Origin of the sequence: Streptomyces sp. NPDC058534 (assembly GCF_042717365.1) — a bacterium.
Lineage (GTDB): Bacteria > Actinomycetota > Actinomycetes > Streptomycetales > Streptomycetaceae > Streptomyces.
In genome coordinates, this window is the sequence record NZ_JBHXNW010000011.1 from 96126 (window position 1) to 141244 (window position 45119).

Sequence of the window (45119 nt, forward strand, 5' to 3'; positions counted from 1 at the left end):
GGACCCGCGGCGCGCGGGCGTAGCGCGCCGCGGCCCCCCCCCCCCCCCTTCGCCGTGTCGGGACGACAGGATTTGAACCTGCGACCCCTTGACCCCCAGTCAAGTGCGCTACCAAGCTGCGCCACGTCCCGTTGCCCGTCTGACCTGGGGTTTCCCCCGGCCGAACGCGCAGGAAAACCATACCGCACTCGGGCCCGTGGTCGCGCATCGCTTTTCCCGGGCGGGCACCCCGGTCAGCACTTATCGGCCCGGGACGGCTCGGTCTCCCGCGCCGTCCGTCCCGAGCCGGTCGTGGCCGCGTCGACCCGCACCAGGCCGCGCACGGCCGGTATCAGGAGCAGGGCCGCGCACACGGCGAAGCTGGTCGCGCCGGAGACGAGCAGCACGTGGTCGGCGCCCAGTGCCGAGGCGGCGGGGCCGGCGAGGGCCTGGCCGACGGGCATCATCGCGAGCGAGCCCGCGACGTCGTAGGCGTGGATGCGGTTGAGCACGTCGGGCGGCACCTGGGTCTGCACGCTCGTCGCCCACATCACGCCCCAGAAGGACATCCCGGCCCCGGCGACGGCGGCTCCCGCCGCCATGGCGGGTACGTCGAGCCCGGCCCCGACGCTCGCCGGGAAGGCGGCGAAGCCGACGAGGGCGATCGCCCCGGCGCGGAGCATGCGGCGGGGCCGCAGCCGCAGGGCGAGGAGGCCGCCGACGACGGTTCCGGCGCCCAGGGCGGAATTGACCAGGCCGTAGGCGCGTGCGCCGTGCTCCTGGACCACCTCGGCGGCCACGAGGGGGACCGTCGGGCCCCAGACGGCGATCATGTAGACGCACCAGACGGCGATGACGCTCCACAGCCACCGGCGGGCGAGGAACTCCCGCCAGCCCTCGGCAAGGTCGGCGCGGAAGGCCTTCGTCCGCGGGCCGGTCGCGGTCCGGCCGCCCGGGGCGAGCGGGGGCAGCCGGAGCAGCAGCAGGCACCCGGCGCTGACCGCGTATGTGGTGGCGTGGGCGGCGAAGACCCCGCCGGGTGAGGCGAAGCCGACCAGGAGGCCGGCCACGGCGGGCCCGGCGAGCTGGGCGGCGGACTCGGCGACGCGTATCGCGCCGTTCGCGCCCTGGATGTCGGCGGCCAGGCGGGGCACGGTGCTGGCGACGCCGGGCTGGAAGACGGCGCTCGCGACACCGTTGACGAACCCGATGGCGCAGATCTGCCAGAGCACGACGTGTCCGGAGAAGAAGAGGACGGCGGCCGCGGCCTGGGTGCCGAGCCGCACCAGGTCTGCGCCGATCATCAGCCTGCGGGTGCTGAAGCGGTCCGCGAGGACCCCGCCGAAGACGACCAGTCCGGCGAAGGCGGCGGCGGTCGAGGCCATGGCGAGGCCGACCGCGCCTGCCCCGTACCCGTGCTGGAGCAGACCGGCGGCGAGCGCGACGGGCAGCATGGTGTCGCCCAGCCGGGCGATGGCCCGCGCGGCGAAGAACAGCGCGAAGTCGCGCGACCAGACGGCTCGCGCCGCCGTCGTGCCCTCGTGCGTGGGCTGCGAGGCCGTCCCGGCCATCCCGCGCTCCCCTCCCCGGCCGGCCCCCGCCGGCCACCCGCCCCTTGCGGCCCCTACGGGCCCGCTGCTGCTCCTTGCAGCTCCCCCGCTGCTCCTCGCGCGCGTCGTACGTCCGACAGCCGGTGCCCCCCTCCGGCCCCGGCTGTCACGCGTGTCCCCGGATCATGCCACGGGGCACCGACAACGCCCGAGGGGTTTTCAGCCGCCGGCCGGCAGCCCCAGCCGCGGGTGGGCCTCCAGGAGACGGGCCGGGGCCGCCTGGCGCCAGGAGTCGGCGAGGATGTCGCGCAGCTCGTCCTCGCCGTCCAGGGCGGCGAGCCGGGCCCGGACCCAGGCGAACTGCGCCTCGTGACCGGCGATCCAGAACTTCCCGGGCTCGGCCAGCACCAGTTCGTCGCGCTCCTCCTTGGGGCAGCGCACCGCGATGGAGGTCTCGTCCTCGGGCAGCGTGGCGAACATCTTCCCCGCGACCCGGAACGTGGGCATGTTCCAGGCGATCTTCTCCGTGGTGTCCGGCAGGGACAGGGCGACACGGCGTACGTCTTCGGCGTCCGGCATGTCAGGCACGCTATCCGCCGCCACTGACAATCACCCGGCGGCGGAGGGGACGCCGACCTGCTTGTAGTACAGCGTCGTCGCCCGCAGCTCGCCGCCCGGGTCCGCCGCGTAGCCGGGGATGGTGCCGGCCCGGGTCCACCCGGCGGAGCGGTAGAGGTGTTCGGCGGGGCTGCCGGTCTCGGTGTCCAGGTGGAGCAGGGTGAGGCCGGCCGCGGCGGCCGACTCCTCGGCGGCCGTCAGCAGCCTCCGTCCCACGCCTCGGCCGTGGACGGCGTCGGCCACCATGAGTTTGACCAGTTCGGCGCGGTGGCGGCTGTTGGGCTTGTCGGGCAGGGCGAGGCTCACGGTCCCGCACACCCGCTCCCCCTCGTGCGCCACCCAGACGGCCAGCTCCCCGGCGGCCACCGCGCGGACCCGGGTCCGCCACCAGTCGAGGGCCGGGTCGCGGTCCAGCGGCGCGAGGAAGCCGACCGACGCGCCGCCGTCCACGACGTCGGTCAACAGATCCGCCAACTCCTCCAGCAGCGCGGCCAGTCGGTGCTCGTCGACGCGGCTGACGATCACGGCAGCACCACCGCCAGCACGTAGCGCGTCTCCTCCGGGCCCGCGCACCGGAACCTCGTCGCCCCCCACACCCGCATCCGCAGGCAGTCCCCGGTGCCGAGGTGGTGCGGGACGTCCTGGGAGGTCACCTCCAGCGCGCCGGCCAGCACCCAGACGTGCTGTTCCAGACCGGGGACGGGCGGCCGGTCGTAGGCGATGTCCGCGCCGGGGGCGAGCCGTCCCTCGACCAGTTCGCCGCGCAGACCGGCGTGCGGCGGGGACACCGAGCGGCGCACGAAGCCGGCGGCCCGGTCCTCCCACTGTGGCTGCTCCTCGGCCCGTACCAGCAGCGCGGGTTCCGCCTCGACCTCGCCGAGCAGCCGGGACATGGTCCGGCCGTAGACCGCGCACAGGCGGTTCAGCTGGGCGGCGGTGGGGCTGGTCTCCGCGCGCTCGGCCCGGGACAGCGTGGACCGGCTCACTCCGCTGCGCTCCGCCAGCTCCCCCAGCGACCAGCCGTGCTCGGCCCGCAGTTCGGCGAGGCGGGCGGCCAGCCGGGCGTCCACGAGGTCGGAAGCCCCGTCGTCGTCTCTCATATCAGGGACGCTATCCCGGATACGAGACGTTCGCGTTACGGAAGCCTCACGCCCGGGCCACCTCGTCGAGCGCGTCAAGGACCGGCCGGATCAGCGGGTGCTCCTCGGCCCCCCGGCGTACGGCCGCGAAGACCCGGCGGGTCGGCGCGACCCCGTCGACCGGGCGGACGACCACGCCGGTGAGGTCGGTGCCGTGCAGCGCCGAGCGCGGGATCAGCGCGACACCGGCGTCGGCCGCGGCCAGCGAGACCACCGCGCGGAAGTCGTCCGAGGAGTGCTCCATGCGGGGCTGGAAGCCGGCGCTCTCGCAGGCCAGCACGACGACGTCGTGGCACGGGTTGCCCGGGTAGGGGCCGATCCAGGTGTCCTTGGCCAGCTCCGCGAGCGGGACCTCGTCGGCGCCGGCGAGGCGGTGGGCGACCGGGACGACCGCGTCGAAGGGCTCCGCGTACAGCGGGACGTGGGTCAGCCGCGGGTCGTCGGCGGGCGGCGCCCCGCGGTACTCGACGGCGACGGCCACGTCGACCTGCCGGTCCAGGACCATCGGCAGGCTGGCGTCGCCCTCGGCGTCCTGCACGCGGATGCGGATGCCGGGCGCGGACTCGGCGAGGCGGGCCAGCGCGGGCGCGACGACCAGGGCGATGCCGGTCGCGAAGGAGGCGACGGTGACGGTGCCTGCGGCGCCCGAGCCGTAGGCGGCGAGTTCGGCCTCGGCCCGCTCCAGCTGGGCGAGGACGGCGTTGGTGTGGCTCAGCAGGATCTCGCCCGCGGGGGTCAGCCGTACGCCCTTGGCGCCGCGCTCGACCAGGCGGTGGCCGGTCTCCTGCTCCAGGGCGGCCAGCTGCTGGGAGACCGCGGAGGGGGTGAGGTACAGCGCGGCGGCAGCCGCCGTCACGGTGCGGTGGTCCGCCACCGCCCGGAGGATGTGCAGCCGCCGCGCTTCGATCACGGGATCGATTCTCTCAGGTCACCGGCGCTTCAGGTGGCGAGCTGCTCCCGCGCCGCGACGAAGGCGTCCACCGCGCGGTTCACGTCGTCCGTGGAGTGGGCGGCGGACAGCTGGACGCGGATGCGGGCCTTGTCCTGGGGCACGACCGGGTAGGAGAAGCCGATGACGTAGACGCCGCGCTCCAGCAGCAGCTCGGCCATGCGGCCCGCCTCGGAGGCGTCGCCGATCATCACCGGCGCGATGGCGTGGTCGCCGGGGAGGATGTCGAAGCCCTCCTCGGTCATCCGGCGGCGGAACAGGGCGGTGTTCTCGGCGAGCCGGACGCGCAGGTCGTCGGCCGACTCCAGCAGGTCGAGGACCTTCAGCGAGGCGGCGGCGATCACCGGGGCCAGCGTGTTGGAGAAGAGGTAGGGCCGGGACCGCTGGCGCAGCAGGGCGACGATCTCCGCGCGGGCGGCGACGTAGCCGCCGGAGGCGCCGCCCAGCGCCTTGCCGAGGGTGCCGGTGATGATGTCGACGCGGTCCATGACGCCGTGCAGCTCGGGGGTGCCGCGGCCGCCGGGGCCGACGAAGCCGACAGCGTGCGAGTCGTCGACCATGACCATGGCGCCGTAGCGGTCGGCGAGGTCGCAGATCTCGTCGAGGGGGGCGAGGTAGCCGTCCATGGAGAAGACTCCGTCGGTGACGATCAGCTTGCGCCGGGCGTCGCCGGCCGCCTTGAGCTGCGCCTCCAGGTCGGCCATGTCGCGGTTGGCGTAGCGCAGGCGCTTGGCCTTGCTGAGGCGGATGCCGTCGATGATCGAGGCGTGGTTGAGGGCGTCGGAGATCACCGCGTCCTCGGGGCCGAGGAGGGTCTCGAAGACGCCGCCGTTGGCGTCGAAGCAGGAGGAGTAGAGGATCGTGTCCTCCTGGCCGAGGAACGCGGAGAGCCGGGCCTCCAGTTCCTTGTGCACCTCCTGGGTGCCGCAGATGAAGCGCACGGAGGCCATGCCGTAGCCCCAGCGGTCCAGCGCCTCGTGGGCGGCGGCGACGACCTCGGGGTGGTCGGCGAGGCCGAGGTAGTTGTTGGCGCAGAAGTTGAGGACCTCGCCGGGGCGGCCGCCGGCGGTGACGGCGACGGTCGCGGACTGCGGGGTGCCGATCACGCGCTCGGGCTTGTGCAGGCCGGCGGCGCGGATCTCGTCGAGGGTGGCGCGCAGGTCGTCGCGCACGGAGTCGAACATCTCTGAAGCTCCTAGGAGTACGTACGGGTGGGCGCGGTGGCTTACGCGGTCCAGTCGAGGATGACCTTGCCGCCCCGGCCGCTGGCGGCGTCGGCGAACGCGGCCTCGAAGTCGCGGTGGGAGTACCGGCCGGTGATCACGGGGGCGAGGTCGAGGCCGCCTTCGAGCAGCACGGACATGGCGTACCAGGTCTCGAACATCTCGCGGCCGTAGATGCCCTTGACGGTGATCATCGAGGTGACGATCCGCGCCCAGTCGACGGGGAACTCCTCGGCGGGCAGGCCGAGCATCGCGATCCGGCCGCCGTGCGTCATGTTGGCGATCATGTCGCGCATGGCCTCGGGGCGGCCGGACATCTCCAGGCCGATGTCGAAGCCCTCGCGCAGGCCGAGTTCGCGCTGCCCGTCGGCGATGGTGGCCTTCGAGACGTCCAGGGCGAGGCTCACCCCGACCTTGCGCGCCAGGTCCAGGCGCTCCTGGCTGACGTCGGTGATCACGACGTTGCGTGCCCCGGCGTGCCGGGCGACGGCGGCGGCCATCAGGCCGATCGGCCCGGCGCCGGTGATCAGGACGTCCTCGCCGACCAACGGGAAGGACAGGGCGGTGTGCACGGCGTTGCCGAACGGGTCGAAGATCGCGGCGACGTCGAGGTCGACGGGGACGCGGTGCACCCAGACGTTGGTGGCGGGCAGGGCGACGTACTCGGCGAACGCCCCGTCGCGGCCGACTCCGAGCCCGACGGTGGCGCGGCACAGGTGGCGCCGGCCGGCCAGGCAGTTGCGGCACTTGCCGCACACCAGGTGCCCTTCGCCGCTGACCCGGTCGCCGGCCTTGATGTCGGTGACGTCCCGGCCGGTCTCGACGACCTCGCCGACGAACTCGTGCCCGACGACGAGCGGGGTGCGGATGGCCTGCCGCGCCCAGCCGTCCCAGGCCCGGATGTGCAGGTCGGTGCCGCAGATGCCGGTACGCAGCACCTTGATGAGGACGTCACCGGGTCCGACGACGGGCTCGGGCACGTCCGCGAGCCACATACCGGGCTCCGCCTTCTCCTTGACCAGCGCCTTCAACGCTACGGCTCCTGACGGGTGAGACCCCGGGACCGCGCACGCCGAGGCGGCCCGCGTCCGGGGAGGGGAGGGGGATCGCACTGCAATCTGCCGTACGACACCGCCCCGGGTCCATCGAGCCTTTCTTAAGCCCGGCCGCAGCTTTCCTTCACGCCGCCCGCCCGCCGCCCCGCGCCCTCACAGCGGGAGCCCGTCCTCCGCGCTGCGCTCGATGCGGCGTACGAGGTCGGCAGCCGTCGACTTGATCGTCGCCAGGCCCGCCGTGCCCCAGGTCCGGGGCCGTACATCGGCGGCGGACACCGTGCCGAGGACGGTGCCCGTGCTGTCGATGAGCGGGGCGCCGAGGTAGGAGCGGATGCCGAACTCGTCGACGACCGGGTTGCCGGCGAAGCGCGGGTAGTCGCACACGTCCTCCAGGACGAGGGCCTTGCGCCGGACCACCACGTGGGGGCAGAAGCCGTGGTCGCGGGGCTGGACGCGGCCGAACTCGGGGCTGGTCCCGTCCCCCCGGGTCACCGGCGGGATGTCGGGGACCCGCAGGCCCGCGAAGAACTGCCCGCCCTCGACCAGGAAGTTGACCATCCCGTACGGCGCCTCGGCGAGGCCGGCGAGGTGCGCGGCGAAGGTGTCGAGTGCGGGGTCGGGGCGTTCCACCAGGCCGAGCAGGCGCAGCCGTCGTACCCGGGCGGGGGCCTCCCGGTCCTCGGGGGTGAGCAGCAGGCGTCCGGCCGGGCGCGGCGGGTCGTAGGTCATGGGCGGGCTCCGGCGCCGTACCCCGTCGTGGGGGCCGGTGTGTGGGCGATGAGGTGGCGTACGAGGGTGAGCAGGGTCTGTACTCCGGAGCTGGAGATCCGGGCGTCGCAGCGCACGATGGGGATCTCGGGGTGCAGGTCCATGGCGGCGCGCACCTCCTCGGGGTCGTAGCGGTAGGAGCCGTCGAACTCGTTGATCGCGACGACGAAGCCGAGGCCGCGTTCCTCGAAGAAGTCGACGGCGGCGAAGGACTCCTCCAGCCGGCGGGTGTCGGCGATGATCACGGCCCCGAGCGCGCCCTCGCACAACTCGTCCCACATGAACCAGAAGCGTTCCTGGCCGGGTGTGCCGAACAGGTACAGGACGTGTGCGGGGTCGAGGGTGATGCGGCCGAAGTCCATGGCCACGGTCGTTTCGAGTTTGTTCTCGATTCCGTCGAGGTTGTCGGTCGCGGCGCTGACCGTGGTGAGCAGTTCCTCCGTGCTCAGCGGCGCGATCTCGCTGACGGCGCCGACGAAGGTCGTCTTGCCGACGCCGAATCCGCCCGCCACGAGGATCTTCAGGGCGGTGGGGAACGGGTCGGCGCCTTCGCCGTGGACGTGGTCAGAGCTGTCGTCGTAGTCCATCGAGCACTGCCTCCAGAAGGGCCCGGTCCGTGGGGTTGTGGTGGAACGCGGCGGGGGGTTTGGTGGTCAGCGCGCCGCAGTCGACGAGGTCCGAGAGCAGCACCTTGGTGACCGCCACCGGGAGCCGCAGGTGCGCGGCCAGTTCGGCGACGGGGAGCGGCGCCCGGCACAGGTCGAGTACCTGCGTGTGCTCGGGTCCGAGGTAGCCGAGGGGGGTCGTCCCCGTGGCCATCACCTGGGACATCAGGTCGAGCGCGACGGTGGGCCGGGTACGGCCGTTGCTGACGGTGAAGGGGCGCACCAGCCGTCCGGCGGCGTCGTCGAGCCAGGGCCCGTCGCCGGCCGCGGCCACCCTCAAGGCCTCATCGCCGGTGGTTCGACGGCGTGCTGCCGGGGCGCGGTGGCCAGGTAGGGGCGGACGCTCTTGACGAGCATGGCCATCTCGTAGCCGAGCACGGCGGCGTCGGCCTCCCGGCCGGCCAGCACGGCGAGGCAGGTGCCGGATCCGGCGGTGGTGACGAAGAGCAGCGTCGAGTCGAGTTCGACGACGACCTGTCGCACGTCCCCGCCGTCGCCGAAGCGGACGCCGGCGCTGCGGCCGAGGGAGTACAGGCCGGAGGCCAGGGCCGCCATGTGGTCGGCGCTGTCGGCGTCGAGACCGTGGACGGACTTCACCAGGCCGTCGCAGGACAGGAGCACCGCGCTGCTCGTGTGCGGCACGCGCTGCACGAGGCCGCTCATCAGCCAGTCGAGGTCGGACACTTGGCCGGTCGGCGCATCGCTCGCCATGGTGGATCGACTCCTTGGGGTACGAAGGTCTGCGGGGGCGTTCATCCGGACTGGTCCCGGGGGGTCGGCTCCAGGTGCGGTGCGGCCGGGTGGGGTGGCGGGGTGGGGGCGGGCGCCGTGTGGACGGAGTCCGTGCGGACCGGCTCCAGGGAGGTCGGCTCCCGGTGCTGCTGGGCCTCCGCGAGGCCGATGCCCCGCTGGAAGGCCGCCATCAGACCGGGGTCGTGACCGGTGTACCGCTCGGGTTCCTGGCGCGGCGCCGGGCCGCCGCGCAGCTGGGGCGCGAGGTGCTCCTGGGCGCGGCGGCGGGGCAGTTGGGGCTTGCCCATGGTGCCGCGCACCGCGCTGTGGCGCGGGACGGGCGGCGTGGCCGCGTGTTCGGCGATGACACCGCGGTCGTCGGGTCGTACGCCGGGAACGGCGGCGGCCGGGGTGGGCCGGTTCTGACGCGTACCGCGCACGGGCAGCGGCAGGGGTTCGCCTTCGGCGGCGGTGCGGCCCCGGGAGGGGCGGGACACCGCGGGTTCGGTCGTGGGCGGTGCGGCGGTGGCCGGTACGACGGTCGTTGGTACCGCGGTGGCCGGTACGGCGGTGGCCTCTACGACGGTCGTTGGTACCGCGGCGGGGGGTACGGCGGTGGCCTGTACGACGGTCGTTGGTGCCGCGGCGGGGGGTACGGCGGTGGCCTGTACGACGGTCGTTGGTACCGCGGCGGGGGCCGTCGGAACCGGTGGCGCCGTCGGTGCCGTGGGCGATGGCTGCTGCCGGGGCGGCGGTACGGGGACCGGTTCGGCGGCGGCGGCCTCCGCCGGCCGCGCCGTGCCGCCGGGGAGCGCACCGGGTTCCGTGCCCAGCAGAGCCTGCGGGACGACCAGTACGGCCTGGACACCGCCGTAGATGTTGGTCTGCAGCCGGACGGTGATGCCGTGCCGCTTGGCGAGCTGGGAGACGACGAACAGTCCGATGCGGCCGTCCGCCAGCAGGTGGGCGACGTTGACCTGGTCGGGGTCGGCGAGCAGGGCGTTCATCCGGGCCTGCTCGGCGGTGGGCATGCCGAGTCCGCGGTCCTCGACCTCGACGGCGAGGCCCGAGGCGACGAGGCTGGCGCGCATCAGCACCTGGGTCTGCGGGGCGGAGAACAGGGTGGCGTTCTCGACGAGTTCGGCCAGCAGGTGGATGACGTCGGCGACGGCGTGGCCGCGCAGGGTGCCGTCGATCGGTGGCACCAGCCGGACCCGGGAGTACTGCTCGACCTCGGCGATGGCCGAGCGGAGCACCTCGGTCATGTCCACCGGGTTGCTCCACTGCCGGCGGGAGACGGCGCCGCCGAGCACGGCGAGGTTCTCCGCGTGGCGGCGGATGCGGGTGGCGAGGTGGTCGACGTGGAAGAGGCCCTTGAGGAGGTCGGGGTCCTCGATCTCGTTCTCCAGCTCGTCCAGGATGGAGATCTCGCGGTGCACCAGCGACTGGAGGCGCCGGGCGAGGTTGACGAAGACCTCCAGCTTCTGTTCGCTGCCCGCCTGGCTGGAGAGCTGGGCGGCCCGGACGACGGCGGTGACGGCGCCGTCGTGGGCGCGGGAGAGGTCGGCGGCGAGCAGTTCGAAGCCGTCGGCGTCGTCGGGCGGCCCGCCGCGCGGTGTGCGCCGGGGCGGCGGCTCGCCCCGGCGCAGCGCCTCGACCACGGCACGCAGGTCGCCCTCCTGACGTGCGGTGCCGCGGCGCAGCGCGCCGACGCGTTCGTGCACGGAACGGGCGGCGCGGTCGGCGGCGACGGCGGCGATGACGACGGCCGCGGCGGTCACCGAGACGGCGCCGGCGACCACGGCCCACAGGACAGGGCCGGGCCGGATGCCGGTGGAGCGGACGGTGAACAGGACGACCGCGCAGCCGCTGAGGGCGACCGCGACCGGCGGCAGCACGGCGAGCCGCAGGAGTTGGGGCCGTATGTGGGTCTCGGGCAGCGCGGGGGCGGTGCGGGGGGCCGGCCGGCCGTGCCGCCCGCCCTCACGGCGGTCTGCTCGCGCGGCCGGGGCGCGGAGGTGAGACATCGGGGTCCTCGTACTGGTCCGTCGGTCTGGGTGCTCGCGCGTGGTGACGGAATGCCACGCGGGCAGGCGACGGCACGCGGGCACGCGTCATCGCTGCGTCGACCGAGCGGACCGGGGGATCCGGCCCTACGTCGCCCGACGGACACTGACAGTAGTCGCCTGCCCCTCATGTGCGGTGGGCAGTTACCAAAGTCCCCCGGGCAACGTCCTGCTCTGGTATGAGCCCTCGTACGACAGACCGATAAGCCGGTGAAGCATCCGTTCCGGAAGCGTGGGAGACCGGTCGGACTCGATCAGAATCGGTCACTGCCGGTAGTCGCGACTTGTCGCATGCCGATATAGGCATATGATGGCTCCATGGCACGAGCAGCGACGACGTCGGACGTCTTCAACGCCATCGCCGAGCCGCAGCGCCGGGACATCCTGGCGCTGCTGCGGGCGGGTGAGCGGCCGGTGACCGACCTGGCGCAGGAGTTGGGGATGACCCAGCCGGGGGCGTCCAAGCATCTGCGGGTGCTCCGGGAGGTGGGGTTGGTGCGGGTCCGCGGGGCGGGCAAGCAGCGCCTCTACGGCCTGGACGCCCGTGGGCTGCGGCCGGTCCACGAGTGGGCCGGCGGATTCGAGCGGTTCTGGAACGAGAGTTTCGACCGGCTGGACGCCTATGTGCAGGACCTGAAGCAGACACGGCAGGAGGATTGACCGATGGCAGCGGCAAGGCAAGGAACGGGGGCGACGGCCGACCGGGAGATTGTGATCTCCCGGGGCGTCGACGCCCCGAGGGAGCTGGTTTTCGAGGCGTTCACCGAGGTCCGGCATCTGTCGCGGTGGTGGGGTCCGGAGGGGTTCACCACCACCACGCGGTCCTTCGAGTTCCGCGAGGGCGGGGAGTGGAACTTCGTGCTGCACGGGCCGGACGGAACCGACTACCCCGAGTGGATCCGCTGGCTGCGGATCGCCCCGCCGGAGCGGATCGCGCTGCTGCACGGTGAGTCCCGCGACGACCCGAACGCCTTCGAGTCGATCCTGACCTTCGCGCCGGACGGCGAGCAGACCCGGATCGTGATGCGCACGGTGTTTCCCACGAAGGAACTGCGCGACGAGGCGGTCGAGAAGTACAAGGCGATCGAGGGCGGTCGGCAGACCCTGAGCAACCTGGCTGCCTACGTCGCCGAGATCGTTCGGAAGGGGGCGGAGGGCTGATGGCCGGGAAGGTGTTCTTCAGCGTGTCAATGTCGCTGGACGGGTTCATCGCGCCCGAGTCCCTGGGGGAGTTGATGGGGCGGCAGTGGATGGAGCTCCAGCGGTGGATCTTCCCGACGCGGTTCTTCCGGGAGAACCTGAAGCTGGGCGGAGGCGGCGAGGAGGGGCGCGACAACGACATCGCGCGGGAGACGTTCGAGCGCACCGGCGCAAGCGTCATGGGCAAGCGCATGTTCGACGCCGGCGAGCAGATGTGGCCGGAGGAGGCGCCGTTCCACACGCCGGTCTTCGTCGTGACGCACACCAGGCGTGACCCGTGGGAGCGCCCGGGTGGGACCACGTTCCACTTCGTCAACGACGGCATCGAGGCCGCGCTCGACCAGGCCCGCGAAGCCGCCGGCAACCGCGACGTACGCATCGCGGGCGGCGGCGCGACGATCCTCGAGTACGTCAACGCCGGCCTGATCGACGAGTTCTCGATCGCGCTGTCACCCGTGCTGTTCGGCTCCGGCATCCGCCTGTTCGAGGGCGTGGACGCGTCCAGGGTCGCGCTGGAGCAGGTCCGTTCCGTGCCGTCGTCGCGGGTGACGCACGTGACCTACGCCGTGCGACCACGGTAGCCGCGCCACCCCTCGACCCTCTCCCCGGGCCCGTCCCCGACCGACGCCACCGCTCCCCCGCGAGGTCTACACGCAGTGCTGAGCTGCGGAACTGGAGGGCCTCCCAAGGCTAGGTGCGGTTCTACTTGCCGCGGCGCTGCGGCGGGGGCGGCGGTAGCTCCGCTGTCCGCGCGCTGGGTGGCCGAGCCTGTCTTGTGCTCAGGCACCAAGCTGGTGGCCATCACCAGCGCCAACGCCAACGCCAAGAACGCGGCGTGGCTGAGCGAGGAGTCCACCCGCCCGGCCAGCAACATCGTGAACGAGGGGGCCAGGGCGCTGAATGAACGCGCTGCCCGCGGCGAACAGCAGCATCAGCCCAATTGCCAGGGGCCTGCGGGGCAGCCGCGCGGTCAGCATGGTCACCGCAGGCCCGCCGATCACCACGCCGAGCGCATAGGCGGTCACCGCCTGCCCCGCAGTGCTTTGCGCCCTGGGCCGGTACGCGGCCACCCAGGGGCGCCGTAGTACATCCAGCAGACCCCCCGGCCTCGACGCCACCACACCCGGCGTCCCAGCGCCCTCCTGGAATGGTTCGGTCGTACCCATGCCTAGAGCTCCTTCCGGCCAGTGACCGGACGGTCGGGCTGCCATCTACCGAAGCAAGCCACGCGCTGGCGTCAGTGGCCCCGCCACTCCATCGTCCTCCCTCCGCCACAAGCTCGCCTGCTCCGGCTGCGAAGCGTGACCATGTCTCTCTGCCGCCCGCTCGCCCGAACGGCGATCGCTTGCCCCGCTGGCACCACACTGTCTCCTGCTGATCATTCTGGCCGACGGGTAATGGATGTCGGCCTGGCGCATGTCAGAGAGAACGGCCTCGTGGTCGGAGCGCACGCGTCGGGACGATCGCCCCCAGCTCGTCCCCGGTGTTCTCGACCCATGTCACCGCTCACCAGCAAGGTCGAGATCACCCTTACTCGTCCCGGGCACACCCTCAGCAATCCGCGGACGCCGCCACGGGTTGGCGATCGGATCCGACACCCCCCGCCACCACGCCTCCACCGGCACCTCCCCCGCCGGCTCGAACGGCTCACCCGGCCTGGGGGACGCCACCACCTGGCCAACCTCCTCGGCCGCGTCCTTCGTCCACTCCCCCGGCTCCGCCCACGCATGCGGCGCGAGATTGAACGTTCCCCAGTGGATCGGCAGCAGCACCCCGGTCGGAGCGCCTCCCTGGAGGTCGAGGTGGGCCCGCACGCCCTCCTCGGGGGTCATGTGGATGTCCGGCCAGAACCGGGAGTACGCGCCGAGCTGGATCATCGTGGCGTCGAAGGGGCCGTGCGCGGCGCCGATGTCACGGAAGCCGTCGAAGTAGCCCGTGTCCCCGCTGTGGTAGACGCGGTGCTCCTCCCCTGCGACGACCCACGACGCCCAGAGGGTGTGCTGGGTGTTGCGCAGCCCGCGCCCGCAGAAGTGGCGGGCCGGCGTCGCGGTCAGGGTGAGGCCGCCGACGCGCGTCGACTCGTGCCAGTCCAGCTCCCGCAGCCGGTCGGCGCCGACGCCCCAGTGTTCGAGGTGGGCGCCGACCCCGAGCGGCACGGCGAACAGGGTGTCCGTGCCGGCCAGCGCCAGAATCGTGGGCATGTCCAGGTGGTCGTAGTGGTCGTGGGAGATCACCACGACGTCGACCGGGCCGAGAGCGGCGAGCGGGAGCGGGACCGGGTGCAGCCGCTTGGGCCCGGCGAAGGGGAACGGGGAGCAGCGCTCGCCCCACACGGGGTCGAAGAGCACCCGCCGCCCGTCGATCTCGGCGAGCACGCTGGAGTGCCCCATCCAGGTCAGCCGGAGTCCGGTGGCGGGCGGCCGGGCGAGGTCGGCGAGGGTGGTGGCGTGCACCGGGACGGGGCCGCGCGGGGCGCGGCGGAGCCGGGACTCCCGGTCGAAGTAGATCTTGGCGAACTCACGAGCCGATCCGGAGGGCCGGGTCCGGGTGGTGCCGCCGGGGTTCTGGAAGACGCCGTCACGGAAGTGCGGCGATCTGCGGATGCGCGCCATGCGCTCACCGCTCGGGTCCGCGCCGAAGGCCGCGGGCCGCGGCGTGCGGGGCCCGGGGCCCGGGGAACGGAATCCGGCCACGGTAACCTCCAGGTGGAGTAGGTCAGGCTCTCATTATGGTCGTCTCGTGTGACACCGACTGATCGTGTCCAGGACATGGGGGGACGGGGCGTGGTGAGAGTCCGGTTGACTGTGGCCGAGCGGCGCGAGGAGCTGCTGCGCGCGGCCGTCGAGCAGATATCGGCGCGGGGTGTCGCCGCGCTGCGGATCGCCGACGTGGCGTCCGCGCTCGGGGTGAGCAACGCGTTGGTGCTCTACCACTTCTCCACGAAGGAGAAGCTGGTCGCCGCCGCCTTCGCCCTTGCCGCCGAGGACGATCTGGCTCATCTGCGTGGGCTGCTCGGCCGCCGTACGTCGGCGCTGCGCCGCCTGCGGGCCGCCGTGCGGTGGTACGCCCCGACGGGACAGGCCAAGGGCTGGCGGCTGTGGATCGAGGGCTGGGCGGCGGCGCTGCGCGAGCCCGCGCTGCGGGACGTCACGCGGGACCTGGACCGCCGGTGGAAGGCGGCGATCGCCGAGGTCATCGTCGAGGGGGTGGCCGCCGGGGAGTTCCCGTGCCCGGACCCCGAGGGCGCGGCCCTGCGGCTGACGGCGCTCCTCGACGGGCTCGCCGTGCAACTGACGTCGTACGCGGGCGCGGTGTCGCGGGCCCGGGCGCGGGAGTGGACGGACGAGGCGCTGGCCCGGGAACTGGGCCTGCCGCGGAAGGCGTTGGCCGGCCCACGCCGCTGACCCGCCGCTGACTCGCCGCGCCCCGTCCGGAACCGCCCATCCGGAACCTGCCCGCCCGCACAACGCCCTCACGCCACGGCGGCGATCCGCGTCTTGATGTCGTGCGGCGACAGCGCCCCCTTGGCGGTCACGTGGTCGCCCGAGGACTGGCCACGCAGCCGGCGGCCGATCCACGGCACCAGGTACTCGCGTGCCCAGTGCACGTCGTCCCGGCGGACGTCCAGCGCGCCGCGGTACGGCAGCGGCGGCCAGAGCTGGTCCGGGTCGGCCGGCACCGGCAGGCCGAGGGCCTGTCCCGCGCGCAGCGCCACCCGCGTGTGGCCCTCCGGCGACAGGTGCAGCCGGTCGGCGTCCCACGCCCTGCGGTCCTGGACGCTCCGGAGCGACCAGAGGTCGAGCACCGGGCAGCCGTACCGGTCGGCGATGGCACGGACGTGTCCGTTGTACGTGGCGATCTTGCCGCGCAGATGCCTGAGCACGGGCACGCCTCGGGTGTCGAACCCGGTCGTCACGAGGACGGTGCCGGCCGCTTCGGCCAGCGCGGCCACCGCCCGCTCGAACCGCTCGGCCACCTCGTCGGGATCGGTGCCGGGCCGGAGGATGTCGTTGCCGCCGCCCGCGAACGAGACCAGGTCCGGCGCGAGTTCGGCGACTCGCGGGACCTGTTCGGCCACGATCTGGTCGAGCAGCCTGCCGCGCACGGCGAGGTTCGCGTACGTGAAGTCGCCCTCGGGGCGCCGGTCCGCGAGCAGTACGGCGAACCGGTCGGCCCAGCCGACGAACGCCCCGTCGGGGCCGGGGTCGCCGACACCCTCGGTGAAGCTGTCCCCCAGCGCCACGTACGACCCGATCACTGCTCTGCTGTCATTCTTCGAATCGTCTGCCACATCGGGCCATGATTCACCTTGGAATGTGACCTACGCGACCGTAGGAAGGGATTGACGGTCGGTGAGAAAGGCCACGCCTAAAGGCTTGGTCAATTCCGGAATACACCGAAGGCCGGTCCCGGGGATCGGGGTCCGGCCTTCGGTGGCGTGGGGGCTGCGCCCGAGCCGTGCGTCAGAGAGAGACGCCGTGCGAACTCAGGTACGCGACCGGGTCGATGTCCGACCCGTAGTCCGGCGTGGTGCGGATCTCGAAGTGCAGGTGCGGACCGGTCACGTTGCCGGTGGCACCCGAGAGGCCGACCTGCTGGCCCGCCGTCACCGACTGGCCGGCGGAGACGGAGAGGGAGGAGAGGTGGGCGTACTGGGCGTAGTGGCCGTCGGCGAGCTGGATGACGACCTGGTTGCCGTACGCACCGCCGGGGCCGGCGGAGACGACGGTGCCCGCGCCCACGGCCTTGAGCGAGGTGCCGGTCGGGACGACGAAGTCCGTGCCGGTGTGGTAGCCGCTGGACCACATGCTGCCGGACTGGTGGTACGGGGTACCGACGGTGCCGCCCGCGACGGGGGAGCTGTAACCGCTGCTGGTGCCGGCGTCCGAGGCGGAGGCCTTCTCGGCGTCCGTGGACTTCTCGGCCGGCTTGGCGGGCTTCTCCGCCTCTGCGGGCTTCTCGGCGGCGGGCTTCTCGGCGGCCGGCTTCTCCGACTGGGCGGCCTTGGCGCCGACCGAGAGCTTCAGGCCGGGGTGGATCAGCGACGGGTCCGAACCGACGGCCTCGCGGTTGTCCTCGTACAGCTTCTTCCAGCCGCCGTCGACGTTCTGCTCGTCGGCGATCCGCGAAAGGTAGTCGCCGCTCTTGACGGTGTAGGTCCGCGCGTCCGAGTTCTTCTCGGCGCCATTCGCTGCGGCCTTCTTCGCCGTCGTCGGAATGGACTGCACGGACTGCTCGGAAACGGAGTGCGCGGGGGCGGCGTTGGCGCCGGCGGCCCCGATCAGCGGGAGCGCGAGCGCGGCGCCACCGGTTCCGGCGACGGCGATGGTGCGGGTCAGGCGCATGGCCCTGGTACGGCGGTGCTTACCCTTCGCGGGCATGGTGAATTCCTCTCCGGCGCCTGCGAGGTGAGCTGTCGGGTGCGGGCTGGAGATGCCCGGCCGCGCCGAAACGCGGCTTTACCCCAAGCCGTTCCGGGAACCGGAACAGGCATTCGTACCTGTGGGTCCCCCGCTCCTGCCGGGTACGGGTGGTGGATGAGTGTGGGCTCCGGTCGGCGGCAGGATTAGGCGTCCGTCCGGATCGGTGGTGAACGTAAGGGACCAGGACGCACCCGGACAAGCGAAGGGTTCCACCGGAAGGTGTTCCGATTGATCCTTTACGGGAATATCCGGTCACACTCCGTCGATTCGAGGAATGGCATTTCGAGTGAACGGCCTTGAAAACCGGCTTGATTACGTGAACATGACGGACGACGCACGGTTACCGATATGACGCTGCTCACGCGCCACTTCCTCACCCTTTCGCATTTCAGCGCCAGTTGGGATGAAGGGGTCAATTGGGACAGAAAGCCCGAGGTCCCCCTTAATGCCCTGTGGGTAACTCATTGGCGCAGACAGGGGATGCCGTATCGTCGGGGCGAGCCCGCCGCCGAGCAGCGTCGGCGGGGCGGAGTGGGAGGAGTCCCCGTGACGCAGCAGGTCCCGTCGACCGAACCCGAGCTGACCGGTGTGCGCAATTTCCGGGACGTCGGCGGACTGCCGGCCGCGGACGGGCGACGGGTGCGGCAGGGCGTGCTGTTCCGCAGCGGCCACCTGGCGCACGCCACCGGGGAGGACGCCGCCTTCCTGGCCACCCTGGGCCTGCACACGATCTTCGACTTCCGCAACGCGGCCGACCAGAAGCTGGAAGGCCCGGACGTCGAGCTGCCGGGCGTGCGCAATGTGAACCTGCCGCTGAGCGACCCGGCGGACGGCGCCGAGTTCTGGAAGATGGTCCGCGACGGCGACCTCGACCAGCTGCACGAGATCCTGGCCGACGGCAAGGGCGCCCACCGGATGATCGCGTCCTACCGCACGATCATCCGGGAGCGCACGGCTGAGCACGCCCGGGTGCTGCACGCGCTCGCCGAGGACAGCGTCCCCGCCCTGATGCACTGCGCGGCCGGCAAGGACCGCGCGGGCCTGTCGATCGCGGTCACGCTGCTCGCGCTCGGCGTCGAGCGCGACGCCGTCCTCGACGACTACCTCAAGTCGAACGCCACGCACCGCCGCTACAAGGTGCGCCGCGGCAGCTCCGCCGCCTCGGCCTACTCCCCCGAGATCATGGAGCTGCTCAGCCCCCTGTTCGACGCGCGCGCCGAGTACCTGGCGGCGGCCTTCGACACCGTCCAGGAGACCTGGGGCGGCGTCGACGCCTACCTGAAGCAGGGTCTGCACCTCACCCCGGCGACCCGGGAGCGGCTGCGCGAGCGGATGCTGGACTGACCCGGCGCGACCGCTAGCGGCGGGCGCCCACCTCGAAGAGCAGGTAGAGGAAGCCGCCGAAGACGTGCCCCAGGGCGATGTAGATGAGCAGCCGCACCCACAGGGCACGCGGGAACTTCTCCTCCATGGAGCTCACGGCGTCTCCCCGGGGGCGTCGGGCCGAGGCACAGAGCGGCCGTCGGGCTCTGCAGCAGCGTGTGGACGAAGAGCAGCTCGACCCCTTCGGGGTCCTGTGCCGCGATCCGGTGCGGGGTCAGCGAGTCGAAGTGGGCGCCGTCCCCCACGGCGAGCCGGTGCTCGGTGTCCCCGAGGCGCAGCCGCAGGCGGCCCCTGAGGACGTGCAGCCACTCCTCGCCGAGGTGCACCCGCACGATGTCGCCCTGGAGAAGGCAGCAATATGGACACACCGCCGGCGTGGCACAGCGTGGCCGGGGTCCGTCCGCATACCATCCCGTAACAGGCTGAAGTTGCTCCGTCGCGCACCGCGGTGGAAGGGCCCGTTGGGTCGGCTCAGCGGTGCGCCACCGCCTGCTTGACCAGGGTCTTGCCGAAGTCCCACATCAGGCCGCCGCCATTGTGCGCGTCGTCCATCACCTCGGTGAACGCGTCGACGAACCGGTCCGCGTCCGCGGTGTCGATGATCAGCGGCGGGATCAGCTTGATCACCTCCAGGTGGTCGCCGGAGACCTGGGTGAGGATCCGGTGCCGCTGCAGCAGCGGCACCACCACCATCTGCGCGAACAGGCCCTTCCGGGCGGCCTGGAGCATGGTCCAGCGGCTGCGCAGCTTCAGGGACCGGGGCCGGCCGAACTCGATGCCGATCATCAGCCCGCGGCCGCGGACGTCGGCGAGCAGCTCGTAGCGGTCCACCAGCGCCACCAGCCGGGACTTCAGCCGCTCCCCCACCGCGGCGGCGTTCGCCACGATCTCCTCGTTCTCCATCACCGACAGCACGGCGAGCCCGGCCGCCATGGCCTGCGCGTTGGACCCGAAGCTCGCCGAGTGGACCTGCACGCGGTCCATCGAGGAGTACACCTTCTGGAAGATCCAGTCCTTGCCCAGGGTGGCCCCCACCGGCACGTAGCCGCCGGACAGCGCCTTGGCCACGCAGACGAGGTCGGGCTCGACGCCGTCCTCGTGCTGGAAGGCGTAGAACTTCCCGGTCCGGCCCAGGCCCGTCTGCACCTCGTCGGCGATCAGCAGTGCCTTGTGCCGGTGCAGCAGGTCCTGCGCGGCCCGCAGGTAGCCGGGCGGGGCCTCGTGCACGCCCTTGCCCTGGATCGGCTCCACGATGAGCGCCGCCACGTCTCCCTGCCGCAGTTCGCGCGCCAGGGCGTCCAGGTCGCCGAGCGGGACCGCGGTGTCGGGCAGCAGCGGCGCGAAGCCCTTGCGGAACCCGTCCTCGCCGTTGACGGAGAGCGAGCCGGTGGTCAGTCCGTGGAAGGCGTGGGTGCAGTACAGGATCCTCGGCCTGCCGGTCGCGTACCGGGCGAACTTCAGCGCGGTCTCCACCGCCTCGGTCCCGCTGTTGCCGAAGAAGACCCGGTCCAGGTGCGGGCTGTAGGAGAGCAGCTTCTCGGCCAGGAGCCCGGGCAGCGGCGGGCAGTCGAAGCGGGTCAGGTCGGCCAGCGAGGCGTCCAGGACGTCGTGCAGCGCCTTGCGGACGACCGGGTGGTGGCGCCCCAGGCCCATCACCGCGAACCCGGCGAGCATGTCCAGGTAGTCGTTGCCGTCGGCGTCCCAGAAGTGCGCGCCCTCAGCCCGCTCGTAGACCTTGTCGAAGCCGATGGTGTGCAGCATGCGCGGCAGCTGGTGGTTGAGGTGCCTGGCGTGCAGCTCGTACCGCTCGGCTCCGCGCTCGGCCAAGAGCGCGGCGAGGTCGAACTCCTTGGTCATTCAGTTCTCTCCTTGCGCTGACATGACGTTCCGTCCGTTCGCGGACGGTTCCACCGCTCGCCGCCCGACGGCCAGGCTCGCGCTGATCCGGCCGGCGATGTCGACCGGGGTGAGGCCGATGTCCGCGAGCACCTCGGCGCGCTTGGCGTGCGCGAGGAACTGGTCGGGGATGCCGAAGCGGCGTACGGGCACGTCGGCATCGGCGTCGCCGAGCGCCAGTGCCACCGCCGAACCGACACCGGCCGCCCTGCTGTTGTCCTCGACGACGGCGACCAGGCGGTGCCGGAGGGCCAGCGGGGTCAGCTCCGGGTCGACGGGTTTGACCCAGCGCGGGTCGACGACGGTGCATCCGATGCCGCGCGCTTCGAGCAGTTCCGCGGCCCCGAGACAGACGGTGGCCATCACACCGACGGCCACCAGCAGCACCTCGGGCCGGTCCGCGGCGTGCAGGACGTCCATGCCGCCGACCCGGCCGACGGCGGGTACGGCGGGGCCGACGGACTCCTTCGGGAAGCGCAGCAGGGTCGGCGCGTCGTCGACGGCGACCGCCTCGCGCAGCTGGGCACGCAACTGGTCGGCGTCGCGCGGGGCGGCGATGCGCAGCCCGGGGACGACCTGGAGGACGGACATGTCCCACATGCCGTTGTGCGAGGGCCCGTCGGCGCCGGTGACGCCGGCCCGGTCCAGTACGAAGGTGACCCCGCAGCGGTGCAGGGCCACGTCCATCAGCAGTTGGTCGAAGGCGCGGTTGAGGAAGGTGGCGTAGACGGCGACGACCGGGTGGAGTCCGCCCGTGGCGAGGCCGGCGGCGGACACGGCGGCGTGCTGTTCGGCGATACCGACGTCCCAGACCCGGTCGGGGAACCGTTCGGCGAAGGGTGCCAGGCCGACCGGGTGCAGCATGGCCGCGGTGATCGCCACGACGTCGTCGCGCTCCGCACCGATCCGCACGATCTCCTCGCCGAACACGGAGGTCCAGGACGGCCCGCCCGCGGGGCTGAGCGGTGCGCAGGTGAGCGGGTCCATCGCGCCGACGGTGTGGAAGTGGTCCTCCTCGTCGCGCAGGGCGGGTTCGTAGCCCCGGCCCTTCTCCGTGAGGCAGTGCACCAGCACCGGCCCGTGGAAGCGTTTCGCGCGCCGCAGCGCCGACTCGACGGCCCCGAGGTCGTGTCCGTCGATCGGGCCGAGGTACTTCAGCCCCAGGTCCTCGAAGAGCCCCTGCGGGGCGAAGGCGTCCTTGAACCCTTTCTTGGCGCCGTGCAGGGCCCCGTAGACGGGGTGGCCGACCACCGGCGTGCGCTGGAGCACGTCCTTGCCCCAGGCCAGCATCCGCTCGTAGCCGTCGGTCGTGCGCAGCGTCGCGAGGTGGTTGGCGAGGCCGCCGATGGTCGGCGCGTACGAGCGTTCGTTGTCGTTGACCACGACGATCAGCGGCCGGTCCCTGGCGGCCGCGATGTTGTTCAGGGCCTCCCAGGCCATGCCGCCGGTGAGCGCGCCGTCGCCGATGACGGCGACGACGTGGCCGCGCTCTCCCTGCACGTCACGGGCCTTGGCGAGGCCGTCGGCCCAGCCGAGCACGGTGGAGGCGTGGCTGTTCTCGATGACGTCGTGCTCGGACTCCTCGCGGGACGGGTAGCCGGACAGGCCGCCCTTGCCGCGCAGTTTCGAGAAGTCCTGACGTCCGGTCAGGAGTTTGTGTACGTAGCTCTGGTGGCCGGTGTCCCACAGGATGCGGTCGGCCGGCGACTCGAAGACCCGGTGCAGGGCGACGGTGAGTTCCACCACCCCCAGGTTGGGTCCGAGGTGACCGCCGGTGCGGGCGACCGCGTGCACCAGGAAGTCACGTATCTCGTCGGACAGTTCACCGAGTTCCGCCTCGGACAGCGCCTTCAGGTCGCGTGGTCCCCGGATGTTCTCCAGAATCGTCACGCTCGGGCCCCCTTCGGTCCGTGCTGTTCAGCTCACGGTGACGGCCGGCTCCCCCGACGCGCCGTCCTTCTCCATCTGCTCGGCCATCCTCATCGCCTCTTCGATGAGGGTCTCCACGATCTTCGACTCGGGGACGGTCTTGATGACCTCGCCCTTGACGAAGATCTGGCCCTTGCCGTTGCCGGAGGCGACGCCGAGGTCGGCCTCGCGGGCCTCGCCGGGGCCGTTGACGACGCAGCCCATGACGGCGACGCGCAGCGGGACCTCCATGCCCTCAAGACCGGCGGTGACCTCCTCGGCCAGCTTGTAGACGTCGACCTGGGCGCGGCCGCAGGACGGGCACGAGACGATCTCCAGCCGGCGTTCCCGCAGCCCCAGCGACTGGAGGATCTGGATGCCGACCTTGATCTCCTCGACCGGCGGGGCGGAGAGGGAGACGCGGATGGTGTCGCCGATGCCCTGGGAGAGCAGGGCGCCGAAGGCGACGGCCGACTTGATGGTGCCCTGGAAGGCGGGGCCGGCCTCGGTCACGCCGAGGTGGAGGGGGTAGTCGCACTGGGCGGCGAGCTGCCGGTAGGCCTCGACCATCACGACCGGGTCGTTGTGCTTCACCGAGATCTTGATGTCGCGGAAGTCGTGCTCCTCGAAGAGCGACGCCTCCCACAGGGCGGACTCGGCCAGCGCCTCGGGGGTGGCCTTGCCGTACTTCTGGAGCAGGCGGCGGTCCAGGGAGCCCGCGTTCACGCCGATGCGGATCGGCGTGCCGTGGTCCTTCGCCGCCTTGGCGATCTCCCTGACCTTGTCGTCGAACTGCTTGATGTTGCCCGGGTTGACGCGGACCGCCGCGCAGCCCGCCTCGATCGCGGCGAACACGTACTTGGGCTGGAAGTGGATGTCGGCGATCACCGGGATCTGCGACTTCCGCGCGATCACCGAGAGGGCGTCCGCGTCGTCCTGGGTGGGGCAGGCCACACGGACGATCTCGCAGCCGGACGCGGTCAGCTCGGCGATCTGCTGGAGCGTCGCGCCGATGTCCGACGTACGGGTCGTCGTCATCGACTGCACGGACACCGGGGCCCCGCCCCCGACGGCCACCGGCCCGACCTGGATCCGCCGCGACACGCGCCGCTCGGCGATCGGCCGGACCGGTACCTCGGGGACGCCCAGGGAGATGGCGGTCACGACGTCACTCCCGGTTCGAGGAGACGGTCTCGCGCATGGCGCGCAGGGACTCCTTGAGGGACCCCATGGTGGCCAGGACGGCGGTCGGTTCGTAGCCGCAGTGCGCCATGCAGTTGGCGCAGCGCGGGTCCTTGCCGCGGCCGTACTTGTCCCAGTCGGTGTCCTCGATCAGCTCCCGGTACGTGGGCACGTATCCGTCGCTCATCAGGTAGCAGGGGCGCTGCCAGCCGAAGAGGGAGTAGTTCGGGATCGCCCAGGCGGTGCAGGGGAAGTCGACCTTGCCCTCCAGGAAGTCGAGGAACAGCGGGGAGTGGTTGAGCCGCCAGCGGGCCCGGTTGCCGCCCGAGAAGGCCTTCTTGAACAGCTCGCGGGTCTGCTCCACGCCCAGGAAGTGCTCCTGGTCGGGCGCCTTCTCGTAGGCGTAGGCGGGCGAGATCATCATCTCGTCGACCTTGAGGTCGTCGTTGAGGAAGTTGAGCACCTCGACGATGGTCTGCGGGGTGTCGGTGTTGAAGAAGGTCGAGTTGGTGGTGACCCGGAAGCCGAGCCGCTTGGCCTCCTTGATGGCCTCCACGGCCTCGTCGAACACGCCCTCCTTCGCCACGGACTCGTCGTGCCGCTCGCGCAGGCCGTCGATGTGCACCGCGAAGGCGAAGTAGGGAGAGGGCTTGAACTTGTCCATCTTCTTGCGCATGAGCAGCGCGTTGGTGCACAGGAAGACGTACTTCCGCTTGGCCACCAACTGCCGCACGATCTCGTCGATCTGCGGGTGCATCAGGGGTTCGCCGCCGGCGATGGAGACCATCGGCGCTCCCGACTCGAGCACGGCCCCGACGGCCTGCGCGACCGGCATGCGCTGCTTGAGCACCCCGGCCGGGTGCTGGATCTTCCCGCACCCCTCGCACTTCAGGTTGCAGGCGAAAAGCGGCTCCAGTTCCACGATGAGCGGGAACTTGTCCCGTCGGCGGATCTTCTGTTCGGCCAGGTATGTAGCGACCTTGACGGACTGGCGCAGCGGCATGGCCATCTGGGCTCACCTCCGGGGGAGCAGCAAAGAACGGTGCCATTCGAAAAATGCGGGAAGAACGGATCGAAGAACGCGGAAGGCTGATATTCCACCGCGCACCGTGCCGATCCGGACGAGTTCGTGTTCTGGAGCGTCCACGACCACACGAACGGCCGCAACGGGGCGCTCGCCGGTCCGTACGGCGCTCAGGAGCGTGGCGGCGGACTCCATGTCGACGGCGATCGCGCCGGTCGCGAGCAGGTCGGCGCGTTCGGGGCCGCGGACGACGTGGTCCGAGCCGGTCAGCGGCCCGGTGTGGACGGTGCGCCCCGGCACGGCGCGCGCGAGTTCCTTGACGAGCCGGTCGGTGCCGACACAGGCGACGGTGGAGCGCGGGTCCCGGGTCTCCTCGGCGACGACCAGGTCGCCGGGGTGCATGCCGGGGGCGAGTCCCGCGCAGAAACCCGTGGCGAGCACGGCGGCGGAGCCGAGCGCCGGGTCGGCCAGGACGCGGGCGACCGAGCGCTCGGCCGCCCTGCGTCCCATGCCGGTGCGCAGGACGATGACCGGCCCGCCCGCGCCACCGCGGTCGCCGGTGCGCAGGGCGAGGTGCTCGATGCCGAGCGCGCAGGCGATCAGCAGCGGGGACGGGCCGGGCCGCGGGTTCATCAGCCGCCCTTCACCTCGGCCGTGGACGTCGCGTCCGCGGGCCGCTCGGCCACCGGGGCCGGGCGTGGCTTCTCGGCGAAGGGCTCCCCGTGGACGTACCGGCCGAGCGCGGTGAGCGGGAAGACCTGCCGGTAGAGGTGGTAGTTGATGGAGAAGTCCCAGGGGAAGCCGGTGCCGGTGAAGTACGGCTCGTCCCAGGAGCCGTCCTCGCGCTGGGTGGCGGCGAGCCACGCGACGCCGCGTTCCACCGCGCCGGACTCCCGCTCCCCCGCCGCGAGCAGGGCCATCAGCGCCCACGCCGTCTGCGACGCGGTCGAGGCGCCCCGGCCGCTCCACTCCCTGACGTACCGGTAGGAGCGCAGGTCCTCGCCCCAGCCGCCGTCGTCGTTCTGGACGGACTCCAGCCAGATCACCGCGCGGCGGATCGCCGGGTGCGAGGCGGGGATCCCGGCGGCGGTGAGGGCGGGGACGACGGAGCCGGTGCCGTAGACGTAGTTGACGCCCCAGCGGCCGAACCACGAGCCGTCCTGCTCCTGTTCGGCGAGGAGCCACTGGATGCCGCGCCGGGTGCGCGGGTCGTGGGCGAGCCCCTCGACGGCGAGGCTCTCGACGACGTGCGCGGTGACGTCCGCCGACGGCGGGTCGATGACCTCGCCGAAGTCGCAGAACGGCAGCCGGTTGGGGAAGGAGCTGGTGTTGTCGACGTCGAACGCGCCCCAGGCACCGTTCTTCGACTGCATGCCGAGGTTCCAGCGCACCCCGCGGCCGATGGCCTTCTCCACCCGTTCCGGGTCGTGGTGGCTGACCCGGCGCAGCGCGAGGACCACCTCTGCGGTGTCGTCGATGTCGGGGTAGTTGTCGTTGTGGAACTCGAAGGCCCAGCCGCCGGGCGGGAGTCCGGGCCGCTTCACCGACCAGTCGCCGGGGCGGACGATCTGCTCGCCGAGCATCCAGTCGGCGGCCTTCACCAGCTGCGGGTGGTCGGCGGGCACCCCCGCGTCGGCCAGCGCGATGGTGGCCAGGCAGGTGTCCCACACCGGGGACTGGCAGGCTTCGATCATCCGGGCGCCGTCCTCGCGCCACACGGCGAAACGGTCCAGCGACTCCAGGCCGGCGCGCATCACGGGGTGTTCGAGGTCGTAGCCGAGCAGGTACAGCGCGATGACCGAGTACACGGCCGGCGGCTGGATGCCGCCCCAGCATCCGTCGTTCTCCTGGCGCTCGATGATCCAGCGGGCGGCGGTGTTCATGGCGGCCCGGCGCAGCCGGCGCGGGGCGACCTTGCGGTAGGTGTGCAGCGCCTTGTCGAGGCGCTGGAAGGCGCCGTCCCAGCTCGCCGCCGGGGCCAGGGGCCGCGGGGGGCTGGGCAGGGCGGGGTCGGTGTGCAGTTCGTCCAGCGGGAAGGGGGCGGGACGCACCGGCCGCTTCGCCGAGACGATCGTGAGCGGCACGATGGTCTGCCGGGCCCAGCAGCCGAAGTCGTAGATGTTGAGCGGTACCCAGGTGGGGAAGTAGATGAGTTCCGGCGGGAGTTCCGGCAGGTCGTCCCACTTCCACCAGCCGAACAGGGCGAGCCAGATCCGGGTGAAGACGCGGGAGGCCGCGATGCCGCCGCGGCCCCGGACCCACTCCGACGCCTTCGCCATGTGCGGCGCGTCGGGGGCGTCGCCGGCCAGGCGGAGGGCGACGTAGGCCTCGATGGTGGCGGACAGGTCGCCGGGGCCGCCGTAGAAGGTGGCCCAGGCGCCGTCCTCGCGCTGCTCGCCGCGGATGAACAGCGCGGCGGCGCGGGTGGTCTCCTCGTCCTGGATGCCGAGGAACTGACGCAGCAGCAGGTCCTCGGCGTCCATCGTGACGTTGGTTTCGAGGTCGCCCTTCCACCAGCCCTGGGCGTCCTGCCGGGAGAGCAGGAAGTCCGTGGCGCGCCGGGTGGCGCGGGCGGCGGCTTCCGGTACCCCGGCCGCCGCGGCGGGGACGGTGATGTCGGTTTCGCTGGCCGAGGGCGCGAGGGGCTTCAGGGCCGCCCCGGTGCTTCCGTCGGTCGTCGCTGTCATGGCTTCCCCTTCGTGCAGTGGGAATCGGGGGCTCTGCTTGGGTCCGCCGTCGGCCGGTGCCTGTCCGTCGAGGACACCGGCCGGCGACTACGCGAGGGCTATTCGGCCGATAGTGATCATCTCTTTCGTACGACGACGAAGTCGGCGAGCGCCGCGAACCGGTCCCGCACCCGCTCGGGCATGTCGACGGCGTCGAGGGCTTCGATGGCGATGGTGTGCTGGCGGCGCGCCTCGTCGGCGGTCCACTCGCGCCCGCCCGCCTCCTCGATGAGGGCGGCGCGGGCCGCGAACTCCTCCTCGGAGAAGTTCGCGAAGTCACTGGCCTTGGCGTCGGCCGCGAGGATCTCGCCGAGCCGTTCGGAGGCCGGGCCGCCCGCCGCGAGGGCGGCGACGACGGGGAGGGACTTCTTGCGCTGGCGCAGGTCGCTCCAGGTCTGCTTGCCGGTCGCCTCCGGGTCGCCCCAGATGCCGAGCAGGTCGTCGACGGCCTGGAAGGCGAGGCCCAGGTGGTAGCCGTACTTCTCCAGGGTGTCCGCGGTGTGCTCGTCGGCGCCGCCGAGCACCGCGCCGATGGAGCTGGCGGAGGCGAGCAGGGCGCCGGTCTTGTTGCCCTCCATCTCCAGGCACTCCTCGACGCTGACGCGGTCGCGGTGCTCGTAGGAGATGTCCTGGGCCTGACCGTCGATCAGGGCGCGGGTGGCGCTGGTGAGGCGGCGGGTGGCGCGGCCGGCCTCGACGGTGCCCAGTTCGAGCAGCACCTCGTTGGCGAGGGCGAAGAGGGCGTCGCCGACCAGGATGGCCTGGGCGGGGCCGTGCACCTTCCAGACGGTGTCACGGTGGCGGCGCTGCTCGTCGCCGTCCATCAGGTCGTCGTGCAGCAGGGAGAAGTTGTGCACCAGTTCCACGGCCACCGCGCCGGGCACGCCGACCTCGGGGGCCGCGCCGGTGACCTCGGCGGAGAGCACGGCGAGCGCGGGGCGGACGGCCTTGCCGCCGTCGCCGTCCGCGGGGTTGCCCTGGGCGTCGATCCAGCCGAAGTGATAGGCGGCGACGGTGTCCATGGGAGGTGCGAGGCGGTCGACGGCCGCCCGCAGGACCGGCGTGGCCAGGGTCCGGCCGCGCTCCAGCAGCGCGGTCACGTCCACCGTGGTCCTCGGAGCGGCCTTCGGGCCGGGGGGCACAGTGGGCACAGTCTTTCCTCCAGTTGCGGTACCGGGAGTGCGGGAGCCGGCCCCGCGCGGGTCGGCTCTCATGCCGCCTCCTCGAAGAAATCGGGAAGGAGTCCGCGGGACCGGCCCAGGGCGCCGAGAGCGGCGCCCGCCGCTCCGACACCGCTGCGAACCGCACTCTCCATGGTCGCGGGCCACCCGGTGGCGGTCCACGCTCCGGCCAGGTAGAGGCCGGGTGCCTTGGTGCGGGCGCCGGGCCGGAGGCGGCCGACGCCGGGGGCGGGGGCGAACGTCGCGGTGCGCTCCCTGGTCACGAAGAAGTCCGTCACCTCGGCACCGCGGCTGCGCGGCAGCAGCCGCTCCAGTTCGGGCAGGTACCGCTCGCGCAACGTGGCCACGGGCTCGTCGATCTCGTGCTGCGCGGTCGACTGCGACAGCGCCAGGTACTGACCCTCCTTCAGCCCGGAGGCCTCGGTACGGTCGAACACCCACTGGACCGGGGTGCCGAGCGCCGTCAGGAACGGCGCGGCGAGCACCTTGCGGTCGTAGATCACGTGGATGTTGAGGATCGGCGCGGTGCCGATCTCCAGCAGGTTCTCCGGGGCGTCGAGGGCGCCGTCCGGCAGCAGGTCGTGCGCCTCGCGCTGCGGTACGGCGAGGACGACCGCGTCGGCGTCGAGCGTCTCGTCGGGAACCTGAACGCTCCAGCCCCCGTTCTCGTTCACATGGAGGGAGGTGACGCGGGTACGGACCTCGGTACGCACGCCCGCGGAGTCGAGCGCCCTGCGGGCCAGCCGGTCGTGCAGCTCACCCAGCGGGACGTGGGCCCAGCCGATGTCGGCCGCGCCCGGGTCGGACAGCAGGCCGGTCTTGAACACCATCGCGGCGAGCCCCAGTGAGGCGTCGCGCGCGACCGCGTTGAGGGTGGCGACCCCGACCAGGTCCCACAGGGCCTCGACGGCACGCGCCGACTGACCGTGCGCGGTCAGCCAGCTGCCGAAGTCCTGGGTGTCCAGGGCCGGATCGGCGAGGTCGAGCCCCTTGAGCGCGAGCGCGGCCCGCCCGACCCCGGCGCGCTCGGTGAGGGAGAGATGGGGGTACGTCGCGAGGCTGCGCCCCAGATGCAGGGGGACGGGCAGCGCGTCGCGGCGCAGTCTGCCGAGCCGTCTGCCCTCGGGCCGGGCCAGGTCGAGGACGGGCACGTCGAGGCGGTCCTGCACGGGAGCGAGCGCGGCTCCGTCGATGCGGTCGAGGAGCCAGCGGTAGGCGGTGCAGCAGCGCAGGTAGACGTGCTGGCCGTTGTCGACGGTGAGGTCGCCGCGCCGGAACGAGAAGGCGAGCCCGCCCAGACGGGGCCGTCCTTCGAGCAGGGTGACCCGCACGCCGGCGTCGGCGAGCGCGAGGGCGGAACTCACCCCGGCGAGGCCGCCGCCGACCACCACGGCGTGCGCGCCGGGACGGAGGGCGGTGACGTCCGCGACCTGCCCCCCGTCACGCGTGCCGTTGGCGTGCGTCATCGTGCGCCCTTCCCGGTCCGGTCGCCGTGGTGTTTGAACGGCGTACGGCCGACCGTCTCAGTCAGGGACGCCGACCGCCACCGGAGGGTTGCCCGCCGGTGCACGGCGGTGGTCCGATCCGGGGCCGGCGTGTCGCGTGTGCCGGGTGTGTCCATCAGGCGCGCCTCCTGACGGCCCGGCGGGTGACGTGCCGGGTGTCAAGGCCGGACAGGCCGCGCACGGCGACGTACGCCTTCTCGCGGCCGGGGAGCGAGACGCGGCCGCGCAGCACGGCCTCCGGGTCGCGCTCGATGCGGTCGAGGAGCCGGCGGTAGATGCCGGCCATGGCGGCCACGCAGGCTCCGCTGCGCCGGTCGAGCATGGGGAGCAGCCGGTAGCCCTCGGCGAAGAGGGCGCGGGCCCGGCGCACCTCGAAGTGCACGAGGCCCGCGAAGTCGGAGCCCGCGGGGGGCGTCGGCCCGTTGAACCCGGCCGAGCAGCCGAACTTGGCGAGGTCGTCGGCGGGCAGGTAGGTGCGTCCGCCCTCGGCGTCTTCGCGGACGTCCCGCAGGATGTTGGTGAGCTGGAGTGCGAGGCCGAGCGTGTCGGCGTACTCGGGCGCGCGGTCGGCTCCGTGCGCCCCCGGTTCGGTGCCGAACACGCCGAGGGAGAGGCGTCCGATGGCGCCCGCGACACAGCGGCAGTAGGTCCGCAGGTCGTCCCAGGTCTCGTAGGTCTCGCCGCGTACGTCCATCTGGACGCCGTCGATCAGCTCGTCGAGGCCGCCGAGCGGGATCGGGAAGGCGCGCGCGGCGTGGGCGAGGGCGACGGCGACCGGGTCGGTGTCGTCCTCGTCGACCGCGCCGTCGTGGATCCGGGCGAGCACCGCCCGGGTCTCGTCCAGCCGGGCGACCTTGACGTCGTCGGCCAGCGCCCCGTCACCGATGTCGTCGACGCGGCGCGAGAACGCGTACAGCGCCGACATCGCCCGCCGCTTCGGCGTGGGCAGCAGCCGGATGCCGTAGGCGAAGTTGCGTGCCTGCTGACCGGTGACGGCCTCGCAGTAGCTGTAGGCGGCGAGCACCGGCGCCGGCATGTTCGCTGACGAGTCCACGGTCCCGATCACCCCTCTCCTCGCAGGGCCAGGCCCGCCTCGCGCAGCAACCGGAGCTTGCCGGGCTTGGGCGGGCCGGGCAGTACGTCGTGATCCGCGTCGGCGATCGCCCGCAGTGCGGCCCTTCCCCCCGCCACGAACCCCGCGAGCAGCAGGCGCAGCCTGCCGTGGACGCTGCTCACCAGGGGGGCGCCCTCGTCCAGCAGGTCGTGGGCGCGCCGGGCCTCGTACGCGAGCAGGGCGCGCACCGACGCGTCGGCGGTGGGCGCGGCGAGGTCCGCCTCCTGGACGTGGAAGCGCCTCATGTCCTCGGCGGGCAGGTAGATCCGGTCCCGGCCGAGGTCCTCGGCGACGTCCTGGAGGTGCTCGACGATCTGCAGGGCGGTGCAGACGGCGTCGGAGCGGCGGATCCGCTCGGGCGTCGCGGTGCCGGTGACGGCGAGGACGAGGTGGCCGACCGGGTTGGCGGACAGCTCGCAGTAGGCGAGGAGGTCGTCGTAGGTCTCGTACCGCCGTACGAGCTGGTCCTGGCGGTTGGCGGCGATCAGACCGAGGAAGGGCGCGGGGGTCAGCGAGCGGCGGCGGACGGTGGGCCGCAGACGGCGCAGCAGCGGGTGGCGGGGGGTGCCGTCGAAGACCCGGTACAGGTCCTCCTCGAATGCGTCCAGCATCAGCACCCGGTCGTCGGCGCGGTCGTCGGGGACGCCGAGGAGGCGGGCGTCGGCGCCGCCCGGGGCGAGGTCGCCGTCGCCGATGTCGTCGACGAGGCGGGCGAAGCCGTACACGGCCATCAGGTCGGTGCGCCAGTCGCGCGGCAGGAAGAAGGGGGCCACGGGGAAGTTCTCGTCGGCGGCCTTGGCCAGGGTGCCGCGCTCCGCGTCGACGGCGCACGCTTCGGGGAGCTGGGGAGTTTCCGTAGCCATTGCCGTCACATCTCCCGTTCTACACTGCCGACCGAATACACACTATTTCGGACACGCCGCCCCGGCGGCCCGCGCGGCAGGCCCGCTGGAGGGTGTCGGGCATTATCGCCCCATGTGCCGCGATTCAGGACCGGTCCAGCTTACGTTGTACAACTCACGGACTTCCGCCGGGGTGCTCGGCGCATCACAACAACACACCGATTCACTTCAAGATTCCTGAGAACGCCAGGAGTTGACGGTTCCTTTGCACATGCGGGGGCCTCGCCGGAACCGTCCCGGCGAGGCCCCGGCGTGTCGGCCTACTTGCCCGTGAACTTCTCGTACTCCTTGAGCACCTCGTCCGTCGGGCCGTCCATGCGCAGTTCGCCGCGCTCCAGCCACAGGACGCGGTTGCAGGTATCGCGGATGGACTTGTTGTTGTGGCTGACCAGGAAGACGGTGCCCGCTTCCTTCTTCAGCTCCCGGATGCGCTCCTCGGAGCGGGTCTGGAACTTGCGGTCACCGGTGGCCAGCGCCTCGTCGATCATCAGGACGTCGTGGTCCTTGGCGGCGGCGATGGAGAAGCGCAGGCGGGCGGACATGCCGGAGGAGTACGTGCGCATCGGCAGGGTGATGAAGTCGCCCTTCTCGTTGATCCCGGAGAAGTCGACGATGTCCTGGTAGCGCTCCTTGATCTGCTCACGGGTCATGCCCATGGCCAGGCCGCCGAGGATGATGTTCCGCTCACCGGTCAGGTCGTTCATCAGGGCCGCGTTCACGCCGAGCAGCGAGGGCTGGCCGTCCGTGTAGACCTTGCCGCGCTCGGCGGGCAGCAGGCCGGCGATGGCCCGCAGCAGGGTCGACTTGCCGGACCCGTTGGAACCGATGAGGCCGATGGCCTCGCCCCGGTAGGCGGTGAAGGAGACGCCCCGCACGGCGTGCACCTTGCGCACGCCCCGTGCCGCGTCGTCGGAGCCTCGCTTGATGATCCTGCTCAGGGCGGCGGTCGCGCTGCCCTTGCCGGTCTTGGCGCCGTTGACCCGGTAGACGATGTGCAGTTCGTCCGCGATGACCGTCGGCACCCGCTCGCCCTGCTGCTGCTCAGCCACGGCCGTACCTCTCCTCCGCCTTCCAGAAGTACACGAAGCCGCCCACGGCGAGGGCCACGGCCCAGCCGAGCCCGACCGCCCACACGTGCGGCGGCAGGTTCTCGGAGCCGTACCCGTCGATGAGCGCGAAGCGGATCAGGTCCATGTAGATGGCGGCGGGGTTCCACTGGAGGACGTCCGAGATCCAGGACGGGTGCTGCTCCAGCATGATCGGGATGGAGAACATGACGCCCGACGCGTACATCCAGGTCCGCATGATGAACGGCATCAGCTGGGCCAGGTCCGGGGTCTTGGCCCCCATGCGGGCCACGATCAGCGCCAGGCCCACGTTGAAGAGGAACTGCAGGACGAGCGCCGGCACCACCAGCAGCCAGGACAGCGACGGGTAGCTGCCGAACCCGATCACCACCGCGAACATCACGATCATCGAGGCCAGCAGCTGCTGGAGCTGCTGCAGCGCGAACGAGATGGGGAGCGAGGCGCGCGGGAAGTGCAGCGCGCGCACCAGGCCGAGGTTGCCGGAGATCGCGCGTACGCCCGCCATGGCCGAGGACTGGGTGAAGGTGAAGACGAACACACCCGTCACCAGGAACGGGATGTACACGTCCTTCGGCATGCCCTTGCCCGCGTTCAGGATCAGGCCGAAGATCAGGAAGTAGACGAGCGCGTTGAGCAGCGGGGTGGCCACCTGCCACAGCTGGCCGAGCTTGGCCTGGCTGTACTGGGCGGTCAGCTTCGCCTGGGAGAAGGCGAGGATGAAGTGCCGTCGGCCCCAGAGCTGACGGACGTACTCCACGAGGGACGGCCGGGCACCGCTCACGGACAGCCCGTACTTGGCGGCGAGCCGGGCCGGTGCGAGGCCCTCGTCGGGCGCCACGGGCTTGGTCATGGCGACCGTGCCGTCGTGCGTTGTCTCACTCACTGGTGGATACTTTCGTCTTCGGAATGCTCGGCCGCGCGGGCCTGGCACGGACCTGTTGGCCCCGGTCGGGGCCGGGACGCTCGGGTACGAGCTTGTCAGATCACCGGAGGGCGGCCCAGCCGGGTCAGGCGCCACACCGTACGCCACCGCATGGGCCGGCGGGGACCGCACGGGGTCGCCCAGCCTTCCCGGAAACCGCCGAACCAGGCCTTCAGCGCAGGTCGCGACGGGCGGCGCAGCAGGGTGAGCAGCATCCAGACGCCCAGGTAGACCGGGACCAGGAGCGCGGGGAGGTTGCGGCGGGCGAGCCAGACGCGGTTGCGGGCGACCATACGGTGGTAGACCGCGTGCCGGGACGGGGCGGTCGTGGGGTGGTTGAGCACCATGTCGGACCGGTAGTCGATCATCCAGCCCGCGTCGAGCGCCCGCCAGGCCAGGTCGGTCTCCTCGTGGGCGTAGAAGAACGCGTCCGGGAGACCGCCGACCTGCGTGAGGACGCGGGTGCGCACGGCGTTGGCGCCGCCGAGGAAGGTGGTCACCCGGGAGGAGCGCATCGGGTCGGAGGCGCGCAGCCGGGGGACGTGCCGACGCTGGGTCTCGCCGGTGTCCGGGTCGGCGATGCGGAAGCTGATGATGCCCAGCCCGTCGTCGGCCGCGAACGCCTCGCGGCACAGCTCGGCGGTGTCGGCGCGGGCGAGCAGGCCGTCGTCGTCGAGGAAGAGCAGGATGTCGACGTCGCTCCCGCCCGGTCCGAAGGCCTCGATGCCGACGTTGCGGCCGCCGGGGATGCCCAGGTTCTCGGGCAGCTCGACGGTGCGCACGCCGTCCGGCACCTCCGGGACGGGCGAGCCGTTGCCGACGACGACGACCTGGACCGGGTCGCCGTCCTGCCCCGCGACCGAGTCGAGCAGGGCCCGCAGCTCCTCGGGGCGGTTGCCCATCGTGATGACGACGGCGCCGACCTTCATGGGCCCGCTCACTTCAGCCTGCTGGAGGCGAGGATGGACACCAGGTGCAGCAGGGTCTGCAGCAGCGCGATGCCGGCGAGTACGGCGGTGCCGAGGCGGGTGAAGAACAGGTCGCCGCGGCTCTCGTCGACGATCGCGAGGACGAGGATCAGGAGGGACGCCTCGATGCCGAGGATCAGCCGGTGGAACTTGAGCGCCCCGGCGGCCCGGCGGGCCAGCGCCATGCCGGAGGAGCGCGGCTCGGATGCGGCCTCCGCGACCGGCGCCTTGCCGGTCTGGTGCCGGGCCACGCCGACGAGGTCGGTCTCCGCCTTGATCAGGATGGCGCCGAGCGCGGCCAGGGTGCCGAGGAAGGCCCACAGCCAGTCGATCCGCCCGGTGCCGAACACGTCCGCGGCGCGCAGGCCGAGGCCGACCAGGACCGCGGCGTCGGTCAGGTAGGCGCCGACCCGGTCCAGGTAGACGCCGCCGAGCGAGTACTGCTTGCGCCAGCGGGCGATCTCCCCGTCGACGCAGTCCAGCAGCAGGTAGAGCTGGACCGCGACGACGCCGAGCACGGCGCCCCAGATGCCCGGCACCAGCAGGGCCGGGGCGGCCAGGACGCCGCAGACGGTCATCAGGTACGTGAGCTGGTTGGGCGTGATCCTGGTGTTCACCAGGTAGCGGTCGATCCGCAGCGAGACCTCGCGCATGTAGAGGCGTCCCGCCCAGTGCTCACCGCTGCGCCGGTCCTTGACCCCCGCGGGATGGACGACCGGACGTAGTTCAGCTACCGATGGCCTTGACATAGTCGGCGTACAGGTCCTTGATCTGGTCGGTTTTCAGGTCGAGGTGCTCGAGGATCGTGTAGCGGCCGGGCCGGGTCCGGGGGGCGTACTCCACGGCCCGGAAGAACTCCTGGGGTGTGAAGCCGATCTCCTCCGGCAGCACCGGCAGCCCGTGCCGGCGCAGCACCTCGGCCATGTGGGCGGACTCCTCGTGGGCCCCGCGCAGGTACATCGCGAAGGCCGCGCCCAGTCCGCACTGCTCGCCGTGGGCGGCCGCGCGGGTGGGGAAGAGCAGGTCGAGGGCGTGGTTGATCTCGTGGCAGGCGCCCGAGGACGGCCGCGAGTCGCCCGACACCGACATGGCGATGCCGCTGAGCACCAGCGCCTCGGCCAGCACCTGGAGGAACTCGTTGTCCCCGATGCCGCCCGGGTGCCGGAGCACGGCCTCGCCCGCCTGGCGGGCCATGGCGGCGGCCAGGCCGTCGATCCGCTCCCCCTTGACCCGGTTGGCCAGCTCCCAGTCCGCGATCGCGGAGACGTTGGAGACGGCGTCACCGATGCCGGCGCGCACGAAGCGGGCCGGGGCCGCGCGGATGACGTCCAGGTCGATGACGACCGCGATCGGGTTCGGCACGCCGTAGGAGCCGCGGCCCGCGTCGTTGTCCAGGGTGGCGACCGGCGAGCACAGACCGTCGTGCGCGAGGTTCGTGGGCACGGCGACCAGCGGGAGGCCGATGCGCGCCGCGGCGAACTTGGCACAGTCGATGATCTTGCCGCCGCCGAGGCCGACGACCGCGTCGTAGTGGCCGCCCTTCATGGCGCCGGCCAGTTTGATCGCGTCGTCCAGGGTGCCGCCGCCGACCTCGAACCAGTCGGCGCCGGGCAGGGAAGGAGTGACGCGCTCACGCAGCCGGGCGCCGGAACCGCCGCTGACGGCTACGGCGAGCTTGCCCGAGTGGGAGATGCGCTCGTCGGCGAGCACACCTCCCAGGTCGTCGAGGGCACCCGCGCGGATGTCCACGACGACCGGCGACGGGATGAGCCTCGTCAGTACTGGCACGCGATCTCCCTGCCCTTGGCGAGGTCGTCGTGGTTGTCGATCTCGACCCACTTGAGGTCGCCGATCGGCGCCACGTCGACCTTGAAGCCGCGGTTGACCAGCTCCTGGTAGCCGTCCTCGTAGTAGAGCTGCGGGTCGCGCTCGAAGGTCGTCTTCAGGGCGTCGGCCAGCTCCACGGCGGCCTCGCCCTCGATGAGGGTGACGCCGATGTACTCGCCGGTCGCCTCGGCCGGGTCCATCAGCTTGGTGATGCGCTGGACGCCCTTGTCGGGGTCGACGACGACCTTCATCTCCTCCTCGGCGAGGTTCTTCACCGTGTCGAGGGCGAGGATGATCTTCTTGCCGTCGCCGCGGGCGGCGAGCAGGGTCTTCTCGACGGAGACCGGGTGCACGGTGTCGCCGTTGGCGAGGATCACGCCGTCCTTGAGGGCGTCACGGCCGCACCACAGGGAGTAGGCGTTGTTCCACTCCTCGGCCTTGTCGTTGTCGATGAGGGTGAGCTTGACGCCGTACTTCTGCTCCAGCGCCTCCTTGCGGTCGTACACGGCTTCCTTGCGGTAGCCGACGATGATCCCGACCTCGGTCAGGCCGACCTCGGCGAAGTTCGCCAGCGTCAGGTCCAGCACCGTGATGCTGTCCTCCGCACCCTCGGGGCCGACCGGGACCAGTGCCTTGGGCAGGGTGTCGGTGTAGGGGCGCAGACGGCGTCCGGCGCCGGCCGCCAGCACGAGGCCGATCATGCGGGTTCTCCTTCGTCGTGTACGGCGGGTGCGCCGACCTTGTGGGCGGCGACCCAGAAGCGGATGCTCTCCACGAGCACCACGAGTGCCACGGCCACGGCGAGGACCGTGAGCGCGACCTTGAACTGTGTGGCGGTGAGCAGCACGGCCAGGACGGTGATCACCAGCGTGCGGCCCTCGTGCCCCCCGGTCGTCCGCACCAGCCACTGCGGCGGCGCGCCCGCGTCGCCACGGATGCGGTAGACCGTGTCGTAGTGATGGTAGGCGACCGCGGCCACCAGCCCGAAAGCCGCCGGAAGCGCCCCGTTCACTTCGGCTTTCGCCGCCAGTACCAGGACGGTGCCGTACTCGGCGGCCCGGAAGAACGGCGGGACGAGCCAGTCGAGGGCGCCCTTGAGGGGGCGGGCGACGGCCAGGGCACCGGTCAGCACGTAGACGATCGCGCCGAGGAGCGGCCAGGGGCCGCCGAAGTCGGTGAACGCGGCCGTCGCGACGACGGCGAGGCCGCCGAGCAGGGCGAGCGCGGGAGCGGTGAAGCCGGGCAGCCCGCGGGCGGTCTTCGCGAGGCCCTTGGCGCCGGCCTCGGCGAGCGGCCCGGAGTCGGCGAGGTCGGCCAGCGCCTTCGCGGCCCGGTCGGTCCGGGTCGCCTTCCGGGTCAGCGAGCGCAGGACCCGGCCCGCCGTGGTGTACGTCGCGGCGAAGGCGCAGCCGATCAGCAGCGCGTAGAACGTGATCCGGGGGGTGGCGACCGCGGTCAGGACGGCGATCATGGCCCAGCGCTCGCCGATGGGCAGGACGATCATGCGGCGGAGCCAGACCGTCCAGCCGACGCTGTCGAGCCGGTCGGAGAGGGCGGCGGTGGGACTGGTGTTGGCGGCGGCGGCCGTGCTGTCGGCATTCGCCTCGTTGAACGAGAAGTCGACGACGTGCCGGCAGGTCTGGAGCACCATCGCGCCGAGCGCGAGGGCCCACACGTCGTCGCCGCCGCGGGCGGCTCCGAGGGCGAGGCCCGCGTAGTAGGCGTACTCCTTGGCGCGGTCGAAGGTGGCGTCCAGCCAGGCGCCGAGCGTGGAGTACTGCAGGGAGTAGCGGGCGAGCTGCCCGTCGGTGCAGTCGAGGACGAAGGACGCGATCAGCAGGACGCCGGCGGCGACGAAGCCGCCGCGGGTGCCGGTGGCCGCGCAGCCGGCCGCTATGAGCGCGGTGAGCAGCGAGGCGGTGGTGACCTGGTTGGGGGTCAGTCCGCGCCGGGCGCACCAGCGGGCGATGTAGCGGGAGTAGGGGCTGATGGCGAAGGTGGTGACGAAGCCGTCACGGGCCTTGACCGCCGACTTCAGGCGTACGGCCTCGTCGTCGACGGCGGCGGCCGCCTGCCGTGCCTCGTTGCGGGCCTGCGGGTCGGCGGGGACGGCGGCGACGAGGCTGCCCAGCTCGGGGCGGTGCACGGCGGCACCGTCGGCGTCGAGGGCGGCGGTGATCCGGTCGGCGAGGCTGTCGACGTCCCCCACGCTCGGCTGCGCTCGCGCGGGGGCACCCCCACCAGCCGTGCCGCCGCCCGCGGAGTTCTCGCGGGCCATCGCCCGGGTGAGGGCCTGCCGGCCGTCGGGCCGGGCGGTCACCGCGCCCGGGACGGCGGCGAGCGGGAAGCGGGGGTCGGTGAGGCCGAGGCGCAGGGCGTGCGGGTGGCCCACGAAGCGGGCGTCGACCACGGCGACCCGTTCCGCGGCCGGGACGCGGGCCAGCAGGGTCTCGGTGTCGGCGGCGCCGGAGGCGTGCTGCACGTCGAAGCCCAGGGACCGCAGTTCGCTCTCGATCGACGAACCGGGGACCGGCTGACCGGTGAGGATGGCGGTCGGCAACCGAACTCACTCCCTGGTGCCCGGTGCCTGGAACGCCGGGCCTGTGCATGGTGGGACGCCCGTGCCGGCGGCACCCGGGCGGCGTGTCGGCAGAGGCTATCGGATGCCGGGAACGCCGTGTTCACCGCCCGTTTCACAGTCGGTCGGCGCCGCTTGCACCCGCCTTTGCCGCGATCATCATCGTGGATCCGGGCCCCCGCTCACAAACCGCGCTCCCAGACCGGGCATCACGGACATCGCCCAGTGTCCGCGGACGTTCGCGCACGGTCAGGGCGGCCCGTGCGCCGACCGTTCGGTCAACTGGCGCAGACGCGCCCCCGGGTGTCGCCCACCCTCTGACCTGCATAACGTTTACGCAGGTCAGGGCACATGACAACGGTGTTCAGTGCCGCGTTGCCGGATACCCCCTACCCGTAGTTGACTGTGATCCGGAGGCCAGGCGCTGGACGCCGGACAGACAGGGAGGCGGCTTTCTCATGGGGGCTGGGCACGATCACGGACACGCGCACGGGGCGCCGGCCGGCGGGACCGCGACGGCCGCGTACCGCGGCAGGCTCCGGGTGGCACTGGGGATCACCCTCACCGTCATGGTCGTCGAGATCGTCGGCGGGGTGCTGGCCGACTCGCTGGCCCTGATCGCCGACGCGGCGCACATGGCGACGGACGCCCTGGGCCTCGGCATGGCGCTGCTGGCGGTGCACTTCGCGAGCCGGCCGGCCAGCGACCGGCGCACCTTCGGCTACGCCCGCGCCGAGATCCTCGCCGCCCTGGCCAACTGTCTGCTGCTGCTCGGGGTGGGCGGGTACGTGCTGTACGAGGCGATCGAGCGGTTCGTCACACCCGCCGGCACCCAGGGCGGGCTGACCGTCGTCTTCGGCGCGATCGGCCTGGTGGCGAACGTGGTGTCGCTGTCGCTCCTGATGCGCGGCCAGAAGGACAGCCTCAACGTGCGCGGCGCCTTCCTGGAGGTGGCGGCCGACGCACTGGGCTCCCTGGCGGTGATCGTCTCGGCGCTGGTGATCCTGGCCACGGGCTGGCAGCCGGCCGACCCGATCGCGTCGCTGGTCATCGGTCTGATGATCGTGCCGCGCACTTTGCGGCTGCTGCGCGAGACCCTGGACGTGCTCCTGGAGGCGGCTCCCAAGGGCGTGGACATCGGCGAGGTGCGCGCCCACATACTGGCGCTGGACGGCGTCGAGGACGTGCACGACCTGCACGCCTGGACGATCACCTCGGGCATGCCGGTGCTGTCGGCGCACGTGGTGGTGAGCGGCGAGACGCTGAGCGCGATCGGCCACGAGAAGATGCTGCACGAGTTGCAGGGCTGCCTCGGCGACCACTTCGACGTGGAGCACTGCACCTTCCAGCTGGAACCCGGCGGGCACGCCGAGCACGAGGCGCGCCTGTGCCACTGAGGGCACGGCGCTGAGGGCACGGAACTGAGGGCACGGCACTGAAGGTGTGCTGACGCGGGAGGCCATCCGGTCGCGGGGGGCGCGTGCGCGGGGCGACGCGCCGTCGAGGGCCTCCGTCCGCCGTGCGGTCACTCCCGGTGCCCCGGTGCCGCCCCTCCCGGTCACGCCCCGGGCGGTTCCCGGACCGCGGCGCCGGGCACGATCACCCATCGGGCCCCTCCTCGGCGTCCTCACCGGTGGCACCCGTCGCCGCGCGCCGGCCGCGTGGGACATGCGGGTACGCCGGTAAGTCCCGGGAGTGCCGGATTCGTACGGCACACTTGGGGCGCGAGGACCGATGTGAAGGATGGGTATGCCGATCACTCCTGCCACCGCGACGCACACTTCGTCGAACGGCACCGCAGACGCGATTTTGCTGGAACTGGTCGACGAGAACGGCGTGACGATCGGCACCGCGGAGAAGCTCTCCGCGCACCAGCCCCCCGGGCAGCTGCACCGCGCCTTCTCCGTGTTCCTCTTCGACGAGCGCGGCCGGCTGCTGATCCAGCAGCGGGCGCTGGGCAAGTACCACTCCCCCGGTGTGTGGTCCAACACCTGCTGCGGTCACCCCTATCCCGGAGAGGCGCCGTTCGCGGCGGCGGCCCGGCGGACGTACGAGGAGCTGGGTGTCTCGCCGTCCCTGCTCGCCGAGGCCGGCACGGTGCGCTACAACCACCCCGACCCGGCCTCCGGGCTGGTCGAGCAGGAGTACAACCACCTGTTCGTCGGCCTGGTCCAGGCGGAGCCGCGGCCTGACCCCGAGGAGGTCGCCGGGACGTCCTTCGTCTCGCCGGCCGAGCTGTCCGAGCGGCACGGGCGGGACACCTTCTCGGCGTGGTTCATGACCGTGCTGGACGCCGCCCGTCCGGCCGTCCGCGAGCTGACGGGCCCGTCGGCCGGCTGGTGAGACCTAAGGCAGGGCGTGCTTGAGCGGCAGCGCGGCCCAGATCACCTTGCCGCCGGTCGCCGTGTGGACCACGTCGCAGGCTCCGCCCGCCTCCCGGGTCAGCTCGCGGACCAGCAGCAGCCCGCGCCCGCCCGTCCGCCCGTAGTCGGTCTCCAGGGCGGTCGGGCGGTAGGGGTGGTCGTCCTCCACCGCCACCCGCACCCACTCGGGCCCGACGGCGACCTCCACGGCGACCACCGGCGACAGCACCGCCGCGTGCCGGACCGCGTTCGTGACCAGCTCCGAGACGATCAGCAGCAGCGCCTGGGTCACGTCGTCGGAGACCGGCACGCCCTGGCGCACCAGGAGGTCCCGCACGGCGTGCCGGGCCTGCGGCACGGAGGCGTCCACCGCGGGGGCGGTGAACCGCCAGACCCCTTCGTACGGCAGCGGCCCGGCGGGCCCGGTCTCGTCCATCGTCCGGTCGCCACCCTTGGGCTCGATAGTCACCACACCCCTGAGTGTTGGTAACGCGTCGCTCCGCACCGGTGGACTGAACACAAGTCAGCAGGTATCGAGCGGTTCTGACCGCCTGCGGAAGACACGGTCCGATCCTGGGACCGTTCCTGTCCCCGGTTGCCCGTCCGCTGGGACCAGGAGAGTCGCCGGATAGCATCCGGCCCATGGAGCCGCAGCTGCTGCACGAGGTCGCCGACTCGGTCGCCACCGTCGTCGTCCACCACCCGGCCAAGCGCAACGCCATGACGGCCGCGATGTGGCGGGCGCTGCCACCGCTGCTGGACGACCTGGCCGCGGATCCGGCCGTGCGGGTGCTGGTGCTCACCGGTGAGGGGGCGACGTTCTGCGCGGGCGCCGACATCGCGACGCTGCGGGAGTCGCCGGAGCCGGCGCAGCGGCTGGCCGTGCTCGCCGAGGAGGCGCTCGCCGCGTTCCCCAAGCCGACGCTCGCGGCAATCCGCGGTCACTGCGTCGGCGGCGGGGCCCAGCTGGCGGCCGCCTGCGACCTGCGCATCGCCGAGGAGTCGGCGCTGTTCGGCGTGACCCCGGCCAAGCTCGGGGTGGTGTACGCGGCGTCCTCGACCCGGCGGCTGGTCGCGCTGACCGGCCCGGCCACCGCGAAGTACCTGCTGTTCAGCGGGGAGTTGATCGACGCGGCACGGGCGCTGCGCACCGGCCTGGTCGACGAGGTGCTGCCGGAGGGCGAACTCGGCAAGCGGGTCGCGGAGTTCACCCGGGTACTGGCGTCCCGCTCGCGGCTGACGCAGGCCGCGGCGAAGGAGTTCGCGAACGGGCGCACGGACCGGGACGCCCACTGGGCCGAGCAGGCACGCGGCAGCGGCGACACCGCCGAGGGGGTCGCCGCCTTCCTGGAGCGCCGGCCGCCGCGTTTCGGCTGGAGCGCCGCTACGCCGGGATGAACCGGCTCCGGTCGCGGAACTCCGCCACGAGGTGCGCGGGCGCCTTCTGCGGGGACCCGGCGTCGTAGGGCGGCTGCGGGTCGTACTCGGTCATCAGCTGGACCGCGCGCGCGTGGTCGTCACCGGCTATCCGGCCGAGCAGCGTCAGACCCATGTCGATGCCGGCGGAGACGCCGGCCGCGGTGACGTACTTGCCGTCGGTGACCACCCGCTCCCCGGTCGGCTCGGCGCCGAAGCGCCCGAGGTGGTCCAGGGCCAGCCAGTGCGAGGTGGCGCGGCGCCCCCGCAGCAGCCCGGCGGCGGCCAGCAGCAGGGAGCCGGTGCACACGGACGTGGTCCAGGTGCTGGTGGCGTCGGCGGTACGCAGCCAGTCCAGGAGGGTCTCGTTCTCCATCTGCGGGGTCTGTCCCGGTCCGCCGGGGACGACGACGATGTCGGGGCTCGGTACGTCGGCCAGGGTGCGGTCGGCGGTGAGCGCGAGGGTTCCGGTGTCGGTGCGGACGGGTCCGGTCCGTTCGGCGACGAAGACGGTCTCCGCGTCGGGGAGGCGGCCGAGGGTCTCGTACGGGCCCACGGCGTCCAGGGCGGTGAAGCGGTCGAAGAGCACGATGGCGATCTGCACGGGGTTCCATTCGCGGTCGGTAGGCGGGTGCCGGTGCGTGCGGGTGAGCCTCAGTGGGCCGGCGCGGGACGGAACCGGCGGCGGTACTCCACCGGTGAGGTGCCGAGGGCCTTGACGAAGGCGCGGCGCATGGCCTCCGGTGTGCCGTAGCCGCTGGCCCGGGAGACCTGCTCGACTCCGTCGCCGGTGTCCTCCAGCAGCCGGCGGGCGTGTTCCAGCCGGATGCGGTCGACGTAGCGGCCGGGCGTCGTGCCGGTCTCCGCGCGGAAGGCGCGGGCGAAGTGGCGCGGCGAGAGGCCGGCCCGGGCGGCGAGGGACTCCACGCCCCGATCGGCGCCGGGGTGTTCGGTGATCCTCCCCCTACGCCCTTGCGGGCGTGGGGGGACCCCCAGCTGGAGTTCCCGCAGCGGTTCCCGGCGCGCGGTCTGGGCGGCGAGCTGGACGCTGAACTGGGCCTGGTCGCCGGGGCGGCGCAGGAACACCACCAGATGGCGGGCGACGGTCAGGGCGGCGTCCCGGCCCAGGTCCTCCTCCACCAGGGCGAGGGCGAGGTCGATGCCGGAGGTGACGCCGGCGGACGTGGCGACGTGGCCGTCGCGGACGTAGATCGGGTCGGGGTCGACGTCCACCGCCGGATGCTCGCGGGCGAGCCGGTCGCAGTAGGCCCAGTGGGTCGTGGCGCGGCGGCCGTCCAGGAGCCCCGCCCCGGCGAGCAGGGCGGCGCCGGTGCAGACGGAGACCAGGCGCCGGACGTGCGGTCCGTGTGCGCGCAGCCAGTCGGTCAGCCGGGGGTCGGGACTCCGGGTGCCCTGCCCGCCGGGCACGATGAGGGTGTCCGGGTCCGGTGCGTCGACGAGCGACCGGTCCGGTACGACGGTCAGACCGCTGGAGGTGCGCACGGGAGCGCCGTCCAGCGAGGCGGTGCCGATGCGGTACGTCCCCGGGGTGTGCCGCTCGGCGCCCGCGAAGACCTCCACGGGGCCGGTGACATCGAGGGTCTTCAACTGTTGGGGCTTTCGCTTAAAACAGGCCGAGCAACGCTATTTATCAGATGTGTGGTTGATCCGCAAAATTTCGGGCCAGGTTTCCTCCCATTGAATGCGTTTCCTACTGATTCTGGTGGGCTGGTGGTGCGGGGTCCGTAGGTTGTCGGGCATGGAGCTTC

At 72.3% G+C, this 45119-nt stretch carries 45 protein-coding genes, 1 tRNA gene, 1 pseudogene and 1 riboswitch; of the genes and pseudogenes, 8 read left to right on the plus strand and 39 right to left on the minus strand.

Going from position 1 to position 45119, the window contains the following annotated elements:
• Positions 1-57 precede the first annotated feature (57 nt).
• From ACFWR9_RS09355 to ACFWR9_RS09415, 13 genes are all read right to left on the minus strand, one after another.
• Positions 58-131 (minus strand) — tRNA-Pro (locus tag ACFWR9_RS09355).
• A gap of 102 nt (positions 132-233) precedes the next feature.
• Complete coding sequence (locus ACFWR9_RS09360; protein WP_383838013.1) at positions 234-1550, minus strand: MFS transporter; 1317 nt, start codon at positions 1548-1550, stop codon at positions 234-236.
• A 198-nt stretch (positions 1551-1748) separates the two neighbouring features.
• Positions 1749-2108, minus strand: coding sequence for an MmcQ/YjbR family DNA-binding protein (locus ACFWR9_RS09365; RefSeq protein WP_383838016.1), 360 nt, complete (start codon positions 2106-2108; stop codon positions 1749-1751).
• 30 nt (positions 2109-2138) lie between these two features.
• Entirely contained in the window at positions 2139-2672 is a 534-nt protein-coding gene (locus tag ACFWR9_RS09370; RefSeq protein WP_383838019.1) for a GNAT family N-acetyltransferase, read from the minus strand.
• Complete coding sequence (locus ACFWR9_RS09375; protein WP_383838022.1) at positions 2669-3247, minus strand: helix-turn-helix domain-containing protein; 579 nt, start codon at positions 3245-3247, stop codon at positions 2669-2671. Before ACFWR9_RS09375 ends, ACFWR9_RS09370 begins: the two co-directional genes overlap by 4 nt.
• A gap of 46 nt (positions 3248-3293) precedes the next feature.
• Entirely contained in the window at positions 3294-4196 is a 903-nt protein-coding gene (locus ACFWR9_RS09380) for a LysR family transcriptional regulator (RefSeq protein WP_383838025.1), read from the minus strand.
• A gap of 29 nt (positions 4197-4225) precedes the next feature.
• Positions 4226-5419 (minus strand): glycine C-acetyltransferase, encoded by a 1194-nt coding sequence (locus tag ACFWR9_RS09385; protein ID WP_383838028.1) that lies wholly within the window; start codon positions 5417-5419, stop codon positions 4226-4228.
• A gap of 41 nt (positions 5420-5460) precedes the next feature.
• Positions 5461-6489, minus strand: a complete 1029-nt coding sequence (gene tdh / locus ACFWR9_RS09390; protein ID WP_383838031.1) for an L-threonine 3-dehydrogenase — start codon at positions 6487-6489, stop codon at positions 5461-5463.
• Positions 6490-6666: 177 nt separating this feature from the next.
• On the minus strand, positions 6667-7242 hold the full coding sequence (locus ACFWR9_RS09395; protein ID WP_383838034.1) for a GAF domain-containing protein: 576 nt from the start codon (positions 7240-7242) through the stop codon (positions 6667-6669).
• The gene (locus tag ACFWR9_RS09400; protein WP_383838037.1) at positions 7239-7868 is read right to left on the minus strand and encodes an ATP/GTP-binding protein; all 630 of its coding nucleotides are present in this window, start codon (positions 7866-7868) and stop codon (positions 7239-7241) included. Before ACFWR9_RS09400 ends, ACFWR9_RS09395 begins: the two co-directional genes overlap by 4 nt.
• Entirely contained in the window at positions 7846-8220 is a 375-nt protein-coding gene (locus ACFWR9_RS09405) for a DUF742 domain-containing protein (RefSeq protein WP_161332607.1), read from the minus strand. Before ACFWR9_RS09405 ends, ACFWR9_RS09400 begins: the two co-directional genes overlap by 23 nt.
• Before the next feature lie 2 nt (positions 8221-8222).
• Positions 8223-8657, minus strand: coding sequence for a roadblock/LC7 domain-containing protein (locus ACFWR9_RS09410; protein WP_122616453.1), 435 nt, complete (start codon positions 8655-8657; stop codon positions 8223-8225).
• 41 nt (positions 8658-8698) lie between these two features.
• On the minus strand, positions 8699-10705 hold the full coding sequence (locus ACFWR9_RS09415; protein ID WP_383838042.1) for an ATP-binding protein: 2007 nt from the start codon (positions 10703-10705) through the stop codon (positions 8699-8701).
• 357 nt (positions 10706-11062) lie between these two features.
• Here ACFWR9_RS09415 and ACFWR9_RS09420 point away from each other — a divergent pair, with 357 nt between their 5' ends.
• From ACFWR9_RS09420 to ACFWR9_RS09430, 3 genes are read left to right on the plus strand one after another with little or no spacing between them, the layout of a single operon-like run.
• On the plus strand, positions 11063-11404 hold the full coding sequence (locus ACFWR9_RS09420; protein WP_383838045.1) for an ArsR/SmtB family transcription factor: 342 nt from the start codon (positions 11063-11065) through the stop codon (positions 11402-11404).
• Positions 11405-11407: 3 nt separating this feature from the next.
• A complete protein-coding gene (locus ACFWR9_RS09425) occupies positions 11408-11905 on the plus strand; it encodes an SRPBCC family protein (protein WP_383838048.1) in 498 nt (165 codons plus the stop codon).
• The gene (locus tag ACFWR9_RS09430) at positions 11905-12525 is read left to right on the plus strand and encodes a dihydrofolate reductase family protein (RefSeq protein ID WP_383838051.1); all 621 of its coding nucleotides are present in this window, start codon (positions 11905-11907) and stop codon (positions 12523-12525) included. The genes ACFWR9_RS09425 and ACFWR9_RS09430 overlap by 1 nt, the downstream gene beginning before the upstream one ends.
• A 918-nt stretch (positions 12526-13443) precedes the next feature.
• Here the strand turns inward: ACFWR9_RS09430 and ACFWR9_RS09435 are convergent.
• Positions 13444-14637, minus strand: a complete 1194-nt coding sequence (locus ACFWR9_RS09435) for an MBL fold metallo-hydrolase (RefSeq protein ID WP_383838054.1) — start codon at positions 14635-14637, stop codon at positions 13444-13446.
• Positions 14638-14712: 75 nt separating this feature from the next.
• Here ACFWR9_RS09435 and ACFWR9_RS09440 point away from each other — a divergent pair, with 75 nt between their 5' ends.
• A complete protein-coding gene (locus ACFWR9_RS09440) occupies positions 14713-15348 on the plus strand; it encodes a TetR/AcrR family transcriptional regulator (RefSeq protein ID WP_383838134.1) in 636 nt (211 codons plus the stop codon).
• A 68-nt stretch (positions 15349-15416) separates the two neighbouring features.
• Here ACFWR9_RS09440 and ACFWR9_RS09445 read toward each other — a convergent pair whose 3' ends face one another.
• Entirely contained in the window at positions 15417-16202 is a 786-nt protein-coding gene (locus ACFWR9_RS09445) for an SGNH/GDSL hydrolase family protein (RefSeq protein WP_383838137.1), read from the minus strand.
• 205 nt (positions 16203-16407) lie between these two features.
• Positions 16408-17325: a peptidoglycan DD-metalloendopeptidase family protein gene (locus tag ACFWR9_RS09450; protein ID WP_383838057.1), complete on the minus strand. Its 918-nt coding sequence runs from the start codon at positions 17323-17325 to the stop codon at positions 16408-16410.
• 4 nt (positions 17326-17329) lie between these two features.
• Positions 17330-17487, minus strand: a riboswitch (cyclic di-AMP (ydaO/yuaA leader).
• 426 nt (positions 17488-17913) lie between these two features.
• Between ACFWR9_RS09450 and ACFWR9_RS09455 the strand changes: the two genes are divergently transcribed.
• Entirely contained in the window at positions 17914-18711 is a 798-nt protein-coding gene (locus ACFWR9_RS09455; protein ID WP_383838060.1) for a tyrosine-protein phosphatase, read from the plus strand.
• A 13-nt stretch (positions 18712-18724) separates the two neighbouring features.
• Here ACFWR9_RS09455 and ACFWR9_RS09460 read toward each other — a convergent pair whose 3' ends face one another.
• The 20 genes and pseudogenes from ACFWR9_RS09460 to ACFWR9_RS09555 form a co-directional block, all read right to left on the minus strand.
• The gene (locus ACFWR9_RS09460; protein WP_383838063.1) at positions 18725-18847 is read right to left on the minus strand and encodes a DUF6126 family protein; all 123 of its coding nucleotides are present in this window, start codon (positions 18845-18847) and stop codon (positions 18725-18727) included.
• Positions 18844-19166 (minus strand): annotated as a pseudogene (locus ACFWR9_RS09465) (cupin domain-containing protein); the annotation flags it as partial. The gene ACFWR9_RS09460 and the pseudogene ACFWR9_RS09465, both read right to left, overlap by 4 nt.
• A gap of 55 nt (positions 19167-19221) precedes the next feature.
• The gene (locus tag ACFWR9_RS09470) at positions 19222-20607 is read right to left on the minus strand and encodes an aspartate aminotransferase family protein (protein WP_383838066.1); all 1386 of its coding nucleotides are present in this window, start codon (positions 20605-20607) and stop codon (positions 19222-19224) included.
• Positions 20608-22536 carry a 1-deoxy-D-xylulose-5-phosphate synthase gene (dxs, locus tag ACFWR9_RS09475; RefSeq protein ID WP_383838069.1) on the minus strand — a complete coding sequence of 643 codons (1929 nt, stop codon included), beginning with the start codon at positions 22534-22536 and terminating at the stop codon, positions 20608-20610.
• Between the two features lie 27 nt (positions 22537-22563).
• The gene (ispG, locus tag ACFWR9_RS09480) at positions 22564-23718 is read right to left on the minus strand and encodes a flavodoxin-dependent (E)-4-hydroxy-3-methylbut-2-enyl-diphosphate synthase (RefSeq protein ID WP_383838072.1); all 1155 of its coding nucleotides are present in this window, start codon (positions 23716-23718) and stop codon (positions 22564-22566) included.
• A 4-nt stretch (positions 23719-23722) separates the two neighbouring features.
• On the minus strand, positions 23723-24745 hold the full coding sequence (gene hpnH / locus ACFWR9_RS09485; protein ID WP_383838075.1) for an adenosyl-hopene transferase HpnH: 1023 nt from the start codon (positions 24743-24745) through the stop codon (positions 23723-23725).
• Between the two features lie 6 nt (positions 24746-24751).
• Complete coding sequence (locus ACFWR9_RS09490) at positions 24752-25393, minus strand: 1-hydroxy-2-methyl-2-butenyl 4-diphosphate reductase (RefSeq protein ID WP_383838078.1); 642 nt, start codon at positions 25391-25393, stop codon at positions 24752-24754.
• Positions 25393-27447, minus strand: a complete 2055-nt coding sequence (gene shc / locus ACFWR9_RS09495; RefSeq protein ID WP_383838080.1) for a squalene--hopene cyclase — start codon at positions 27445-27447, stop codon at positions 25393-25395. The genes ACFWR9_RS09490 and shc overlap by 1 nt, the downstream gene beginning before the upstream one ends.
• Before the next feature lie 116 nt (positions 27448-27563).
• The gene (locus tag ACFWR9_RS09500) at positions 27564-28628 is read right to left on the minus strand and encodes a polyprenyl synthetase family protein (protein WP_383838140.1); all 1065 of its coding nucleotides are present in this window, start codon (positions 28626-28628) and stop codon (positions 27564-27566) included.
• A gap of 68 nt (positions 28629-28696) precedes the next feature.
• A complete protein-coding gene (hpnE, locus tag ACFWR9_RS09505; protein ID WP_383838083.1) occupies positions 28697-30133 on the minus strand; it encodes a hydroxysqualene dehydroxylase HpnE in 1437 nt (478 codons plus the stop codon).
• Entirely contained in the window at positions 30130-30288 is a 159-nt protein-coding gene (locus ACFWR9_RS09510; protein WP_383838086.1) for a DUF6380 family protein, read from the minus strand. The genes hpnE and ACFWR9_RS09510 overlap by 4 nt, the downstream gene beginning before the upstream one ends.
• Positions 30288-31238: a presqualene diphosphate synthase HpnD gene (hpnD, locus tag ACFWR9_RS09515; RefSeq protein ID WP_383838088.1), complete on the minus strand. Its 951-nt coding sequence runs from the start codon at positions 31236-31238 to the stop codon at positions 30288-30290. The genes ACFWR9_RS09510 and hpnD overlap by 1 nt, the downstream gene beginning before the upstream one ends.
• The gene (hpnC, locus tag ACFWR9_RS09520) at positions 31235-32149 is read right to left on the minus strand and encodes a squalene synthase HpnC (RefSeq protein ID WP_383838091.1); all 915 of its coding nucleotides are present in this window, start codon (positions 32147-32149) and stop codon (positions 31235-31237) included. Before hpnC ends, hpnD begins: the two co-directional genes overlap by 4 nt.
• 299 nt (positions 32150-32448) lie before the next feature.
• Complete coding sequence (locus ACFWR9_RS09525) at positions 32449-33237, minus strand: ABC transporter ATP-binding protein (protein ID WP_383838094.1); 789 nt, start codon at positions 33235-33237, stop codon at positions 32449-32451.
• Positions 33230-34159 carry an ABC transporter permease gene (locus ACFWR9_RS09530; protein WP_383838097.1) on the minus strand — a complete coding sequence of 310 codons (930 nt, stop codon included), beginning with the start codon at positions 34157-34159 and terminating at the stop codon, positions 33230-33232. The genes ACFWR9_RS09525 and ACFWR9_RS09530 overlap by 8 nt, the downstream gene beginning before the upstream one ends.
• Positions 34160-34254: 95 nt before the next feature.
• Positions 34255-35127 (minus strand): glycosyltransferase family 2 protein, encoded by an 873-nt coding sequence (locus ACFWR9_RS09535; RefSeq protein ID WP_383838143.1) that lies wholly within the window; start codon positions 35125-35127, stop codon positions 34255-34257.
• Positions 35128-35135: 8 nt separating this feature from the next.
• The gene (locus ACFWR9_RS09540; protein WP_383838100.1) at positions 35136-35915 is read right to left on the minus strand and encodes a CDP-alcohol phosphatidyltransferase family protein; all 780 of its coding nucleotides are present in this window, start codon (positions 35913-35915) and stop codon (positions 35136-35138) included.
• Positions 35893-36954 carry an iron-containing alcohol dehydrogenase family protein gene (locus ACFWR9_RS09545; protein ID WP_383838103.1) on the minus strand — a complete coding sequence of 354 codons (1062 nt, stop codon included), beginning with the start codon at positions 36952-36954 and terminating at the stop codon, positions 35893-35895. Before ACFWR9_RS09545 ends, ACFWR9_RS09540 begins: the two co-directional genes overlap by 23 nt.
• Positions 36942-37694, minus strand: coding sequence for a sugar phosphate nucleotidyltransferase (locus ACFWR9_RS09550; protein WP_383838106.1), 753 nt, complete (start codon positions 37692-37694; stop codon positions 36942-36944). The genes ACFWR9_RS09545 and ACFWR9_RS09550 overlap by 13 nt, the downstream gene beginning before the upstream one ends.
• Positions 37691-39553: a DUF5941 domain-containing protein gene (locus tag ACFWR9_RS09555; protein WP_383838108.1), complete on the minus strand. Its 1863-nt coding sequence runs from the start codon at positions 39551-39553 to the stop codon at positions 37691-37693. Before ACFWR9_RS09555 ends, ACFWR9_RS09550 begins: the two co-directional genes overlap by 4 nt.
• A 476-nt stretch (positions 39554-40029) precedes the next feature.
• On the opposite strand from ACFWR9_RS09555, the gene ACFWR9_RS09560 reads away from it, so the two are divergent.
• Both ACFWR9_RS09560 and idi read left to right on the plus strand, forming a co-directional pair.
• Positions 40030-40968, plus strand: a complete 939-nt coding sequence (locus ACFWR9_RS09560; RefSeq protein WP_383838111.1) for a cation diffusion facilitator family transporter — start codon at positions 40030-40032, stop codon at positions 40966-40968.
• A gap of 352 nt (positions 40969-41320) precedes the next feature.
• The gene (gene idi, locus ACFWR9_RS09565; protein ID WP_383838114.1) at positions 41321-41914 is read left to right on the plus strand and encodes an isopentenyl-diphosphate Delta-isomerase; all 594 of its coding nucleotides are present in this window, start codon (positions 41321-41323) and stop codon (positions 41912-41914) included.
• A gap of 3 nt (positions 41915-41917) precedes the next feature.
• Here idi and ACFWR9_RS09570 read toward each other — a convergent pair whose 3' ends face one another.
• The gene (locus tag ACFWR9_RS09570; RefSeq protein ID WP_383838146.1) at positions 41918-42370 is read right to left on the minus strand and encodes an ATP-binding protein; all 453 of its coding nucleotides are present in this window, start codon (positions 42368-42370) and stop codon (positions 41918-41920) included.
• A 206-nt stretch (positions 42371-42576) separates the two neighbouring features.
• Between ACFWR9_RS09570 and ACFWR9_RS09575 the strand changes: the two genes are divergently transcribed.
• On the plus strand, positions 42577-43332 hold the full coding sequence (locus ACFWR9_RS09575; protein ID WP_383838117.1) for an enoyl-CoA hydratase/isomerase family protein: 756 nt from the start codon (positions 42577-42579) through the stop codon (positions 43330-43332).
• Here ACFWR9_RS09575 and ACFWR9_RS09580 read toward each other — a convergent pair.
• Positions 43319-43954 carry a DJ-1/PfpI family protein gene (locus tag ACFWR9_RS09580; RefSeq protein WP_383838120.1) on the minus strand — a complete coding sequence of 212 codons (636 nt, stop codon included), beginning with the start codon at positions 43952-43954 and terminating at the stop codon, positions 43319-43321. The genes ACFWR9_RS09575 and ACFWR9_RS09580 overlap by 14 nt on opposite strands.
• A gap of 50 nt (positions 43955-44004) precedes the next feature.
• A complete protein-coding gene (locus tag ACFWR9_RS09585) occupies positions 44005-44958 on the minus strand; it encodes a GlxA family transcriptional regulator (RefSeq protein WP_383838124.1) in 954 nt (317 codons plus the stop codon).
• Positions 44959-45119: the final 161 nt, after the last annotated feature.

Bases quoted from the DNA above. Each gene is read 5' to 3' on its own strand.
- hpnC (WP_383838091.1), bottom strand. From the start codon at position 32,149: ATGGCTACGGAAACTCCCCAGCTCCCCGAAGCGTGCGCCGTCGACGCG.
- ACFWR9_RS09415 (WP_383838042.1), bottom strand. From the start codon at position 10,705: ATGTCTCACCTCCGCGCCCCGGCCGCGCGAGCAGACCGCCGTGAGGGC.
- ACFWR9_RS09420 (WP_383838045.1), top strand. From the start codon at position 11,063: ATGGCACGAGCAGCGACGACGTCGGACGTCTTCAACGCCATCGCCGAG.
- ACFWR9_RS09385 (WP_383838028.1), bottom strand. From the start codon at position 5,419: ATGTTCGACTCCGTGCGCGACGACCTGCGCGCCACCCTCGACGAGATC.
- ACFWR9_RS09395 (WP_383838034.1), bottom strand. From the start codon at position 7,242: ATGACCTACGACCCGCCGCGCCCGGCCGGACGCCTGCTGCTCACCCCC.
- ACFWR9_RS09560 (WP_383838111.1), top strand. From the start codon at position 40,030: ATGGGGGCTGGGCACGATCACGGACACGCGCACGGGGCGCCGGCCGGC.
- ACFWR9_RS09450 (WP_383838057.1), bottom strand. From the start codon at position 17,325: ATGCCCGCGAAGGGTAAGCACCGCCGTACCAGGGCCATGCGCCTGACC.
- ACFWR9_RS09510 (WP_383838086.1), bottom strand. From the start codon at position 30,288: ATGGACACACCCGGCACACGCGACACGCCGGCCCCGGATCGGACCACC.
- ACFWR9_RS09535 (WP_383838143.1), bottom strand. From the start codon at position 35,127: ATGAAGGTCGGCGCCGTCGTCATCACGATGGGCAACCGCCCCGAGGAG.
- ACFWR9_RS09470 (WP_383838066.1), bottom strand. From the start codon at position 20,607: ATGACCAAGGAGTTCGACCTCGCCGCGCTCTTGGCCGAGCGCGGAGCC.
- ACFWR9_RS09550 (WP_383838106.1), bottom strand. From the start codon at position 37,694: ATGATCGGCCTCGTGCTGGCGGCCGGCGCCGGACGCCGTCTGCGCCCC.
- ACFWR9_RS09360 (WP_383838013.1), bottom strand. From the start codon at position 1,550: ATGGCCGGGACGGCCTCGCAGCCCACGCACGAGGGCACGACGGCGGCG.
- ACFWR9_RS09365 (WP_383838016.1), bottom strand. From the start codon at position 2,108: ATGCCGGACGCCGAAGACGTACGCCGTGTCGCCCTGTCCCTGCCGGAC.
- ACFWR9_RS09540 (WP_383838100.1), bottom strand. From the start codon at position 35,915: ATGTCAAGGCCATCGGTAGCTGAACTACGTCCGGTCGTCCATCCCGCG.
- ACFWR9_RS09410 (WP_122616453.1), bottom strand. From the start codon at position 8,657: ATGGCGAGCGATGCGCCGACCGGCCAAGTGTCCGACCTCGACTGGCTG.
- ACFWR9_RS09440 (WP_383838134.1), top strand. From the start codon at position 14,713: ATGGGGGGACGGGGCGTGGTGAGAGTCCGGTTGACTGTGGCCGAGCGG.
- ACFWR9_RS09570 (WP_383838146.1), bottom strand. From the start codon at position 42,370: ATGGACGAGACCGGGCCCGCCGGGCCGCTGCCGTACGAAGGGGTCTGG.
- shc (WP_383838080.1), bottom strand. From the start codon at position 27,447: ATGACAGCGACGACCGACGGAAGCACCGGGGCGGCCCTGAAGCCCCTC.
- idi (WP_383838114.1), top strand. From the start codon at position 41,321: ATGCCGATCACTCCTGCCACCGCGACGCACACTTCGTCGAACGGCACC.
- hpnE (WP_383838083.1), bottom strand. From the start codon at position 30,133: ATGACGCACGCCAACGGCACGCGTGACGGGGGGCAGGTCGCGGACGTC.
- ACFWR9_RS09575 (WP_383838117.1), top strand. From the start codon at position 42,577: ATGGAGCCGCAGCTGCTGCACGAGGTCGCCGACTCGGTCGCCACCGTC.
- ACFWR9_RS09375 (WP_383838022.1), bottom strand. From the start codon at position 3,247: ATGAGAGACGACGACGGGGCTTCCGACCTCGTGGACGCCCGGCTGGCC.
- ACFWR9_RS09430 (WP_383838051.1), top strand. From the start codon at position 11,905: ATGGCCGGGAAGGTGTTCTTCAGCGTGTCAATGTCGCTGGACGGGTTC.
- ACFWR9_RS09400 (WP_383838037.1), bottom strand. From the start codon at position 7,868: ATGGACTACGACGACAGCTCTGACCACGTCCACGGCGAAGGCGCCGAC.
- hpnH (WP_383838075.1), bottom strand. From the start codon at position 24,745: ATGGCCATGCCGCTGCGCCAGTCCGTCAAGGTCGCTACATACCTGGCC.
- ACFWR9_RS09490 (WP_383838078.1), bottom strand. From the start codon at position 25,393: ATGAACCCGCGGCCCGGCCCGTCCCCGCTGCTGATCGCCTGCGCGCTC.
- ACFWR9_RS09425 (WP_383838048.1), top strand. From the start codon at position 11,408: ATGGCAGCGGCAAGGCAAGGAACGGGGGCGACGGCCGACCGGGAGATT.